The sequence below is a fragment of the Mycobacterium sp. genome, assembly GCF_050701515.1.
Taxonomy (GTDB): Bacteria; Actinomycetota; Actinomycetes; order Mycobacteriales; family Mycobacteriaceae; genus Mycobacterium.
Window position 1 is genome coordinate 1 of sequence record NZ_JBOGDB010000103.1, and the last position, 42,601, is coordinate 42,601.

General features: G+C 67.1%; 41 protein-coding genes and 2 tRNA genes. 16 read left to right on the plus strand and 27 right to left on the minus strand.

Translation table 11 applies throughout. From position 1 onward, the window contains the following. Together ACRDU5_RS08670 and ACRDU5_RS08675 are read right to left on the minus strand one after the other, a co-directional pair. Positions 1-291: hypothetical protein (locus tag ACRDU5_RS08670; protein WP_526614073.1), on the minus strand; the 291-nt coding region annotated here is incomplete at its 3' end. Between the two features lie 235 nt (positions 292-526). After that, positions 527-1,024, minus strand: a complete 498-nt coding sequence (locus ACRDU5_RS08675) for a hypothetical protein (protein ID WP_526614074.1) — start codon at positions 1,022-1,024, stop codon at positions 527-529. Between the two features lie 371 nt (positions 1,025-1,395). Here ACRDU5_RS08675 and ACRDU5_RS08680 point away from each other — a divergent pair, with 371 nt between their 5' ends. Next, positions 1,396-3,183, plus strand: coding sequence for a hypothetical protein (locus ACRDU5_RS08680; RefSeq protein WP_526614075.1), 1,788 nt, complete (start codon positions 1,396-1,398; stop codon positions 3,181-3,183). Between the two features lie 87 nt (positions 3,184-3,270). Here ACRDU5_RS08680 and ACRDU5_RS08685 read toward each other — a convergent pair. Together ACRDU5_RS08685 and ACRDU5_RS08690 are read right to left on the minus strand one after the other, a co-directional pair. Beyond that, positions 3,271-3,343: transfer RNA gene (locus tag ACRDU5_RS08685), tRNA-Thr, on the minus strand. An 86-nt stretch (positions 3,344-3,429) separates the two neighbouring features. Then, positions 3,430-4,638: a DNA polymerase III subunit delta' gene (locus ACRDU5_RS08690; RefSeq protein ID WP_526614076.1), complete on the minus strand. Its 1,209-nt coding sequence runs from the start codon at positions 4,636-4,638 to the stop codon at positions 3,430-3,432. A gap of 82 nt (positions 4,639-4,720) precedes the next feature. Here ACRDU5_RS08690 and ACRDU5_RS08695 point away from each other — a divergent pair, with 82 nt between their 5' ends. Next, positions 4,721-6,328 (plus strand): adenylate/guanylate cyclase domain-containing protein, encoded by a 1,608-nt coding sequence (locus tag ACRDU5_RS08695; RefSeq protein ID WP_526614077.1) that lies wholly within the window; start codon positions 4,721-4,723, stop codon positions 6,326-6,328. A gap of 185 nt (positions 6,329-6,513) precedes the next feature. On the opposite strand, the gene topA is transcribed toward ACRDU5_RS08695, so the two are convergent. The 3 genes from topA to cspA form a co-directional block, all read right to left on the minus strand. Further along, entirely contained in the window at positions 6,514-9,312 is a 2,799-nt protein-coding gene (topA, locus tag ACRDU5_RS08700) for a type I DNA topoisomerase (RefSeq protein WP_526614078.1), read from the minus strand. Positions 9,313-9,447: 135 nt separating this feature from the next. Further along, positions 9,448-10,026: a hypothetical protein gene (locus tag ACRDU5_RS08705; protein WP_526614079.1), complete on the minus strand. Its 579-nt coding sequence runs from the start codon at positions 10,024-10,026 to the stop codon at positions 9,448-9,450. A 123-nt stretch (positions 10,027-10,149) separates the two neighbouring features. Continuing rightward, positions 10,150-10,353, minus strand: a complete 204-nt coding sequence (cspA, locus tag ACRDU5_RS08710; RefSeq protein ID WP_066982775.1) for a cold shock protein CspA — start codon at positions 10,351-10,353, stop codon at positions 10,150-10,152. Positions 10,354-10,616: 263 nt separating this feature from the next. Between cspA and sftH the strand changes: the two genes are divergently transcribed. Both sftH and ACRDU5_RS08720 read left to right on the plus strand, forming a co-directional pair. Beyond that, positions 10,617-12,935, plus strand: coding sequence for a DNA 3'-5' helicase SftH (gene sftH, locus ACRDU5_RS08715; protein ID WP_526614080.1), 2,319 nt, complete (start codon positions 10,617-10,619; stop codon positions 12,933-12,935). 296 nt (positions 12,936-13,231) lie between these two features. After that, positions 13,232-14,338, plus strand: coding sequence for a PAS domain-containing protein (locus ACRDU5_RS08720; RefSeq protein WP_526614081.1), 1,107 nt, complete (start codon positions 13,232-13,234; stop codon positions 14,336-14,338). Here the strand turns inward: ACRDU5_RS08720 and ACRDU5_RS08725 are convergent. The 8 genes from ACRDU5_RS08725 to ACRDU5_RS08760 all read right to left on the minus strand — a co-directional run bounded on the left by ACRDU5_RS08725 (position 14,335) and on the right by ACRDU5_RS08760 (position 20,111). Continuing rightward, positions 14,335-14,694 carry an Rv3654c family TadE-like protein gene (locus tag ACRDU5_RS08725; RefSeq protein WP_526614082.1) on the minus strand — a complete coding sequence of 120 codons (360 nt, stop codon included), beginning with the start codon at positions 14,692-14,694 and terminating at the stop codon, positions 14,335-14,337. The genes ACRDU5_RS08720 and ACRDU5_RS08725 overlap by 4 nt on opposite strands. Continuing rightward, positions 14,651-14,956, minus strand: a complete 306-nt coding sequence (locus ACRDU5_RS08730; protein ID WP_526614083.1) for a TadE family type IV pilus minor pilin — start codon at positions 14,954-14,956, stop codon at positions 14,651-14,653. Before ACRDU5_RS08730 ends, ACRDU5_RS08725 begins: the two co-directional genes overlap by 44 nt. A gap of 23 nt (positions 14,957-14,979) precedes the next feature. Further along, entirely contained in the window at positions 14,980-15,183 is a 204-nt protein-coding gene (locus ACRDU5_RS08735; RefSeq protein ID WP_526614084.1) for a DUF4244 domain-containing protein, read from the minus strand. Positions 15,184-15,220: 37 nt separating this feature from the next. After that, positions 15,221-15,799: a type II secretion system F family protein gene (locus tag ACRDU5_RS08740; RefSeq protein ID WP_526614085.1), complete on the minus strand. Its 579-nt coding sequence runs from the start codon at positions 15,797-15,799 to the stop codon at positions 15,221-15,223. Positions 15,800-15,937: 138 nt separating this feature from the next. Continuing rightward, positions 15,938-16,741, minus strand: a complete 804-nt coding sequence (locus tag ACRDU5_RS08745; protein ID WP_526614086.1) for a type II secretion system F family protein — start codon at positions 16,739-16,741, stop codon at positions 15,938-15,940. Next, complete coding sequence (locus ACRDU5_RS08750; protein ID WP_526614087.1) at positions 16,711-17,877, minus strand: TadA family conjugal transfer-associated ATPase; 1,167 nt, start codon at positions 17,875-17,877, stop codon at positions 16,711-16,713. Before ACRDU5_RS08750 ends, ACRDU5_RS08745 begins: the two co-directional genes overlap by 31 nt. After that, complete coding sequence (gene ssd, locus ACRDU5_RS08755; protein ID WP_526614088.1) at positions 17,874-18,938, minus strand: septum site-determining protein Ssd; 1,065 nt, start codon at positions 18,936-18,938, stop codon at positions 17,874-17,876. Before ssd ends, ACRDU5_RS08750 begins: the two co-directional genes overlap by 4 nt. Positions 18,939-19,025: 87 nt before the next feature. Beyond that, positions 19,026-20,111 carry a fibronectin type III domain-containing protein gene (locus ACRDU5_RS08760; protein ID WP_526614089.1) on the minus strand — a complete coding sequence of 362 codons (1,086 nt, stop codon included), beginning with the start codon at positions 20,109-20,111 and terminating at the stop codon, positions 19,026-19,028. A gap of 474 nt (positions 20,112-20,585) precedes the next feature. On the opposite strand from ACRDU5_RS08760, the gene ACRDU5_RS08765 reads away from it, so the two are divergent. After that, on the plus strand, positions 20,586-21,395 hold the full coding sequence (locus tag ACRDU5_RS08765; RefSeq protein ID WP_526614109.1) for an HAD-IB family hydrolase: 810 nt from the start codon (positions 20,586-20,588) through the stop codon (positions 21,393-21,395). Positions 21,396-21,799: 404 nt separating this feature from the next. Here the strand turns inward: ACRDU5_RS08765 and ACRDU5_RS08770 are convergent, their stop codons facing one another. After that, positions 21,800-22,543: a Fic family protein gene (locus ACRDU5_RS08770; RefSeq protein ID WP_526614090.1), complete on the minus strand. Its 744-nt coding sequence runs from the start codon at positions 22,541-22,543 to the stop codon at positions 21,800-21,802. 38 nt (positions 22,544-22,581) lie between these two features. Here ACRDU5_RS08770 and acs point away from each other — a divergent pair, with 38 nt between their 5' ends. Beyond that, complete coding sequence (acs, locus tag ACRDU5_RS08775) at positions 22,582-24,531, plus strand: acetate--CoA ligase (RefSeq protein WP_526614091.1); 1,950 nt, start codon at positions 22,582-22,584, stop codon at positions 24,529-24,531. Here acs and ACRDU5_RS08780 read toward each other — a convergent pair. Then, a complete protein-coding gene (locus ACRDU5_RS08780; RefSeq protein ID WP_526614092.1) occupies positions 24,524-25,234 on the minus strand; it encodes a S1 family peptidase in 711 nt (236 codons plus the stop codon). The genes acs and ACRDU5_RS08780 overlap by 8 nt on opposite strands. A gap of 134 nt (positions 25,235-25,368) precedes the next feature. On the opposite strand from ACRDU5_RS08780, the gene ACRDU5_RS08785 reads away from it, so the two are divergent. Both ACRDU5_RS08785 and ACRDU5_RS08790 read left to right on the plus strand, forming a co-directional pair. Beyond that, positions 25,369-25,890, plus strand: a complete 522-nt coding sequence (locus ACRDU5_RS08785) for a phage holin family protein (protein WP_526614093.1) — start codon at positions 25,369-25,371, stop codon at positions 25,888-25,890. Between the two features lie 35 nt (positions 25,891-25,925). Next, on the plus strand, positions 25,926-26,885 hold the full coding sequence (locus ACRDU5_RS08790) for an alpha/beta fold hydrolase (protein ID WP_526614094.1): 960 nt from the start codon (positions 25,926-25,928) through the stop codon (positions 26,883-26,885). Here ACRDU5_RS08790 and marP read toward each other — a convergent pair. Genes marP through nth form a run of 4 tightly spaced genes read right to left on the minus strand, consistent with a single transcriptional unit; the run spans position 26,878 to position 30,180 of the window. Further along, positions 26,878-28,065, minus strand: a complete 1,188-nt coding sequence (gene marP, locus ACRDU5_RS08795) for an acid resistance serine protease MarP (protein ID WP_526614095.1) — start codon at positions 28,063-28,065, stop codon at positions 26,878-26,880. The genes ACRDU5_RS08790 and marP overlap by 8 nt on opposite strands. Continuing rightward, the gene (locus ACRDU5_RS08800) at positions 28,062-28,847 is read right to left on the minus strand and encodes an NUDIX hydrolase (protein ID WP_526614096.1); all 786 of its coding nucleotides are present in this window, start codon (positions 28,845-28,847) and stop codon (positions 28,062-28,064) included. The genes marP and ACRDU5_RS08800 overlap by 4 nt, the downstream gene beginning before the upstream one ends. Further along, positions 28,844-29,491 carry a TlpA family protein disulfide reductase gene (locus ACRDU5_RS08805; RefSeq protein ID WP_526614097.1) on the minus strand — a complete coding sequence of 216 codons (648 nt, stop codon included), beginning with the start codon at positions 29,489-29,491 and terminating at the stop codon, positions 28,844-28,846. Before ACRDU5_RS08805 ends, ACRDU5_RS08800 begins: the two co-directional genes overlap by 4 nt. 8 nt (positions 29,492-29,499) lie before the next feature. After that, positions 29,500-30,180, minus strand: a complete 681-nt coding sequence (gene nth / locus ACRDU5_RS08810; RefSeq protein WP_526614110.1) for an endonuclease III — start codon at positions 30,178-30,180, stop codon at positions 29,500-29,502. Between the two features lie 233 nt (positions 30,181-30,413). On the opposite strand from nth, the gene ACRDU5_RS08815 reads away from it, so the two are divergent. After that, the gene (locus tag ACRDU5_RS08815) at positions 30,414-30,707 is read left to right on the plus strand and encodes a hypothetical protein (protein WP_526614111.1); all 294 of its coding nucleotides are present in this window, start codon (positions 30,414-30,416) and stop codon (positions 30,705-30,707) included. A 101-nt stretch (positions 30,708-30,808) separates the two neighbouring features. Further along, on the plus strand, positions 30,809-31,483 hold the full coding sequence (crp, locus tag ACRDU5_RS08820; RefSeq protein ID WP_526614098.1) for a cAMP-activated global transcriptional regulator CRP: 675 nt from the start codon (positions 30,809-30,811) through the stop codon (positions 31,481-31,483). An 8-nt stretch (positions 31,484-31,491) separates the two neighbouring features. On the opposite strand, the gene ACRDU5_RS08825 is transcribed toward crp, so the two are convergent. From ACRDU5_RS08825 to sp36, 3 genes are read right to left on the minus strand one after another with little or no spacing between them, the layout of a single operon-like run. Beyond that, positions 31,492-32,277: an MBL fold metallo-hydrolase gene (locus ACRDU5_RS08825; protein ID WP_526614099.1), complete on the minus strand. Its 786-nt coding sequence runs from the start codon at positions 32,275-32,277 to the stop codon at positions 31,492-31,494. Next, positions 32,274-32,738 (minus strand): RidA family protein, encoded by a 465-nt coding sequence (locus ACRDU5_RS08830; RefSeq protein ID WP_526614100.1) that lies wholly within the window; start codon positions 32,736-32,738, stop codon positions 32,274-32,276. The genes ACRDU5_RS08825 and ACRDU5_RS08830 overlap by 4 nt, the downstream gene beginning before the upstream one ends. After that, positions 32,738-32,899: a Sp36 family protein gene (gene sp36, locus ACRDU5_RS08835; protein WP_014817956.1), complete on the minus strand. Its 162-nt coding sequence runs from the start codon at positions 32,897-32,899 to the stop codon at positions 32,738-32,740. Before sp36 ends, ACRDU5_RS08830 begins: the two co-directional genes overlap by 1 nt. 48 nt (positions 32,900-32,947) lie before the next feature. On the opposite strand from sp36, the gene bagA reads away from it, so the two are divergent. Both bagA and bagB read left to right on the plus strand, forming a co-directional pair. Continuing rightward, positions 32,948-33,979: an ATPase BagA gene (gene bagA / locus ACRDU5_RS08840; RefSeq protein ID WP_526614101.1), complete on the plus strand. Its 1,032-nt coding sequence runs from the start codon at positions 32,948-32,950 to the stop codon at positions 33,977-33,979. 31 nt (positions 33,980-34,010) lie between these two features. Continuing rightward, positions 34,011-35,141, plus strand: a complete 1,131-nt coding sequence (gene bagB, locus ACRDU5_RS08845; protein ID WP_526614102.1) for an ATPase BagB — start codon at positions 34,011-34,013, stop codon at positions 35,139-35,141. Positions 35,142-35,144: 3 nt separating this feature from the next. Here the strand turns inward: bagB and ACRDU5_RS08850 are convergent, their stop codons facing one another. Continuing rightward, on the minus strand, positions 35,145-35,501 hold the full coding sequence (locus ACRDU5_RS08850) for a WhiB family transcriptional regulator (protein WP_526614103.1): 357 nt from the start codon (positions 35,499-35,501) through the stop codon (positions 35,145-35,147). Between the two features lie 289 nt (positions 35,502-35,790). Here ACRDU5_RS08850 and ponA2 point away from each other — a divergent pair, with 289 nt between their 5' ends. The 4 genes from ponA2 to ACRDU5_RS08870 all read left to right on the plus strand — a co-directional run bounded on the left by ponA2 (position 35,791) and on the right by ACRDU5_RS08870 (position 40,725). After that, positions 35,791-38,241, plus strand: a complete 2,451-nt coding sequence (ponA2, locus tag ACRDU5_RS08855) for a transglycosylase/D,D-transpeptidase PonA2 (RefSeq protein ID WP_526614104.1) — start codon at positions 35,791-35,793, stop codon at positions 38,239-38,241. Between the two features lie 72 nt (positions 38,242-38,313). Then, the gene (locus ACRDU5_RS08860; protein ID WP_526614105.1) at positions 38,314-39,270 is read left to right on the plus strand and encodes a metallophosphoesterase; all 957 of its coding nucleotides are present in this window, start codon (positions 38,314-38,316) and stop codon (positions 39,268-39,270) included. Then, on the plus strand, positions 39,267-40,373 hold the full coding sequence (cds1, locus tag ACRDU5_RS08865; RefSeq protein ID WP_526614106.1) for an L-cysteine desulfhydrase Cds1: 1,107 nt from the start codon (positions 39,267-39,269) through the stop codon (positions 40,371-40,373). Before ACRDU5_RS08860 ends, cds1 begins: the two co-directional genes overlap by 4 nt. Before the next feature lie 278 nt (positions 40,374-40,651). Further along, a tRNA-Pro gene (locus tag ACRDU5_RS08870) sits at positions 40,652-40,725 on the plus strand. A 75-nt stretch (positions 40,726-40,800) separates the two neighbouring features. Here ACRDU5_RS08870 and ACRDU5_RS08875 read toward each other — a convergent pair. After that, complete coding sequence (locus ACRDU5_RS08875; RefSeq protein ID WP_526614107.1) at positions 40,801-42,021, minus strand: site-specific integrase; 1,221 nt, start codon at positions 42,019-42,021, stop codon at positions 40,801-40,803. 200 nt (positions 42,022-42,221) lie between these two features. Then, the coding region (locus ACRDU5_RS08880) for a replication initiator (protein ID WP_526614108.1) at positions 42,222-42,601 on the minus strand (380 nt) is incomplete at its 5' end.

Genomic DNA, 42,601 nt, shown 5'->3' on the forward strand with positions numbered 1-42,601 from the left:
GATGTCCGCAGCCGCACCGATGGCTACAGCTTCGGCTTCCCCACGGGCTCGGGTAACGATCTGCCAAATCATTCCAAGAACTGCTAAAGGCCCGAACCATCCACCTTTACTATCAACTGCGTTCTGAATCTCCGTGTGTGCACTATTGTCTATCGAGTCCAGGTCGGCTCGCACTTGTTGTACAATTCGCGCGCATTCGTCGAGTACATCGGCCGTAATGTTGTACATTTCAGCTTGCTGTTGTACAGCACGCATGTCTTGCATGTACGTGATGTGCATGGCCTCGATCATTTCGCCGCCGCCATTTATAAGCACTGAGTACGCGGACTCGCCGATTCTAGCGGAGCCATTACTCGATTGAACGGAGAATCCTCGCTGCCCCTGCGCCGTAGCCGACAAATGCGCCGGCACTGTGTGTGGCCAGAGTCCGCCGAGTATGACGCCAGAGAACGGGCGATTGGGCACTCCAACGCCTGGCTCTGTCGCTACCATCGGATACCCGACTTCCTCGTGGGTACTCGCATACTCAATTCCACCAAGGTGCGTTTACGTCGAGGCACCTGCCCATTATCCCTGCGAAATCCATAATAGTGAGATCATAAATAGGCGTTTCATAAGTACTCGAGTCGCGAACGGGAGATAGGGTCACGACATAAATAGTCATATCGTCGATATACCGTTGCAGCACTCGAGTCAAATATCGCGGCGGGTCTGCATTATCGTTTAGCACCTCTTGAATTCGGCGCGCCCAGTCATTGGTATCACTCTCGAATTTTGGAATCGCGGCCTTTCGTTCGGGCGAATTCTGCGGGCCAACTGCTTGAAAGGACTTCCTCGTATCCTGGCTTTCAATCATCAACGGGCCGATCGCCACGCAAAGCGCGTGGTCGGCGTCGTCGACTAGACCCTGCGCTGGCTCGGGATTAGAAACCGGTGTCGGACTTGGAGCTGTTGATCCTTCGCTCCCACCATTCATGAGCGCTACGACGAGCGCCGATGCAGCGAGGACGACACCCGCAATCACACCGATAGGCAAGAGAAGCCCGCGTCGTCGGCCGGTTGCACCCGGCTGGACCGGCCATGCCGGTGGCGGAGGTGAGCCAGGATTCATCGGTACTGGCGGTTGGCCGCCACCCGGAGTAGCTTGCCCCTCCCACGGCGAGTTTCCGTCCATCGCCCCAGCTTAATTGCTCACTCGGAGTCGAAGCCCCGCCAGTTGCGAAGTGTCAGCTCGTAGTCATTATCTGCGCATCGCTCGAAAATATGAGCATCTACCAGTGAACTCTATTCGCCGAGCTTAAGACCGCACCGCGGCTACCGGGTGCAGCACTTTCGTATCGCTCAGCGTGCCCACCCGTACAGTCTAGGGGACCCGCCGACCAGCAGAAAGGACGTATGGCAGTCCGGCTGACCCGCACAAACTGGGTTGCTTCGACCGCCGTCGTACTGATCGCGGTCCAGCTCGTGATCCGGGCAGTCCTGGCGTTCAGCGGGTACTTCTATTGGGACGACCTCATCCTCACCGGCCGCGCCGGCACCCAAAACCTCTTCTCGCCGTCCTACCTCTTCGACGACCACGACGGACACGTCATGCCCGGGGCGTTCCTTATCGCGGGCGCTATCACTCGTATCGCCCCGCTGAACTGGATCGGGCCGGCCATCAGCCTGGTCGTGCTGCAGCTGCTGGCATCGCTGGCCCTGCTGCGGGCGCTCCACGTCATCCTGGGCTGGCGGCCCGTACTTCTGATTCCATTGACCTTCGCGCTCTTCACCCCGCTAGCGATTCCCGGTTTCGCTTGGTGGGCGGCCGCATTGAACTCGCTGCCGATGCTCGCCGCAATGGCGTGGGTGTGCGCCGACGCCATCCTGCTGGTGCGCACCGGCAATCAGCGCTACGCGATCACCGCGTTGCTCGTCTACTTCGGCGGATTGCTCTTCTTCGAGAAGTCCGCCGTCATCCCGTTCGTCGCCTTCACGATCACCGCGCTGCTCGCCTACGTCACCCGCGAGCGATCCGTGCTCAAGACCGTCTGGCGCCGCGGGTTGCGACTCTGGGCTGGATCGCTCGCGCTGAACGCCGCATGGATTGCGCTCTACCTCGTCGTGGTCGACCAAGAACGTTGGAGCCGCGACCTACCGATGACGCGGGACCTGTTGAGCCGCTCCATCACTCACGGCATCGTGCCGGGGCTGGTCGGCGGTCCCTGGGACTGGCAGCGATGGGCTCCCGCCTCACCATGGGCCACTCCACCGATAACCGTGATGGTGCTCGGCTGGCTCGCGCTCGGGGCGGTGCTGGTCATTTCGTTCATCCGCAAGGAACGGATCGGCATCCTGTGGCTCGTTGCCGCGGGCTACGCGATCGCCTGCCAGATCCCGATCTACCTGATGCGCTCGTCTCGGTTCACCGCGCTCGAATTGGCCCAGACGCTGCGCTATCTGCCCGATTTCGTTGTCGTCCTCGCCCTCCTGGCTGCCGTCGGACTCTGCGCGCCCAACCGAGAGCGATCCCGTTGGCTCGACTCTTCGCCCGCACGCTCAGCCGTAACAGCAGCAGCCACAGTCGCTTTCGTCGCCAGCAGCCTGTACTCCACCGCCACCTTCATGACGATCTGGCGGGACAATCCTGCCCAGCCTTACCTGCAGAACGCACAAGCAGGCCTCGCAAAGGCGCGCGCCGTCTCAAATGCGGCAATGCTTGACCAAGAGGTCGATCCCCTTGTGCTGCAACGCGTTGCCGCGCCAGAGAACTTGGCCAGCCACATGTTCGCACTACTGCAAGACAGACCCGAATTCGCCAGCACCACAAGCCAACTACGCACGCTCGACAGCAGCGGTCACGTGGTGGACGCCAAGGTCACTTGGGTACGCACCATCGTGAGGGGCCCAGAGCCGCAGTGCGGCTACCTCGTACAGCCCGACTTCCCGGTGCGCATGCCCCTCGACGGACCGCTGCTGCCGTCGGATTGGACCGCCGAGATCAACTACCTCGCCAACAGCGAAGGATCCATGACGCTGTCACTCACCGACGGAGCCGAAACCAAGGTGCCCGTCCATCCCGGACTCAACCGCGTCTACGTGCGGCTACCCGGCGCAGGCGATGCCATCAATGTGCGGGCCAACACCGCCGCTCTCTCGGTATGCATCGCATTGGGTCCGGTCGGATACGTCGCACCAATCTGAGGTCGCTGACACGCCGCGACCGTGCGCGAAATGCCAATAAAAAGCGGCGTGTCGCGGAGCAGACACGCACGCTCGCGGAAAATAGGGAGCCACCTAGGAGAATCGAACTCCTGACCTATTCATTACGAGTGAATCGCTCTACCGACTGAGCTAAGGTGGCGCGCCCCGCGATGAGCGCTTGCGCGAAGAGCCAAACGCCCGGGCGGGGCGGCACGAGTCTACGGCAGGCCGCCTCGACCGCCCAAGTCAGTCGCGCAGGGCGCGACCCACGGTTGCGACCATCGCGTCGACCGCGAACTTCGGCTTCACGTTGACCGCCAGCGCCTCGCGGCACTCCAGCACCGCCTCGATACACCGCAACAACCGGTCCGGCGGCACGACGGCCGCCATCGAGGCGACCCGGTCGGACACGTCGGGATGGTTCGCCTGAATTTCGCCCGCCCCGGACGCCACCAGCAACGCGTCGCGGAAATAGGTCGCCAGGTCGATCAATGCCCGATCCAGCGCATCGCGCGACGCGCGGGTCTGACGCGACTTCTGCCTGCGCTCAAGGTCTTTGATGGCACCGGTCGCGCCGCGCAACGTACCCGCGGTGCCCTTGCCGGTGCCGCCGGCGCCCAGCGCCGTTCGCAGCTCCTCGGTCTCGGCCTCGTTGCGGTCGACAGTCAGCGCCAGCGCCTCCGCCTCGGCGGCCGCCACCAGCTCCTCGGCGGCCCCGTAGGCCCGCGACGGCGTCGCCGCATCGCGGGCCAAACCGAGCGCCCGCTGCCGTCGCCGCTGCGCCTCCTCATCCGTGGCCAGCCGGCGCGCACGTCCGACATGCCCGCCGCTGACCGACGCCGCCCAGCGGGCGTCCTCGGCGGGCAGCCCGTCGGCGTCGATCAGCACCTGGGCAATGGCCGCCACCGGCGGAGTCGCCAACGCCACAAGGCGGCACCGCGACCGCAGCGTGATCGCGATGTCCTCCGGGTCCACCGACGGCGCGCACAGCAGGAACACGGTCGACGGCGGCGGTTCCTCGACGACCTTGAGCAGGGCGTTGGCCGCCCCCTCGGTCAGCCGGTCGGCGTCCTCGATCAGCACGATCTGCCACCGCCCGGTCCCCGGCCGCCGCGAGGCGATCTGCACGATGCTTCGCATCTCGTCGACGCCGATCGACAGCCCCTCGGGGATGATTCTCCGCACGTCGGCGTGGGTACCGGCCATCGTCGTCGTACAGGCGCGGCACTCCCCGCACCCCGGCACGCCGTCCGACGTGCATTGCAGCGCCGCGGCGAAGCACAGCGCGGCGATCGACCGTCCCGAGCCCGGCGGGCCGGTGATCAGCCACGCGTGTGTCATGGTCCCCGTCGCAACCGCACTGTGAGCCGAGTCACCGCGCGCGGCCGCCGCCGCGGCCACCAACTCCGCCTCGACGGCGTCTTGGCCCACCAGACGCGAGAAAACCCCGGACATCGCTGATAACAGTAGTGCTGCGAACCGACACGTCCGTCCCACAGCGCCCTATCAGGTCGCCGCGGCCCGTTACGGTTGACCAGTGACCACCGAAGCGATCCCGGTCGGGCGAATCAGCGCATTCGTCCGGTGGGTGGCGCGCACGCCGTGGCCGGTGTTCACCCTGGGCATGGTGCAGTCCGACATCATCGGCGCGCTGTTGGTGCTGGGGTTCCTGCGCTTCGGCCTGCCGCCCGAGGACCGCATCCAGCTCCAGGATCTGCCCGCCTTCAACCTGGCCATCTTCCTGGGCTACCTGTTCCTGTCGTTCACCGTCGGCGCCTATCTCAGCCTGCGGCTGCTCATACCCGTGATGCGCTGGCAGCGCCGCGACACGCTGCTCGCCGCCGCCGACCCCGCGGCCACCGAGCTGGCCCGCAGCCGCGCGCTGAAGATGCCCTTCTATCGCTCCGTCATCACCGTCACCGTCTGGTGCCTGGGGTCGATCGTCTTCATCGTCGCCAGCTGGCCGGTCGCCAGTCAATCCGCTCCGGTTGTCGCGGTCGCCACCGGGCTGGCTGCCACCGCGACGGCGATCATCGGCTACCTGCAGTCCGAGCGGGTGCTGCGGCCCGTTGCCGTCGCCGCCCTGCGCGGCGGGGTGCCGGAGAACTATCGCGCAGCGGGGGTGGTGCTGAAGCAGGTGCTGACCTGGGTGCTGTCCACCGGTGTGCCGGTGCTGGCCATCGTGCTGGCGTTGGTGGCGAGCAAGTTCCAGATACTGACCGCCTCCTCGGACCGGCTGATCATGCCCATCCTGCTGCTGGCCATCGCCGCCCTGGTGATCGGCCTGGCCGGCACGGTCTTGGTGGCGATGTCCATCGCGGACCCGCTGCGCCAATTACGTTGGGCGCTGGGCGAAGTGCAGCGCGGCAACTACAACGCGCACATGCAGATCTATGACGCCAGCGAATTGGGCCTGCTGCAGGCCGGGTTCAACGACATGGTTCGTGACCTGGCCGAACGGCAACGGCTGCGCGACCTCTTCGGCCGCTACGTCGGTGAGGACGTCGCGCGGCGTGCCCTGGAACGCGGCACCGAGCTCGGCGGCCAGGAACGTGACGTCGCGGTCCTGTTCGTGGACCTGGTGGGCTCGACGCAGCTGGCCGCGACCCGGCCCGCGGCCGATGTCGTCAGCCTGCTCAACGAATTCTTCCGCGTCGTGGTGGACACCGTGAACCGCCATGGCGGATTCGTCAACAAGTTCCAGGGCGACGCGGCGCTGGCCATCTTCGGCGCGCCAATCGAGCATCCCGACGCCTCCGGTGCTGCGCTCGCGGCCTCCCGCGAACTGCGCGACGAGCTCGTCGACGTGCTGGGCAGCGACGCCGAGTTCGGCATCGGCGTGTCGGCCGGGCGTGCCATCGCCGGGCACATCGGCGCTCAGGCCCGCTTCGAGTACACCGTCATCGGCGACCCGGTCAACGAGGCCGCCCGGCTCACCGAGCTGGCCAAGCTGGAGGAGGGCCACGTGTTGGCGTCGGCGATCGCCGTCAGCGGCGCGCTGGATGCCGAGGCGCTGTGCTGGGACGTCGGCGAGGTCGTCGATCTGCGCGGTCGTGCCGCGCCGACACAGCTCGCCCGCCCGTTGAACCTCGTTGAGTCGACGGACGAGTCGGCCGGCGAGGTGTCCAGCGACGTCTCCGGATAGCGGGCAAATCCCACTAGCCCCAGCAGCCTCTCCTGCCGACGGTTGTGGAAATGCCCGCCTCACAGCGACAAATGGTTCCGCGGCGCCGCTGTCGCGGAGTTGTCGCTCAGAGGCGGGCAGAGCGGTGCCCGCCGATCATCGTGATTTGTGTGACGGATGTGATCGGTGCCGTCGATAGCGCACCGCTAGCCGCCCTTGGCCGCCCGCTTGGCGGGCGTCTTCTTCGCAGTGGACTTCTTGGCGGACTTCCTCGCAGTCCGCTTCACCGGACCCCGTGCGCGGCGGTCGGCCAGCAGCTCGGCGGCCCGCTCGTCGGTGACCGATAGCACGTCGTCGCCCTTGCGTAGGCTGGCGTTGGTCTCGCCGTCGGTGACATAGGGACCAAATCGGCCGTCCTTGATGACCATCGGTTTGCCGGTGTCCGGGTCGGCGCCCAACTCCCGCAGCGGCGGTGCCGAAGCACGCTGGCCCGCACGGCGTTTCGGCTCAGAGTAGATCTTCAGCGCCTCGTCGAGGGTGAGGGTGAACAGCTGATCCTCGGACGTCAGCGAGCGAGAGTCTGTGCCGCGCTTCAGATACGGGCCGTATCGACCGTTCTGTGCGGTGATCTCCTCCCCGGAGTTTGGATCGACACCCACCACCCTGGGCAGTGACAGCAGCTTCAACGCGTCCTCGAGCGTCACCGTCTCCAGGTTCATCGTCCGCAGCAGCGACCCGGTACGCGGCTTGGGACCGGTGGGCTTCTTGCCCTTCTTCGCCGGCGCGCCGTCCTCGGGGGGCTCGTCCGGTTCCGGCAGCACCTCGGTGACATAGGGCCCGTACCGACCGTCTTTGGCGACGATCTCGTGCCCGGTCTGCGGATCGACCCCCAGTACGCGGCCTTCCTGCGGTGTGGCGAACAGCTTTTCGGCCAACTCCAGGGTCAGCTCGTCCGGTGTCAGCGAGTCGTTGAGATTTGCCCGCTGCGGTTTGGGCTCGCCGTCGTCGCCGATGACGGTGCGCTCCAGGTACGGACCGCTCTTGCCGACCCGTACATAGATCGCGCGGTCTTCTTCGTCGTCAAACAGCTTGATGGAGTTGACCTCTCGGGCATCGATACCTTCGAGATTCACGCCCACGAGTTTCTTCAGGCCACCGGAGCGGGCGATCGACTCGGGCACACCGTGGTCGCCGCCGAAGTAGAAGTTGTTGAGCCAAACCGTGCGCTGCTCATGGCCGGCCGCGATCTCGTCGAGCTCGTCCTCCATCGCCGCGGTGAATCCGTAGTCGACCAGCCGGCCGAAGTGCTGCTCCAGCAGGCCGGTGACCGCAAACGCCACCCACGACGGGACCAGCGCACTGCCGCGCTTCACCACATAACCGCGGTCCTGGATGGTCTTGATGATCGACGAATACGTCGACGGCCGACCGATGCCGAGGTCCTCGAGCGCCTTGATCAGCGACGCCTCGGTGTAGCGGGCGGGCGGCGACGTGGTGTGCCCGTCGGCCGTCAGCTCCTTGGCATCGACGCGCTGGCCCTGCTCGAGCTGCGGCAGCCGGCTCTCGGCGTCGTCGGCCTCACCGCCGGCCAAGTCGTCGATGCTCTCGACGTAGGCCTTCAGGAAGCCGGCGAACGTGATGGTGCGGCCGCTGGCGTTGAACACCACCTGCTGCCCGTCGCTCGATTCCCCGGAGATGCGCAGGCTCAGCGTCGTGCCGCGCGCATCGGCCATCTGCGATGCCACGGTGCGCTGCCAGATCAGCTCGTAGAGCCGGAACTCGTCGGTGTCGAACTGGCCGTGCAGCTGGCCCGGTGTCTGAAACACGTCACCCGCGGGTCGGATGGCCTCGTGCGCCTCCTGGGCATTCTTGACCTTGCGGGTGTACTGACGCGGCGACGGATGCAGGTACTCCTCGCCGTAGAGCTGGCGCGCCTGGTTGCGCGCGGCGCTGATGGCCGACCCCGACAGCGTCGTGGAGTCGGTGCGCATATAAGTGATGTAGCCGTTCTCGTAGAGCCGCTGTGCGATGCTCATCGTCCGCTCCGACGAGAACCTCAGCTTGCGGCCGGCCTCCTGCTGCAGCGTCGAGGTCATGAACGGCGCATACGGCCGACGGGTGTAGGGCTTCTGCTCAACCGACGACACCGCGAGCTGCGCGCCGCGCAGCCCGGTCGCCAGCGCGCCCGCTCGTGCCTCGTCGAGCACCAGCACCTCGTCGGGCTTGCGAACCTCGCCAAGCGAATCGAAGTCCCGTCCGGTGGCCACCCGAAGCCCGTCGACGGTGTTCAGCTTGGCCGTGAAGGTGGGTGGTGAAGCCTCGGGGTTGGACACGCCGGCGTCGAGTTCGGCGGTGACATCCCAGTAGCCGGCGCTGCGGAACGCCATCCGTTCGCGTTCGCGCTGGACGATGATCCGGGTCGCCACCGACTGCACCCGTCCGGCGGACAGCTTCGGCGCGACCTTCTTCCACAGCACCGGGCTGACCTCATACCCGTATAGCCGGTCCAGGATGCGCCGGGTCTCCTGCGCGTCGACCAGGTCGTTGTCCAGGTCACGCGGGTCCTGGGCGGCGGCCCGGATCGCCGACTCGGTGATCTCGTGGAACACCATCCGCTTGACCGGGATGCGTGGCTTCAACGTCTCCAGCAGATGCCAGGCGATGGCCTCGCCCTCCCGGTCGCCGTCGGTGGCCAGGTAGAGCTCGTCGACGTCCTTGAGCAGGCCTTTCAGCTCGGTGACCGTGCTCTTCTTGTCCGGGCTGATGATGTAGAGCGGCTCGAAGTCGGCGTCGACGTTGACCCCGAGGCGCGCCCACGGCTCGGATTTGTACTTGGCAGGCACGTCAGCGGCGGCCCTGGGCAGGTCCCGGATGTGGCCACGGGACGACTCGACGATGTAGTTGGAGCCCAGGAAGCCGGCTAATTTGCGCGCTTTGGTGGGCGACTCGACAATGACGAGTCGCCGCACGCTTCCATCGCCGCTGCCGCGGTCCCCGTCAGCCAACTGTGCTTACGCTCCACTTCTGTGTTGCCGTCCGACACCCGATCTATGCGTTTTGCATCCATCCGACGCCATCGGCAACTGACAATTTCGCACCCCGGGCGGGCCTACGCAAACTGACTCTCCGGCCCGAGCACCCTAAATCCGGGGCCACAGGGAGAACGCCTCTACGTCTCCGGGAGGTTCCCCCACATTCTCTACCAGGCGCGATAGCCGTCTGCGGCCGCTGATCCGCAGCGCCGGGCGGGCCCCGCGAGTTCCGATAAGCGTCGGGGCTATCCCCACCCGCATCATCGCCGAGGCAAGCGGCGAATGGGTGTCCGGGGCGTGCGGATCCAGGCCCAATAGATAGCGGTCGGCCTCCGGGGTGCCGGCCGCCAGCGTCCAGGCCCGCAGCTCACGCGGCCCGGGCAGCCACTGCGGCGGGACCGTCTTGACCGCCCCGCGGGTCCACTCCGTGGCTATCGAGACCAGCCGCGGGTCCACCGAGGTACGGACCAATGGAGTGTTCTCGTCGGTGCGGCTGAGCTCGGGCTCCAGGCCGGCCTCGACGATCATCTCGGCGAGCGCCACGGCGCGCCACGGCCGATCCACCACGACGGACAACCGTGCGCCTTCCCCGACCAACACCACCTGGCCGGGCGCGGCGAGAAGTCCCGTCAAGTCGGCGACCGCGGGCGGCACCGACTCTGCCGAGAAGAACGACAGCTGGCTCACGCAAACGACAGTAGGCCAGCCGCACCCCGGGGCGGTGCCGACGGGCCCCAGTGTCCGGAATCGAAAACCCCCCGGCGGTACCCGTTACGGGGACTGCTCGGGGGGTTTCGTCAGGTTCGATGCCTAGATGGATCGAACGCCCGTGGCCTGCGGGCCCTTCGGGCTCTGGCCAACCTCGAACTCGACCTTCTGGTTCTCCTCCAGGGTGCGGAAACCGGATCCCTGAATTTCCGTGTAGTGGACAAACACATCGGCGGAGCCGTCCTCTGGAGCGATAAAGCCGAAGCCCTTCTCCGCGTTGAACCACTTCACAGTTCCCTGTGGCATCTTTCGTACTTTCCTTCTCTTCCGGGTGCGGCTCACCGACTTCCGGTGTACCGGGCCCGTTCCGACCGCCATACCTTCGTGGAGTCGCCGGAACTTGACCCGACCTACAACCCTCGCAGGAACCGCGATCGCAACGTCGATCCTGCGAGTGCATAAACACGAACACAGAAGCTGCGACCGCCCCATAGTCAATCATGTTCCAAGCTCCAGCAACAGTCTCGACGCGGCGAACTAGGGAACAATTCACCTAAAGGAGGACAAATATGTCGGATTTCGGCCGCGAGCTGCTCGCCTGCGCGGTCGAGGGCACCGATCCGGAGGAGAAGCCGCTGCGCCACGTCGCGGACCTGCCGCCACGGCATGGTCGGCCGCGCGCGTGGCCGCACTGGGTCGACCCGGATGTGGTGCGGGCGTTCAATGATCGCGGTATCGGCGAGCCGTGGTCGCATCAATCCGAAGCGGCGAACCTTGCGCACGACGGCCGCCATGTTGTTCTCAGCACGGGCACGGCGTCGGGTAAGTCGCTGGCCTATCAGCTGCCCATCTTGACCACTCTTGCCAACGACCACCGAGCGCGCGCGCTCTATCTGTCCCCCACCAAGGCCCTTGGCCACGATCAGTTGCGGACCGCGCAGGCGCTCACCGAAGCGGTCGCGAGCCTCGGTGACGTCGCACCCAGCGCTTACGACGGCGACAGCCCCAGTGAAGTGCGTCGATTCGCCCGCGAACGATCACGCTGGATCTTCTCCAATCCCGACATGATTCACCTTTCCCTGTTGCGCAACCACGCACGCTGGGCGGTGTATCTGCGCAATCTCCGATACATCGTTGTCGACGAATGCCACTACTATCGCGGCATTTTCGGCTCGAATGTGGCCATGGTGCTGCGTAGGCTGCTGCGGTTGTGCGCTCGTTACTCGGCATCACCGACGGTCATCTTCGCCAGCGCGACGACGTCGTCACCTGCGGCCACCGCGACCGAGCTGATCGGGCAGACGGTGCTTGAGGTCACCGAGGACGGCTCCCCGCAGGGAGCACGGACCGTTGCGCTGTGGGAGCCCGCACTGCGCGCCGACCTGGTCGGCGAAAACGGCGCTCCGGTAAGGCGTTCCGCGGGCGCGGAGGCAGCCCGGGTGATGGCCGACCTGATCGCCGAAGGAGCCCGCACGTTGACCTTTGTTAGGTCCCGCCGCGGAGCCGAACTCACCGCGCTGGGCTCACGGGCGCGTCTGGAAGACGTCGCTCCCGAGCTCACCGATCGGGTGGCGTCCTACCGGGCCGGCTATCTGGCCGAAGACCGCCGCAAGCTGGAACGCGCACTGGCCGAAGGCGAACTGCGCGGCCTCGCCACCACCAATGCGCTCGAGCTGGGTGTGGACATCGCCGGATTGGACGCAGTGGTGCTCGCGGGCTTTCCGGGCACGGTCACGTCGTTCTGGCAGCAGGCCGGACGATCCGGCCGACGCGGCCAGAGCGCGCTCATCGTGTTGATCGCCCGCGATGACCCGTTGGACACCTACCTGGTGCACCATCCGGATGCGCTGTTGGACAAGCCGATCGAGCGGGTGGTCATCGATCCGGGAAATCCCTATGTCCTTGGCCCGCAATTGCTCTGCGCCGCAACCGAGCTGCCACTCACCGCCGCCGAGGTGCGGGCGTGGAATGCGGAAGCGGTCGCGGAGGAACTTGTCGACGACGGCCTGCTGCGCCGGCGATCCAGCGGCTACTTCCCCACTCCGGGTGTCGACCCGCACCCAGCGGTCGACATTCGCGGGTCCTCGGGCGGGCAGATCGCGATCCTGGAGGCCGAAACCGGACGACTGCTGGGTAGCGCGGATGTTGGTCAGGCGCCGGCGTCCGTTCACCCCGGCGCCGTCTATCTACATCAGGGCGAGTCGTATGTGGTCGACTCGCTCGACTTCGAGGACGGCGTGGCCTTCGTGCACACCGACGATCCCGGCTACACGACGTTCGCGCGGGAGCTGTCCGACATCGCGGTGACCGGAAAGGGCGAGCGAAACACGTTCGGTCCGGTCACCATTGGCCTGGTGCCGGTCTCGGTGACCAGTACGGTGGTCGGTTATCTGCGCCGCCGACTCACCGGCGAGGTGATCGACTTCGTCGAGCTCGACATGCCCACCAGGACGCTGGACACCAAGGCGGTGATGTCCACGATCACGCCGGAAGCATTGCAGCACAACGGTGTCGAAGCGTTGCGGGTTCCCGGTGCGCTACACGCCGCCGAGCACGCGGCAATCGGGTTGCTGCCGTTGGTGGCCAGTTGCGATCGCGGGGATATCGGCGGGCTGTCCACGGCGGTGGGCCCAGTGGCGGGACTGCCGACGATCTTCGTCTACGACGGTTACCCGGGCGGCGCGGGATTCGCCGATCGCGGCTTCCGCCAACTCGCAACCTGGTGGGGTGCCACGGCGGCCGCGATCGAGGCTTGCGAATGCCCACTCGGCTGCCCATCGTGCGTTCAGTCGCCGAAATGCGGCAGTGGCAATGACCCCCTGGACAAACTGGGTGCCGTTCGAGTGTTGCGTCTGGTGCTCGGCGAGCTGGAACGTCACGTGTCGTGAGCAATCCACGACGACGGCCGACCCCTCGACGGCCGCCCCCATGGACCAGCGATCGGCGGCGCTGAATCACGGCACGCCGAACACCAGACGGTTGCGACGAAACGGTCGGACAACGCGATCCGTTCCCAATCCCGATAGGTCGGGCGCAGACGCAAAATACCTCGTCGCAGGGGTGGGTGCAACTTAGGCGACGGTTACTGGCACTTCCAGAAATCTGTTCAGCGGCAAGAATCTACGGATTTCGTTGCCGACTTCGGCGGTGAACCCGCCGGAAGCCGGCCGGTAAAATGCCACAAATGACCCACGACTGGTTGCTCGTGGAAACTCTCGGCACCGAGCCCGCCGTGGTCGCACAGGGTCGTCGAACCAAGAACCTCGTTCCGATCAGCGGATTCCTGCGTCGGAGCCCTCACCTGATGGCGATCCAGTCCGCCATCTCCGAGACGGTTCGCACCGGCCAGAGCTTGAGCACCATCACGCCGAAAAACGACCGCGTAATCCGTACCGAGGCCGTGCAGATGTCCGATGGGCGGCTGCACGGCGTACAGCTGTGGATCGGCCCGCCGGACGAGGACCCGCCGGAGCGACCCATCCCGGGACCGCTGAAATGGGACCTGACGAAGGGGGTCGCCACCGACACGCCGGAGTCGATCCACAACAGCGGCAGAGACCCCGCCACGGAAGCCATCCATGGTCGGACGTTCGCCGAAGACCTGCCGATGCGCGACCTCAACCCGAGCGAAACCAAGGTGCTGGTAATGGCGATCAAGGGCGAGCCCGGCATGACGCTGTGCAGCACCTGGAATGTCACCGATCACCGCGGCGAAACCATCTCCGTCGGCTTTGTCGCCCGGGCCAATCCGGAAGCGCAGGATGACGGCAGCGAGCGGCTTATCTGTCGGGCCATGAACTGGCGGGCTGAGCACGAGGGACCTTCACTGCCGCCAGATCACCTGGCGCAGAAGATCGTCGATGGCCTTGCGCAGCCCGGAGTGCACCGCGCGCTGGTCGATCCGGTCCACTGGACACTGCTGAAGTGGCTCGACCAACCCGCGCCGTTCTTCGACTGGCGCGCCAGAGAGTCCGGGGAGCCATCCGTCAATCCGGCGGACGCTCTTCATATGGCAAGAATGACAGTGGAATTCGCCAACGGAGCGACGACCGGTGTGCTGCGTTTGCGGTCGCTCGATGGCGGATGGACGCCGGTACACATGACCATCAATCGTATTGAGCTTGAAGAGAACACATTTGCCGCCCTGATGGCCCTGCGCCTGCCGACCGAGGCGGAGTTGGCATTGGTCGAGTTCGACGATGTCGCCGACGATGTCGCCGAAGCGGAACCGCCAGCTAAGAAGCCACGAAAAGCCAAGCAACGCAAGGCCAAGGCGGCTAAGCCAAGCTAACCTCCGCTGTCGGCTGGGCCTGCCCGCGCGGCGGCCCGTGCCGGCCCCGCGGCGATGGTCACCACGACGTCGAGCCCGTCTGCCACACAGTCCGCGACGGCGACGCCCATCGCGTCCGCAATCGCGGATGCTTCACCGCAGGCCGCGTCCGAACCAGCGGGCAGTCGGGCCGCGGCCGCCAACGCCGCCAGGTCGGCCGCCGCCTGCGCTCGATGACGGGCGATCACCGCCGACCCGATGTAGAACCCGCCGACGGTTACCGCCAGCAGCACCGCCATCACGGCTACGGCTACCAGTGTGGCCGAGCCGCGGTCACCGCACAGCCGGCTCGACCGCAGCCACCGCGTCCGCCCCAATCGTGATCCCCGGCAACAGATCCGAGCGCGCGGTGACGGTCGCGAACACCCGCCCACCCTCTCGCCGCATCTGAACGATCGCGCCCATCGGGGCGATGTCGTGGGCGGCTTGCACCGCGGACCCGTCGTCACCGCGGGCCGCAAGGCGGGCCGCCTCCCGGGCGGCATCGATACACCGCACCTGCATCGACATCGCGGTGAGGCCCGCCACGCACAGCGCCAGAACGATCGCAAGCGCGGCGATGGCGAACGCTGCCTCCACGGTGACGGCGCCGCCATCGACGGCTAGACGTTGGTGTTGAGGGCGCGACTGATGATGTTGGTCAGTGCGGTCACGATGGAGTCGCCGGTGACGACCGTGTAGAGAATCGCGCCGAATGCTGCGGCCGCAATCGTCCCGATGGCGTACTCCACGGTCGACATCCCCGTGTCGTCGACCACCAGGATCGTCAATCTTGCTCGCAGCCCGCGAATCATCGTTGACACCATTGTTTCTCCTCCCTATCGGTTTCTCGAACATGCGCGGTCACATCAGGCCCGACCGCAGCACATCGCCTGCCAGCCCGGCGATCACCGGAGCGACGCCGAGGCATACGAAGGCCGGCAAATAGCACAATCCGAGCGGACCGGCAATCAGCACCGACGCGCGCTGGGCCACCGCGTCGGCTGCCGATGCGGCATCGTCGCGCGATTGGTCGGCCAGCTCGGCAACGCCCTGGGCCAGGGCGGCACCAGAGGCGGCCGATCTTCGCGCCAACCGAAGAAGCGCTTCGACGTGCTTGTCCAGCGGCAGACTGGGATTCGACCAGGCCTTGGCGGGGTCGGCCCCCAGCGCCAGCAAGTCTGCGGCGCGGTCAAGCAGGACGGCCAGCGGACGCGGTGCCGACGGTGCCGTTGCGGCGGCCGCGCTCGATACCGCCATCCCCGAGGACAGGCACGCGGCGAGCACGTCGAGGGTGGACGCAACGGCCAGTGGATCCACGGAGCCCTGCCGTGGCGGTGGTCGCGGCGTCGACGGCCGTGTGACACCCGCACGCGCGCGCACCCGCGTGGCATCCGCCGCGATCAGCAACGCAGCAGCCAAACACAAAGCCGCTGTGCTCATGCCTCGGCTCCCGCTCGCTCCGGTCCTCGCTCCGCTGCGATCCTCACTCGCGCTCGCCTTCGGGTGCTCATGCCTCGGCTCCCGCTCGCTCCGGTCCTCGCTCCGCTGCGATCCTCACTCGCGCTCGCCTTCGGGTGCTCATGTCAGCGCCCTCCCGGTGATCCGATCCGACCACAGCAAGCCACAGCAGGCGAGCGCGACGCCGATAACCAGCAACCACCCGCCCACGCCGCCGGACAGCAGGAAGCCGAGCGGATTGGCGCCCACCAGCTGACCCAGACCAACACCGAGCAGCGGTAGCCCGGCTAACACCGCCGCGGTAGTGCGGGCGCCGGCCATCCCGGCGTCGACACGAGTCGAAAAGCGCTCACGCTCAACGATGTCCCGGTGCGCCGCGCGCATCAAAGTTGCGATCGCCAAGCCGTGTGCCTGAGCCAGTTGCCAATACACCGCCAGCCGCTCCCAATGCAAGGGCAGATGCGAGGACCGCGCGGCACTGCGAAGACCGGCGGCCACATCGGCGCCGAGGCGCGCCCGCGCGGCGACCGCTCGCAGATGCGCGGCGACGGGGCCGGCGACCTCACGCGCCGCGATGTCAAACGCCGCCACCGGGTGGGCTCCGACACGCAGCTCACCGACCAGCACATCCAGCGCACTCTGCAGCGCGGTGGCTTCTTCGGCGCGGTTGCGCTGGGCCGTGCGGCGTCGATGCCGCAGCACCAAGGTGGCGACGAGAATCGCAGCCGCCAGCATGACCGTGGCCGGAGCTAGCAGCGCGAGCACCATGCCGAGGACCATCCCGCACGCACGCGCAGGAACTCGGCGGCGTACGGCTGTCATGGTTTCCAACCGCCGTCGTGACGACGGCGATGCCAGCAGCACCGCCACTGCCAGCGCCAGCGCAGCCACCGTCACGGCAGTCCCCGCTCGCGTATCAGGCATCTCAGATGCTCCGCGCCGCAGCCGAATCCGGTGTCCGCGTGCCACGCGGTCGCGACCCCGACGCGGCCGTCGCCGTCCCGTCGCAGCACCGCGATTTCGCTGAGCCGGCGGCTGCCGCTGCGGTCCCGGCCCACGTGCAGCACGACCTGTACCGCCGCGGCAAGCTGGCTGTGCAGCGCGGCGCGATCGAGGCCGCCCAGCGATGCCAGCGCCTCCAGCCGGGCCGGCACCTCGGCGGGATTGTTCGCATGAACGGTGCCCGCGCCTCCGTCGTGGCCGGTGTTGAGCGCGGCCAGCAGGTCGACCACCTCCGCGCCGCGCACCTCGCCGACGACAATCCGGTCGGGTCTCATCCGCAGCGCCTGCTTCACCAGATCACGCACCGAAATCTCGCCGACCCCTTCGACATTGGCGCAACGGGCCACCAGCTTCACCAGGTGTGGATGCTGTGGCGCGAGCTCGGCGGCGTCCTCGACGCAGACGATGCGCTCGTCGGGCGAGACCGCACCCAGCGCCGCGGACAAGAGTGTGGTCTTGCCCGCCCCGGTACCGCCGGAAATCAGGAAGGCAAGGCGGGCATCGATGATCCCGTCGAGCAACTCGGCGGCCGGTGGCGCGATGGCACCGGCGCCGATCAGCGCGGCGATGCCCTGGGTCGCCGGCCGTAGTACGCGCAGTGACAGGCAGGTGCCGCCGGAGGCGATCGGCGCGAGGATGGCGTGCAGCCGGACGGTGAACTGGTCGGTGCCCACACCGCTCAACTGCCCATCGACCCACGGTTGCGCTTCGTCGAGCCGACGGCCTGCACTGAGGGCGAGCCGTTGCGCCAGCCGCCGCACCGCTGCCTCGTCGGCAAACCGGATCGAGCTGCGCCGCAACCCGTTTCCGTCGTCGATCCACACCGCGTCGGGCGCGGTGACCAGGACGTCGGTGGTGCCCTCCGCGCAGAGCAGGGGCTCCAGAATGCCCGCGCCGGTGAGTTCGGTCTGCAGCGTGCGCAGATTGCTCAGTACCTCGGTATCGCCGAGCACCCCACCCGACTCGGCACGGATCGCGGCGGCCACGATGCTGGGACGCAGCGGCGCAGATTCGGCGGCCAGCCGCTCGCGCACCCGATCGATCAGCGACACGGTCATGCGGCGGCCACCGAAGGATTCTGCTGCAGCACGGTCAACACCCGCCGCGCGGCGACGGCCAGCGGCGAACGCCGCCGCATTCTCAGGCCGCCGCGCTCCAAAGAGCCGGCCAGACCCGGTTGTGGTCGCATCGCGGCAAGTAGCGGCAGGCCGACGATTCGCGCCACCTCCAGCGATCGCAGCCCGCCCGGCGCCGGGCCACGCACCACCAGACCGACATTGGGATTGATGGCACAAACCGACGGCGCAACCGCGGCGGTGGCTGCGCAGCCCCGAACGTCGGCGGACGTGATGAGGACGACCAGATCGGCGGCGTCCGTGGCGATTTCGACCGCGGGTGTCTGACGTCGCGGCAAATCACATATCACGGTCGCGCCGCCGCGCCGGCCCGCGTCGATCACGGCCGCCAGCGGTCCGGCGTCGACAGCGCCACCGGCGCGGCTGCTCGACAATACGCTGACGCCATCCCGTCGCGGCAGGGCCTGACGCAGCGCGGCGACGTTGAGCCTGCCGCTCTCCAAGGCGAGATCGGGCCAGCGCAGTCCGGGTTCGGCCTCGCTGCCCAGCACCAAATCGATGCCGCCGCCCCATGGATCGGCATCGATGAGCAGGGCATCCGCCGCGGTTTGTGCCAGGGCGGCCGCGAACGTCGAGGCCCCCGCCCCGCCGCGGCCCGCCATCACTGCGGCGACCGCGCCCCTGCGCCCGTCGTCGCGGCTGGATTCCGCGGCCTCCGAGAGTGCCGCGACAAGGTCACCCTCGTCGCCGGGCAGGGTGACGACGTGCTGGGCGCCGACCGATATGGCGGCTTCCCAGTCGGCAGTCTGCGGCCCGGTTCGGCTGAGCAGGATGACCCGGCCGCGGCGCGGCAACGAGCGGCCGGCACAACACCGGGCCGCCGCGGCGTCGAGCAACACGGCAAGCGCGCCCGTCCACGCCTGGCGGCTCGACGGCTCCGCAGTGTGGACCACGGCCACCCCCGCTGCGGCGGCGACGCGATCCACGTCGTCGCGCGTCGTCGAGTCCGCGACCATGATCAGGACGCCGTTGGTTGCGGTCATCAACCCACTCTGCGGGCGGGCACCGACCGGACACCAGTGCGTCGTAGTCAGTTGTGGACGCGGCCCCAACTGTGGATGAAGCGACTGCTACGGCTGCACCCGGTTCGCCGTGGGGTTCGCATTCTCCTGCTTGAGAAGGTCCGCTTCCTTCTGATCGACGCACACGACCACGTTCTCCCCAGGAATTTCTCTATTGACGAACCCGTCCAAACACTTCGTCCGCATAGCCTCCCAGCACTCGGGCGACATCGGCTCACCTTGACGTTTCAACGGACACACTCCTCCGGCGGTGCCCAGGTCGATAGCCGGGTTTCCACTGCTCGGTTGCGTACGAGTCTTCGCCGTATTCAAGTCGTCGGCGACCTTCTGGCGCCTCTCGGGGGTGACACAGATGTGGTCGCCCGCGACCGCGTCCCGCCAGACGAAGCCGGGCTTGCAGGTGTCCGGCCCGTAGGCCCCCTCGATGGTGACCGTCGCTTCGGGACCGAACCCAGAGCACGGATCTCCGAATATGCCCGAGACACACCCCTCCACCGAGAAGTGGTACGTGGTGCCGGCGGTCAGTCCGTCTACCCGCTGCCAACCCCAGTCCCCGTCGTCGTCGTGCTTGATCGACCACAGTTTGCCACCCTCGGGCCTGATGTTGATGTGATAGAAGTCGTAATCGTAGAACCCTTTCCACCCGACCCCGAAGTCTTTGAGGCTCCGTGAGAGGGGCTCGTCGACCCGCGGTACCGGCAGGGGTCCCTGCGGCTCCATGCTTCCGACGTCGGCTTTGGTCGTACTGAGGTCTGCTTGAGAACAGCCGGTGGCGTCATCTTCTTCCGAGATGTACACCGCGCAGACCTTGAACGTGGCCGTGGTCTCCGGGTCCAGGCCGCACATGGGGGCTTCGCGGTTCTCGGCGACGTCCTTGAAATCGTGGCCCGGCTTTAAGCGGGTCACCGTATATCCATCGATGTCCTCACCGATTGCCATCGGCGGGTCCCACTTGACGGCGACACAAAACGGGGTGCTCCCGTAGGGAGGGTTGTCCCGCGTGTGGATTGTCGGCCCCGGCATGTGTTCTTCCGCCGCAGCGGTGCCGGCGCCCGGCAGCACCAAAGCGACGATCCCGACGGCCCCCGCCAGCCAGCCGACGATTTTTCTAACAGGTATCCGGTACATCGCCATCCCTCCCGTTAGCACACGGTCAATGCAGCGACGCTAACGATGCCTTGGCCTCCGACGCATCGGGTGTTTCCCTATATCTCAGCCGGGTGGCCCGTTGGCTGGCTACCGAAAACGTGGTTCCGCAACCATCGTGAACGGCCCGGTCTATCCGCACAACGAAGGGGGCCCACAAAAGGGACGACCCCCGCCAGGGGGGGAGGAGGCGGAGGTCGTCGTGTATCAGCCCCGGGGGGTCGGGCTGATGCACACCCGGCATAAGCCGAGTGATTCTCACTATACACACGGAGGCAGCAAGAGGCGCAAGTTGTGCTTGCCATAGAAAGCACTGGATAGCAGCGAAGAATTGCGGTCGTCGGCACCTGTCTTGAACTGCCATTTTGCCTACTGTGTCGGTCGGGTGTCGGCTGCCGCCCCTATGCTGGGCTTGTGACTGCACCCGATCCGGCGGCAGCGGGTGATTCGACGCCGCCAACGGTGTTCAAGGCTGGGCAGCCCGTTCGCACCGCGGCCTTCTTTGATCTTGATAAGACGGTGATCGCGAAGTCCAGCACGCTCGCGTTCAGCAAACCTTTCTTCGACCAAGGGCTAATCAACCGGCGCGCCGTGCTGAAGTCCACTTACGCCCAGTTTCTGTTCCTGATGTCGGGCGCCGACCACGACCAGATGGACCGGATGCGGAACTACCTCACCAACATGTGCGCCGGGTGGGACGTGGAACAGGTCAAGTCGATTGTCGGCGAGACACTTCACGACATCGTCGATCCGCTGGTGTTCGCCGAGGCCGCCAACCTGATCGCCGACCACAAGCTGTGTGGACGAGACGTCGTCGTGGTCTCCGCCTCGGGTGAGGAGATCGTCGCCCCGATCGCCAAGGCGCTCGGCGCCACCCACGCGATGGCCACCCGCATGGTGGTCGAAGACGGCAAGTACACCGGCGAAGTGGCGTACTACTGCTACGGAGCAGGCAAGGTCGAGGCGATTCGTGAACTCGCCGCCCGCGAGGGATACCCCCTGGAGCACTGCTACGCCTATTCGGACTCGATCACCGACCTGCCGATGCTCCAAGCGGTCGGCCATCCGACGGTGGTGAATCCGGATCGCGCGCTGCGCAAAGAGGCCACCGCGCGAGGCTGGCCGGCGCTGACGTTCTCCCGGCCGGTATCGCTACGCAACCGCATCCCGGCGCCGTCGGGCGCCGCCGTCGCCACCACCGCGGCCGTTGGCTTGAGCGCCCTGATCGCCGGGGCCCTGACGTACTCGCTGCTCCGCCGGTTCGCTCTCTGAATCCGACCGGTGTCGTAGCTGCACTAACGATCGAGTATCCCGCCGAATTGGCCCTTGCTGTGACGGTGGTCACGGAGTACAAAGGAATCACGGCAGCTTGGTAAGGCCAAGACCGAGCCGGAAGAGAAGGTTCGATCTCCCAAGCCAGGCTACCCAGCACGGACCCCGGCACCCACGCGGAGCACATGCCGCGGAATAGGCAAAAGTGTTGCGGGCCTGCGTAATTGCGAAAAGCGGACGACCACGACGACCCCTTGGGTGGGGTTGCAGCCGAAGCGCATCGCAAGGACGCCGAGGCCACCCACGCAACCCCACACAGCACGCTTGGTAACCGGAGTCCGTGCTAGCGGGCGGCGAGCCGAAGAAGTTCGGAACGTCGCCCGCTTTCGTGTTTGCTGGAGCCGTCACGACGAGGCGGCCTGCGCGATCGACAACGCCTCCCGCGCGCCGGCATGCAGTGCCCGGCAGCTCAACACCAACCACGCCGCCAGCCCGTCGGGTGTGCCGGATGCGAATCCGCGTGCCGCGGCTCGGTAATCGCCGGAATTGCGCATCCAAAACACCTCCGGTACGCCGAGTCCGTGGGGATCGAGGCCGCTGGCGATGGTCACCAATCGCGACACCCCGCGGGCCACCACCCCGTCGGCGGTGCCGAACGGAGCCAGCGTCAACATCTCCCCGTGGGCCACTGCGGCCAGCACCGGAGCGGGCACTCCGGATTTGCCGGCGACGATGTCGGCCAACAACTCGAGGCGCGGCCCGATGTCGGCGTCCGCCCGTGGGCGGCCGAGCCTGTCCTCGTCGACCAGGTCGGCCGCGGCCAGCATGTGCAGCCGCGCCAGCGCCTGCATCGGGGCCTTCTGCCAGACCCCGACCAGCGCGGTCGCGCCGCCCTCCAGCGCCTGAGACACCCGCAGCGCACCCGCCAGCACCGGGTCTGGCTCGCCCTCCTCGGGCAATTGCAGCGAGCCGCCGTCGAGCACCGAAGACGCGCGCGCGGCACGCAACGCCGCCTCGGCTGCGGTCGTCGGCCACCCCCGCAGGTTGGTGCGGTGCCGGTGCGCCCTGCCGAGCGCCTCGCGGGCTTCCTCGCTGGCCGACGCGACGCCGGGCAGTTCGGCGAGGGGCGCCAGCGGGTCAGACGTCACGCGAGTGAACGCTAGCCGAGGTGACTACGCTCACAAATATGTCCGAGACGCATACCGAAGCTCTGTCCGCCTATCCACCGCCCGCCGACTTCGCCGCGCAGGCCAACGGGACCGCCGAGCTGTATGACGAGGCCGCGAAGGACCGGCTGGCGTTCTGGGCGGAGCAGGCCAACCGGCTGTCCTGGGACACACCGTTCACCGAGGTACTGGACTGGTCGGAGGCCCCGTTCGCCAAGTGGTTCGTCGGGGGCAAGCTCAATGTCGCCTACAACTGCGTGGACAGACACGTCGAGGCCGGCAACGGGGACCGGGTCGCGATCCTTTGGGAGGGCGAGCCCAAGGACGACAGTCGGACGCTGACCTATGCCGAGTTGCAGGCCGAGGTGTGCAAGGCCGCCAACGCACTGACCGACCTCGGCTTGGTCGCCGGAGACCGGGTCGCCATCTACATGCCGATGCTGCCGGAGGCCATTGTCGCCATGCTGGCCTGCGCGCGTCTCGGTGTGCTGCATTCCGTCGTCTTCGCGGGATTCTCGGCGACCGCCCTGAAGGCTCGCATCGAGGACGCCGAGGCCAAGCTGGTGATCACCAGCGACGGGCAGTACCGCCGCGGCAACGCGGTGTCACTGAAGGAATCCGTCGACGACGCAGTCGAAGGACAGAAATCGGTTGAGCACGTGCTGGTGGTGCGGCGCACCGACATCGACACCCCGTGGACCGAGGGCCGCGATCTGTGGTGGCACGACACCGTCGAGGTGGCATCACCCGAGCACACCCCGGAGGCGTTCGACTCCGAGCATCCGCTGTTCCTGCTCTACACCTCGGGCACCACCGGCAAGCCAAAGGGCATCATGCACACCTCCGGCGGCTTCCTGACCCAGTCGTCGTACACGCACCACAACGTCTTCGACGTCAAGCCGGAAACCGACGTGTTCTGGTGCACCGCCGATATCGGCTGGGTCACCGGGCACACCTACATCGTCTACGGCCCCCTCTCCAACGGCGTCACCCAGGTCGTCTACGAGGGCACGCCGGCCTCACCGAACGAGCACCGGCACTTCGAGGTGATCGAAAAGTACGGTGTGACAATCTATTACACCGCCCCTACCCTGATCCGGATGTTCATGAAGTGGGGCCGCGAGATCCCCGATGCACACGACCTGTCCAGCCTGCGACTGCTCGGCTCGGTCGGCGAGCCGATCAACCCGGAGGCGTGGCGGTGGTATCGGGATGCCTTCGGCGGCAACCGAACCCCGGTCGTCGATACCTGGTGGCAGACCGAAACGGGGTCGATCATGATCTCACCGCTTCCGGGCGTCACGGTCGCCAAGCCGGGTTCGGCGATGACACCGCTGCCGGGCATCACCGCGAAGATCGTCGACGACGAGGGCAACGAGTTGGTGCCCGGCGCCGACGAGGGCGAGCATGTCACCGGCTACCTCGTGCTGGACCAACCGTGGCCGTCGATGCTGCGCGGCATCTGGGGAGACCCGGAGCGGTACAACGAGACCTATTGGTCGCGGTATGCCGAGCAGGGCTGGTACGTCGCCGGCGATGGTGCCCGCATCGACGCCGACGGCAACATCTGGCTGCTCGGCCGTATCGACGACGTGATGAATGTGTCGGGACACCGGATCTCGACGACCGAGGTGGAGTCGGCGCTGGTCGGCCACTCCGGTGTCGCGGAGGCGGCCGTCGTCGGCGCCACCGACGAGACCACCGGCCAGGGCATCTGCGCGTTCGTCATCCTCGAATCGCAGACCAAGGACAACGCCGACATGGTCGACGAACTGCGCGAGCAGGTCGCCAAGGAAATCGGAAAGATCGCGCGGCCGCGTGAGATTCACGTGGTGCCGGAACTGCCGAAGACCCGCAGCGGCAAGATCATGCGACGGCTACTGCGCGACGTCGCCGAGGGCCGCGAACTGGGCGACACATCGACCTTGGTGGATCCCGGTGTGTTCGAAGCGATTCGGGCCGCTAAGTAGCTGCGCCGACAGGAACGAAGCCGGATCCCGGCCGGTTCTTGGAGGTGATGTCACCAAGCACCGCATTGATCGACATGGTCACCGCCGGTGTGTGCAGCGGGATGAACTTGACCACGCACGTCGGTAGGTCCTCGGCGAATGCGCCGTGGATCATGCCCACCAGGCGGTTGTTTACGGTGACCGGCCCCCCGGAGTCGCCCGGCTGCCCGCATACCTGATTGACCATGGTGCCCGGTTCTTCGCCGGGTCCCCAGGTGACGCCGCACGAGTAACCGGTGGTGCGACCCAGCTTGCATGCGACTTCGCCGAAGGCGGGGTCGGGCCCGATGCCGTCGATGCGGAAGCCGTTGATGGTGTTGACCGGCCTGACCTTCTGGGGATCGAATTGGATCACCGCGTAATCGAGGGCGTCGTTGCCGGCGACCATGGTGCCAAGCACGCCGCTGGCCTCGGCGCCTTCGGCGGCCACCTGCGCCCCGGGTCCACCGCAGTGTGCGGAGGTGAACCCGATCAGATTGCCGCGATTGTCGGTGCCGATCGAAGTCAGCGTGCACAGCGTTTCGCCGTTGACGACCAGGCCCGAACCACCGCCCAGGGTGACGGGTTCATCGGCGTGCGCGATCGGTGCGGTTGGTGCCAGCACGGCGGCCAGGGCCACGATCGCCGCCAATAGATTCCGAAGCCAGCGGTGCCCGGTGCTCAAGAAGCCATCCCCCATCGACGTCCCGACCCGCCTACCCAACAGAGAACTCGAGTCTATCGTCGGCCGGGATCGTTTCGGCCGTCGCCACATGGCACCATGATTCGCAACCGACATCTACTGGGGAGGAAACGTCCGTGAGCAGTGGCGACCGGAAGAACGGCGTGCCGACCACCGTGACCTCGATACCGCTGGTGGACCCGCACGCCCCCAGGCCAGATCCGTCGATCGGTGACCTGGTCAAGGATGCGACGGCTCAGGTGTCGACCCTGGTGCGCGCCGAGGTCGAACTCGCCCGCGCCGAGATCACCCGCGACGTCAAGAAGGGCCTCACCGGCAGCGTCTACTTCATCCTCGCGCTGGTGGTGTTGTTCTATTCCACCTTCTTCTTGTTCTTCTTCGTCGCCGAGTTGCTCGACACCTGGCTGTGGCGCTGGATGGCCTTCCTGATCGTGTTCGGGATCATGGTTGTCGTCACCGCGATTCTCGCGCTGTTCGGCTATCTCAAAGTCCGGCGAATCCGTGGGCCGCGGAAGACCATCGAAACCGTCAAGGAGATTCCCGAGGCGCTCACGCCGGGCCACGACAAGGCCGCCAAGGCGCTGGCTTCTCCTGACGGCAAGGCGGGCAACCCGACCGCAGATCCGTCAGGCTGGTAATGCCTCGGAGCCGCGCTGGCGGCGACATCGGACGGATGCCCGATCCGTCGGTGACACGCATCGGCGGTCCGTGGCGCCATCTTGAGGTGCACGCCAACGGGATTCGGTTCCATGTCGTGGAGGCCGACGCCAAGCCCGACGAATCGGACAAGCCGATGACCGAGCGGCCGCTGGTCATCCTGCTGCACGGGTTCGGCTCGTTCTGGTGGTCGTGGCGGCACCAACTGCGCGGGCTCACCGGCGCCCGCGTCGTCGCGGTCGACCTGCGCGGCTACGGCGGCAGCGACAAGCCGCCGCGGGGCTATGACGGCTGGACGCTGGCGGGTGACACCGCGGGTCTGGTCCGCGCACTCGGGCACCCGTCAGCCACGCTGGTCGGTCACGCCGACGGCGGCCTGGTCTGCTGGGCGACGTCGGTGCTGCACCCGCGGATGGTGCGTGCGATCGCGGTGATCAGCTCGCCGCACCCGTGCGCACTGCGCTCTTCCGCGCTGACCCGGCGCGATCAAGGACTGGCGCTGCTGCCATGGATGCTGCGCTACCAGATACCGATCTGGCCGGAGCGCGCGCTGACCCGACACAACGCCGAGGAACTGGAAGGCCTGGTTCGCAGTCGTGCCAGTGAGAAATGGCTTGCCTCAGAAGATTTTTCCGAGACCATCAGACACATGCGCCAAGCGATCCAGATACCGTCGGCGGCGCATTCGGCACTGGAGTACCAGCGCTGGGCGGTACGTAGCCAGCTGCGCAGCGAGGGTCGCCGATTCATGAGGTCGATGAAACGGCCGCTGGCGGTGCCGGTATTACACATCCGCGGCGACGCCGACCCCTACGTGCTGGCCGACTCGGTGTATCGCACGCAACGATACGCGCCGCATGGCCGCTACGTATCAATCGCTGGCGCAGGTCATTTCGGTCATGAAGAAGCACCGCAGGAGGTCAATGGCCAATTGTCGCGTTTCCTGGACCAGGTGTACGGATCTCCGATCATGTGACACAAACCCCGGTCGGGACAGGCTGGGAGTTGCCGATCCTGGCCAGCTGTTGCGCGACTTCCTCGGCGGTCAGCACGAACCCGGTGTCCGCGTCGTCGACGGCTGCGCCGAACACCACACCCAACACCTGTCCATTGCGGTCGATCATCGGGCCACCGGAATTGCCTTGCCGCACAGTGCCTCTGATTGTGTATACCTCGCGTTCGACTGTCTTTGTCCGGTAGATGTCCGGTCCGCTGAGGTTGATCGTCTCGCGCACCCGCGCCGGGGTCGCCTGGAAGTCACCACCGCCGGGGTATCCCAGCACCAACGCGTCGGTGCCGGTCTTGGCTGGCTCTTCGGCGAACATGAGCGGGTTCGACGGCAAGTCCGGCACGTCGAGGATGGAGATGTCGGCGTCCGGGTCATAGGACACCACGCTGGCGTCGTAGGTCTGGCCGTCGTTTTCGACGGTGACGCTGTCCGAACCCGCGACCACGTGCGCATTGGACATCACCCGGTTCGGTGAGACCACGAAACCGCTGCCCTCCAACACCTTTTGGCAGCCGGGCGCCGTACCCCGAATCTTCATCACACTCGGCGCGACAGCGGCGACGACCGGGTCGGCGGTCAAGGCGGCGTTCGGTTCGTCGACGGCGACAATGGGCGTGCGGCCGAACGGTTGCAGCACGTCGGGTAGGCCGGAGGTGTCCAACAGCGCCGAGAGCCGGTTGGGAACCGACTTCAGCCAGCTCGGGGCCACCTCGTTCACCTGGCCCAGCACCTGCGAGCCGCGGACGGCGGCGGCCAGGCTTGGCTGGTCGGACCTCGTGAGCGGGGTAGCCAGCAGCCACGCCGCCACCAGCACGGCCACGATCTGTATACCGACGCCGATCACCGAGTCGAACGTGCGCAGCGTGCGGTTACGGATAGCGCCCCGTACCGCGCGGCCCAGCACCACGCCGGCGATCTCGCCGATCACGACCAACCCCAGGATCAAGAACAGGGCCACGAACAGCTTGGTGCGCGGTCCGGTGATGTTGCCGACCACATGCGGTGCCAGCAGCACCCCGGCGGTCGCGCCCAGCACCACGCCGATGAAGGACAGCAGCGAGCCCAGCGCCCCGGAGCGCCAGCCCGAGATGGCGGCGACGAGCGCGATAGCGAGAACGGCGAGGTCCAGCCACTGCGACGATGTCATTGTTGGGCCTCACCATAGCTGTCCTCGTGTCCGACCAGGGCCATCGCGTCGTCCAATTCGCGCACGTCGTCGGTGTTCCACGGCTGCGACCAGCCGGCCACGTCGAGCATCGCGGAGATCACCTGGCCGGTGAACCCCCACACCAACATTTCGTCGAGCAGAAACGCCGGGCCGGCGAAGCGACGCGTATTCTCCTTGCGATACACCATGATTCGGTTCTCCGGATTGATGAACGCGCGCACCGGTACCCGCGCCACTATCACGGCTTCCGATTCGTCCACCACGGCGACCGGGCCCGGATCGGGCGAGTAGGCAAGCACCGGCACAACGTGGAAGCCCGACGGCGGGATGAACATCTTCTCAAGCGTCGCCAGCATGTGTAACCGGCCAGGGTCGACGCCGGTCTCCTCGTTCGCCTCGCGCAGCGCGGTGTGTATCGGACCGGTGTCGCCGGGATCGGCGGCTCCGCCGGGAAACGCGGCTTGGCCCGCATGGTGGCGCAACGTCGATGCCCGCACCGTCACCAGCAGATCCGCGTCGTCCGGCACCCCGCCGGTAGTCGACGAATCCTGCGGACCGGAGAACAGCACCAGCACCGCGGCGTCGCGGCCTGCGCCGGTCATCGCCGCCGTGGCGTTGGCAGCGGTGACCAAGGCCAGCACCTCGGCGGGTACCCGGCGGCGGTAGGCGCGCTTCACGTGGTGGGCGTTGTCGACCAGCGGTTTGAGCCAGGACGGGGCGGCGTCGGGAGTCAGCAGACTCCGTTCGCGCTTGGAGCTCACCCCGGCACTCCTAACTGTGGACCGACCGCAGCGGCGATCTCATCGGCGCTGGCGAACGAACGCGGCAGGATCTCGGCAACGCTACCGTCCGGGCGCAGCAGCACCGTCGCGGGCATCACGTTGGGCACCTGCAATGCCGCGGCGATCAAGCGCCTGCCGTCCTGCAACGTCGGCAGCCGCACCCCCAGCTCGGCCAGCCGCAGCAGTGCGGCGGTTTCGTTCTCGTCCTGATGCACCGTCACCACCATCGCGTCCGGACCGACCCGCCGTTGATACTCGGCCATCGCGGGCAGTTCCTCGGCGCACGGCGCGCACCAATAGGCCCAAAGGTTCAGCACCACCGCCCGGCCGGCCAGCGCCCTGGCGACGTCGACGTCCGAGCCGTCGCCCGCGCACTCGACCGTGATGCCCTGCAGCCTCTCCGGACCCGCCGCCGGCCCGGTGGTTGGACACGGCTCCAGATCGGCCCGCTTCCGCGGCCCGGCCAGCGCCTCGGGGGTATCAGCGTCCCGGTGTTCGCGGGCCGGCCCCGGCCCGCCAATGCCGGTCGGCAATCTGTTGCGGTCCAGCTGCGTCCACAGCGCCACCCCGAGCGCGACCACGACGACCATCACCGCGACGGTAAAGCGGGTCGACGTTCTCATGACCGGGGCTACAGCCCGGCCAACGCCAGCAGGTGTTCGGCCTCCGGGCCCTTGACCAGCGGAGCCGCCTCCACCGGGTCGGTTGGGCCGGCGCCGAATGCCGGGCAGTCCTTGGCCAGCACGCACACGCCGCAGGCCGGCTTGCGGGCGTGACAGACACGACGGCCGTGGAAGATCACCCGGTGGCTCAGGTCGGTCCACTCGCTGCGCTCGACGAGGTCGCCGACCGCGTGCTCGACCTTGACGGGGTCCTGCTCCTCCGTCCACCGCCAGCGCCGGACCAGCCTGCCGAAGTGGGTGTCGACGGTGATCCCGGGAATGTCGAAGGCGTTGCCGAGGATGACGTTGGCGGTTTTGCGCCCGACACCGGGCAGGGTGACAAGCTCCTCCATGGTCGCCGGCACCTCGCCATCGAACCGCTCGACCAGCTCCTGGCCCAGCCGGATCAGCGCGTTGGCCTTGTTGCGGTAGAAGCCGGTGGGGCGGACCATTTCCTCAAGTTCGGTGCGGTCGGCCTGCGCGTAGTCCAACGCGCTGCGGTACTTCTTGAACAACGCCGGGGTGGTCAGGTTGACCCCCTTGTCGGTGCTTTGTGCCGACAGGATGGTCGCCACCGTCAATTCCAGCGGATTGGTGAAGTCAAGCTCGCAGTAAACATGCGGAAACGCTTGTGCCAGTTCGCGGTTCATTCGTCGCGCCCGCCGCACCAGCCCGAGGTGGGTCTCCGAATCCCACTTACGGGCGCCCGCGCGCTTGGCCGGCTTGGCCGAAGACTCACCCACCGTCACGGCTGCCAGCGTACTGACGGAACCGACAATGGGTACTGCGGACCGGTGACATTTCGTGATCCCACCGAGACCTTCGCCGTGTTTACTACAGCCTTGTGTCGTGGTTGCTCGTGGCCTTCATTCCAGGGTTGCTGATGTTGGCCACATTCGGGCTGGAGCGCCTGGAGTCGGGCCTGAACCGCGACACCGTCTCGGCTGCCGACGTCGCCCAGTTCCTCAAGCAGGCGCGGGCCGATGACGTCCGTACGCTGGCGCGAGACGGTATGCCGCAAGCATTGGACTGCCTGCATCGTCGGCTGCACGAACCCGATTCCGGGTTCGAGTCCATCAAAACCGTCGATGAGTGGACGCATTTGCCAACGCCGCTCTATGTGTACAACCGCGCCAATACTGAGTTTCAGCCGACTCGGCATGCCAATCGTGTGTAGCGTGGCTAGTCACGAAATGGCCTACCTCTAGACTTATCTCGCTAACCAATTAGAGGTCGGCTTGCGCATGTCATATCACCCAACAGCTTAAGAGGGGCAACGTGGACGAGATCCTGGCCAGGGCCGGAATCTTCCAGGGGGTCGAGCCGAGCGCCGTATCCGCGCTGACAAAGCAACTGCAGCCTGTCGACTTCCCGCGCGGACACACCGTGTTCGCCGAGGGAGAGCCCGGCGATCGGCTGTTCATCATCATCGCGGGCAAGGTCAAGATCGGACGCCGGTCTCCGGACGGCCGCGAAAATCTCCTCACCATCATGGGCCCGTCGGACATGTTCGGCGAATTGTCGATCTTCGATCCGGGTCCGCGGACCTCGAGCGCGACCACGATCACCGAGGTGCGCGCGGTGTCCATGGACCGCGACGCGCTGCGCGCCTGGATCGCGGATCGGCCCGAGATCGCCGAGCAGCTGCTGCGGGTGCTTGCTCGCCGGCTGCGTCGCACCAACAACAACCTGGCCGACCTGATCTTCACCGACGTGCCCGGACGGGTCGCCAAGCAGCTGCTGCAGCTGGCACAGCGGTTCGGTACCCAGGAGGGTGGCGCGCTGCGGGTGACGCATGACCTCACACAGGAAGAGATCGCTCAGCTGGTCGGCGCGTCGCGCGAGACGGTCAACAAGGCGCTCGCCGACTTCGCACATCGCGGCTGGATCCGCTTGGAGGGCAAGAGCGTTTTGATCTCAGACTCCGAGCGGTTGGCCCGCCGCGCCCGCTAGTTCTCGCGCTATCTGGCGCGGAGGTGGTCGAGCTGGGCTTGCACCGACCATTCGGCGGCGTCCCACAGCTTTTCGTCGACATCGGTGTAGACATGCTCGACGATCTGGCGGGCACTGGCGTCGTCGCCGAGCGTCCGCAACGCGTCACGCACCTGATCGAGCCGCTCCCGGCGATGTGCCAGGTACATCGCGGTGACCTCCTCGAGGTCGTCGAGGTCGGGGCCATGGCCCGGCAGCACCGTCCGGTGGCCCAGGCCGTGCAGCCGCTTCAACGATTCCATGTACTCGGCCAGGCTGCCGTCTTCCTTGTCGATGACCGTGGTGCCGCGGCCCAGCACGGTGTCCGCGGTCAGTACGGCGCCGTCGAGCAGGAACGACAGCGAATCGGCGGTATGCCCGGGGGTGGCCATCACCGTGATGCGCAGGCCGGCGGCGTCGATGACCTCGCCGTCGGTCAGGGGACCACCCAGTCCGCGGAGGAACCCGCTGCCCACCGAGCGCACCGTCGCCCCGGTGCGTTCGACGAGCTTGTCGATGCCGTCGGTGTGGTCGCCGTGCTTGTGGCTGATCAGCACCAGCGCGATCGTGCCCAGGGCGACCAGCCGGGCGATGTGCTCATCGTCATCGGGACCGGGGTCGACGATCACCATCTCGTCGCTGCGCGGCCCCCGCAGCACCCAGGTGTTGGTGCCGTCAAGCGTCAGCAACCCGGGGTTGTTGCACAGCAGCACCGAGGCGGTCTCGGTCACCGGGCGCAGCAGCCCGTAGGCCGGATGCTCGAGACCCGAGCTCACTTCACCTCGACGATCAGCTCAATTTCCACCGGCGCGTCCAGCGGCAACTCGGATACCCCGACCGCGGAGCGGGCGTGCGCCCCGGCATCGCCGAACACCTCACCGAACAGCTCGGACGCCCCGTTGACGACAGCTGGCTGGCCATGGAATCCCGGCGCGGAGGCGACGAACCCGACCACCTTGACGACGCGGACGATGGCATCGATGCCCACCAGCGAGTGCACCGCCGCCAGCGCGTTGAGCGCACAGATCCGGGCCAGCGTCCTGCCCACCTCGGGGGTGACCTCGGCGCCGACCTTGCCGATCGCCGACAGCTCGCCCGCCGCCATCGGCAGCTGCCCTGCGGTGTAGACGAGGTTGCCGGTGCGCACCGCGGGCACGTAGGCCGCCAGCGGCGCGGCGACCTCCGGCAGCTTGATGCCCTGGTCGGCGAGCCGGGCTGACCAGGTCGACTCGGCCATCACTTGGGTCGCTTCAGGTAAGCCACATGCTGCTCACCGGTCGGGCCCGGCAGCACCGACACCAGCTCCCAGCCGTCTTCGCCCCACTGGTCGAGAATCTGCTTGGTGGCATGCGTCAGCAGCGGGACGGTGGCGTACTCCCAACGGGTCGGTTCGCTCATGGGGTTGAGCTTATCGGGCGGCCGGGAGGGCTTCGTTAGCATGCAGTGGTGGCTACCGCACCGAACGGCCGTAAACACCTCGGCTGGCCGTCTCGCTTGACCAAAGCGCGATTGCACTTCGTCACCGGCAAAGGCGGCACCGGCAAGTCGACCATCGCCGCCGCGCTGGCGCTCGCGCTGGCGGCCGGGGGGCGCACAGTACTACTGGTCGAAGTCGAAGGGCGACAAGGCATTGCGCAACTTTTCGACGTGCCTCCGCTGCCCTACGAAGAAGTGAAGATCGCAACCGCCGACGGCGGCGGCCACGTCAACGCGCTGGCCATCGACACCGAGGCGGCCTTCCTGGAATACCTGGACATGTTCTACAACCTCGGTCTGGCCGGCCGCGCGATGCGGCGGATCGGTGCCGTCGAGTTCGCCACCACGATCGCACCGGGTCTGCGTGACGTGCTGCTCACCGGCAAGATCAAGGAAATCGTTGCGCGCGCCGACAAACCCAGCCGGGCCACCAAGCACACCGTGTACGACGCCGTGGTGGTGGACTCGCCGCCGACCGGTCGCATCGCCCGCTTCCTCGACGTCACCAAGGCCGTCTCGGATCTGGCCAAGGGCGGCCCGGTCCATTCGCAGGCCGACGGCGTCGTCAAGCTGCTGCACTCCGATATGACGGCGATCCACCTGGTGACCCTGCTGGAGGCGCTGCCGATGCAGGAGACCATCGAGGCGATTGACGAGTTGAAGGAGATAGGCCTGTCCATCGGCAGCGTCATCGTGAACCGCAACATCCCGGCGTATCTGGAGCCCGACGCCCTTGCCAAGGCCGCCGAGGGCGACATCGACGCCGACGCCGTCCGCGCCCAACTGACCAAGGCCGGAATCACATTGTCCGACAGCGACTTTGCCGGTCTGCTCACCGAGACCATCCAGCACGCCACCAGGATCACTGCGCGCGCAGAGAGTGCCGAGCAACTCGACGAGCTCGACGTGCCGCGACTCGAGCTGCCGGCCCTTCCCGACGGCGTTGACCTTGGCAGCCTGTACGAGCTTGCCGAAGCGCTTGCCCACCAGGGCGTCCGATGAACGAAGAGAATCGGACCAAGGAGCCCCGTCGATGAGTACCACGCCGCCTGTCCTGGACATGGGCTCGATCCTGGAGGACACCTCCAATCGCGTCGTAGTCTGTTGCGGCGCAGGCGGTGTCGGCAAGACCACGACTGCGGCTGCGATGGCGCTACGGGCAGCCGAGTATGGCCGCACGGTCGTGGTGTTGACCATCGACCCGGCGAAGCGGCTGGCCCAGGCGCTGGGTATCGAGGATCTGGGCAACTCGCCGCAGCGGGTGCCGCTCGCTCCGGAAGTGGCGGGCGAGCTGCACGCGATGATGCTGGACATGCGCCGCACCTTCGATGAAATGGTCGTGCAGTACTCGGGGCCCGAACGCGCACAAGAGATTTTGGACAACCAGTTCTATCAGACGGTTGCCACCTCGCTGGCCGGCACCCAGGAATACATGGCGATGGAGAAGCTGGGCCAGCTGCTCGCCGAGGACCGTTGGGATTTGGTGGTGGTGGACACCCCACCGTCGCGCAACGCGTTGGACTTCCTGGACGCCCCAAAGCGGTTGGGCGGCTTCATGGACAGTCGGTTGTGGAAGCTGCTGTTGGGTCCCGGTCGCGGCATCGGACGACTGGTCACGGGGGCGGTCGGGCTGGCCATGAAAGCGCTGTCGACGGTGCTCGGCTCGCAGATGCTGTCCGACGCGGCCGCCTTCGTGCAGTCACTTGATGCCACGTTCGGGGGCTTCCGGGAGAAGGCCGACCGTACCTACGAGCTGCTCAAGCGGCGCGGTACCCAGTTCGTCGTGGTCTCGGCGGCCGAGCCGGACGCGCTGCGGGAGGCATCGTTCTTCGTCGACCGGCTGTCTGAGGAACACATGCCGCTGGCCGGACTGATCCTCAATCGCACTCACCCGACGTTGTCGAGCCTGCACGCCGACAAGGCCTCCGAAGCGGCCGACGATCTGGAGGCCGAGGATCCCGACGCGCCGGCGGGCGCGGTGCTGCGGATTCACGCCGCGCGGGCGATGACGGCCAAGCGCGAGATTCGGCTGCTGTCGCGGTTCACCGGCGCCAACCCGCACGTGGCCATCGTCGGGGTGCCGTCACTGCCGTTCGACGTTTCGGATCTGGAGGCGCTGCGGGCCATCGCCGATCAGATCACCGGCGAGGCGGAAGCGGCGTAGCGCCTAAACCGCGCTGCGGTGTTTGCGCTGGGCGGCGAAGAAGTCGGCCCAGGACACCACTTCGGGGTGCTGCTTGAGCAGGGCTCGGCGCTGGCGTTCGGTCATACCGCCCCAGACGCCGAACTCGACGCGATTGTCGAGGGCGTCGGCGCCGCATTCCAGGATCACCGGGCAGTGCCGGCAGATCACCGCGGCTTTGCGCTGCGCGGCGCCCCGGACGAACAGCTCATCGGGGTCGGCCTGGCGACATCGGGCCTGGGACACCCACGCGATGCGGGCCTCGGCCTCCGCGCCGTGGACCAAACTGTGGGGTGGAGAGGCAGTGCTTGTCCTACGAACAGCGGGCCGTGTGCTCGACACCAGCGTTCCCCTTACAGTCCAGCCGCCCCCTCAGCGACGGCGTAGTCCTCCGGTGTAGAACGCTGATGCGATCTACGCCACATTGCGCAGGTGATTGTTACCTGAATCGCACTGTGTCTACAAGCTAGGTGGTCACAGGGTATTTACGCAACAGTTTGTTTGCCCTTTTTTGGCACGACCGTGCCGTCTGACGGTCCTGACGGACCGCACAGCGCTCCGTAACCCCGTTTATGCTGGCAATCGACCCGCGCCGGGGATGCTGACCGGCGACGTCGTTACTCTGTAGGACATGCCGGAGCGCCCGCCGACCGCTGTCACGGTCATCAAGCTGGCGTGGTGCTGCCTGCTGGCCAGTGTGGTCGCCGCGGCGCTGATGTTCCCGGTCGTCGGCGGGTTCGGCCTGGTCTCGAACCGGGCCTCCGACGTGGTTGCCAACGGTTCCGCCCAGCTCGTCGAGGGCGAAGTGCCCGCGGTGTCGACGATGGTGGACGCCAAGGGCAATGTCATCGCGTGGTTGTACTCGCAGCGCCGGTTCGAGGTGCCCGGCGATCAGATCGCCAACACCATGAAGCTGGCCATCGTCTCGATCGAGGACAAAAGGTTTGCGGAGCACAACGGCGTGGACTGGCAGGGCACCCTGACCGGTCTGTCCGGCTACCTGTCCGGCAACATCGACACCCGCGGCGGCTCCACCATCGAGCAGCAGTATGTGAAGAACTACCAGTTGCTGGTTATCGCGCAGACCGACGCGGAAAAGCGGGCGGCCGTGGAGACCACGCCGGCCCGCAAGCTGCGCGAGATCCGGATGGCGCTGACGCTGGACAAGACGTTCACCAAGCCGGAAATCCTGACCCGCTACCTGAACCTGGTGTCATTCGGGAACAACGCGTTCGGTGTGCAGGACGCCGCGCAGACCTACTTCGGCATCAACGCCTCCGAACTGAACTGGGAGCAGTCCGCGCTGCTGTCCGGCATGGTGCAGTCGACGAGCACGCTGAACCCCTACACCAACCCCCAGGGTGCGCTGGAACGGCGAAACCTCGTGCTGGACACCATGATCGAGAACCTGCCGCAGGAGGCCGAGGCGCTGCGCGCGGCCAAGGAGCAGCCGTTGGGCGTTCTGCCGGTGCCCCAGGAGCTGCCGCGCGGCTGTATCGCCGCCGGCGACCGGGCCTTCTTCTGCGATTACGTGCTGGACTACCTGGCCCGCGCGGGCGTCAGCAAGGAGCAGGTGGCGAGGGGCGGCTACCTGATTCGGACCACGCTGGACCCAGACGTGCAGGCCCCGGTCAAGTCCGCCATCGACGGCATCGCCGGCCCGGACCTCGAAGGCATCGCGAGCGTGATGAGCGTGATCAAGCCGGGCAAGGAGTCCCATCCCGTGCTGGCGATGGCCAGCAACCGGACCTACGGGCTGAACATCGAAGCCGGCGAAACCATGCAGCCCCAGCCGTTCGCGCTGGTCGGCGACGGCGCCGGGTCGGTGTTCAAGGTCTTCACCGTGGCCGCCGCGATGGACATGGGCATGGGCATCAACGCGCAGCTGGACGCGCCGAGCCGATTCCAGGCGAAGGGCCTGGGCAGCGGCGGCGCCAGGGGCTGCCCGCCGGCTACCTGGTGCGTGCAGAACGCCGGGAACTACCGCGGCTCGATGAATGTCACCGACGCGCTGGCCGTCTCGCCGAATACCGCGTTCGCCAAGCTCATCTCGCAGGTCGGGGTGCAGCGCACGGTGGACATGGCGGTCAAGTTGGGCCTGCGGTCCTACGCGCTGCCCGGTACCGCGCGCGACTACGACCCGGAGAGCAACGAGAGCCTCGCCGACTTCGTCAAACGGCAGAACCTCGGCTCGTTCACCCTGGGCCCCATCGAGGTCAACGCCCTCGAGCTGTCCAATGTGGCCGCGACGCTGTCTTCCGGCGGGGTCTGGTGCCCGCCTACGCCGATCGACAAGGTCTTCGACCGCGACGGCACCGAGGTGTCGGTCACCACCGAAACCTGCGAACAGGTGGTGCCCGAGGGGCTGGCCAACACCCTGGCCAACGCGCTGAGCAAGGATGATACCGGCGCGGGCACGGCGGCCGGCGCGGCCGGATCGGCGGGCTGGGATCTGCCGATGTCCGGCAAGACCGGCACCACCGAGGCGCACCGCTCGTCGGGGTTCCTCGGATTCACCAACACCTTGGCGGCAGCGAACTACATCTACGACGACTCCACCAACCCCGGCGAGCTCTGCTCGTACCCGCTGCGCCAGTGCGGGTCGGGGAACCTGTACGGCGGCAACGAGCCGGCTCGGACCTGGTTCCAAGCCATCAAACCGGTCGCTAACAACTTCGGCGAGGTCAAGCTCCCGCCGACCGATCCGCGCTTCGTCGACGGGGCGCCGGGCTCGCGGGTACCCAGTGTGTCGGGCCTGACCCAGGGGCTGGCACGGCAACGACTGAAGGACGCCGGCTTCCAGGTCGCCGACCAGGCCACCCCGGTCAACAGCACTGCGTCGTACGGTGCCGTGGTCGGGACGTCGCCGTCCGGCCAGACGGTGCCCGGGTCGATCATCACCATCCAGATCAGCAACGGCATCCCGCCGCCACCACCGCCGCCGCCCGCCGCGATCCCGGGTCTACCGCCGATCGCCGGCTCGACGGTGGTGGAAATCCCCGGTCTGCCACCCATCACCGTGCCGGTGCTGGGTCCGCCCCCACCACCGGCTCCGCCGCCCGGGGCACCGCCGCCGCCGTGATCGGTGCGGCCTAGATAACGCTGGCCGGGTCGGAGCCGATGCGGGCGGCTGCCTGGCAGTAGGCTGCCTGGCATGCCCGCCGCCCCGATTCTGAAGAACACTGCCGCCGTGGCCGCCGGCTCGCTCGTCGCCGGCATCGGTTACGCGTCGATCATCGAGCGGAACGCGTTCGTGACGCGCGAGGTGACGATGCCCGTGCTGACCCCGGGTTCGACGCCGTTGCGGGTGCTGCATATCAGCGACATCCACATGCGACCCAATCAGCGCCGCAAGCAGGCTTGGCTGCGCGAGCTGGCCGGCCTCCAGCCGGACCTGGTCGTCAACACCGGCGACAACCTGGCCCACCCGAAGGCGGTGCCCGCCGTCGTGCAGACGCTGGGCGACCTGCTGTCGGTGCCGGGCGTATTCGTGTTCGGCAGCAACGACTACTTCGGGCCGCGGCTGAAGAACCCGGCCAATTACCTGACGAATCCCGGCCACCGCGCGTACGGCCAGCCGCTGCCGTGGCAGGACCTGCGAGCCGCCTTCACCGAGCGTGGCTGGCTGGACCTGACGCACACCCGCCGCGAGTTCGAGGTGGCCGGGCTGCGGATGGCCACGGCCGGTGTGGACGATCCGCACCTGTCCCGCGACCGCTACGAGGCCATCGCCGGGCCGGCCAGCCCCATCGCGAACCTGAAGCTGGGCCTGGCGCACTCGCCCGAGCCGCGGGTGCTGGATCGCTTCGCCGCCGACGGCTATCAGCTGGTGATGGCCGGCCATACCCACGGCGGCCAGCTCTGCCTGCCGTACTACGGCGCCATCGTCACCAACTGCGACCTGGATCGGTCGCGGGTCAAGGGTGCGTCGCGGTGGGGCGCCAACATGGCGCTGCACGTCTCGGCCGGCATCGGCACGTCGCCGTTCGCTCCGCTGCGGTTCTGCTGCCGGCCCGAGGCCACCCTGCTGACCCTGGTGGCGACGCCGACCGGTGGTCGTGACGCCGGTCTGCGGGCGGGGCAATCCCACCCCACTGCTTCGGTGCGGTGAACGACCGCGCCTCGATCGCGGTCCGCAACCAGCCACGCCGGTGGGCGGACAACGCCGTTCGGTTGATCGAGGCCGATGCCCGGCGCAGCGCCGACACCCATTTACTGCGATACCCGCTGCCGTCGGCCTGGTCGGAGCGGGTCGACGTCGCGCTGTACCTCAAGGATGAGTCCACCCACATCACCGGCAGCCTGAAACACCGGCTGGCGCGGTCGCTGTTCCTCTATGGGCTGTGCAACGGCTGGATTGGTGAGAACACCACCGTCATCGAGGCGTCGTCGGGGTCGACGGCCGTCTCGGAGGCGTACTTTGCGGCCCTGCTGGGCGTGCCGTTCATCGCGGTGATGCCGTCGTCGACCAGCGCCGCGAAGATCCAACTCATCGAATCCCAAGGCGGGCGTTGCCATTTCGTGGCGGAGTCCGCACAGGTGTACGCCGAGGCGGAGCGGTTGGCCGAGGAGACCGGCGGGCACTATCTGGACCAATTCACCAACGCGGAGCGGGCCACCGACTGGCGCGGCAACAACAACATCGCCGAGTCCATCTACGCGCAGATGGACGAAGAGACGCATCCCATTCCGGAGTGGATCGTGGTCGGTGCGGGCACGGGCGGGACGAGCGCGACGATCGGCCGGTATATCCGCTATCGCCGATATGCCACCCGGTTGTGTGTAGTCGACCCGGAGAACTCCGCCTTCTTCCCGGCATTCGCGCAGGGCCGAGATGACGTGGTCACCGGGGTGTCGTCGCGGATCGAGGGCATCGGCCGGCCGCGGGTCGAGCCATCCTTCCTGCCGGACGTGGTCGATCGCATGGTGATGGTTCCCGACGCCGCCTCCATCGCCGCCGCCCGTCACGTCAGCACGGTGCTGGGCCGCCGGGTCGGCCCGTCGACCGGCACGAATCTTTGGGGTGCGTTTGGCCTGCTGGCCGAGATGGTCGCCGACGGACGCAGCGGATCGGTGGTGGCGCTGATCGCGGACAGCGGCGATCGCTACGCGGACACCTATTTCAGCGACGAGTGGCTGGTCAAGGCGGGGCTGGACCCGTCGGACGCCGCCGGGGTGCTGGTGGAATTCGAGCGTTCCGGTCGCTGGCCCTGATCCTCGGAATCCCGGATGAGTGGCCCGTCGGAGGTCAAGAACAGCCACAACGCGGCCAGGGCGAAGAAGCCCAGATAGATGGACGCTCCCAACCCGGTCATCTCGTGCCTCGCTTCAACGGTTACCCGGCAATCTGCCGTCATTGTGCATAACGCCACCGACAAACCGGATTCATCCCGCGGCGTGGCGTGACGTACGTCGCCAAGAGTCCCGTTGTCCGACCCGATATCGATTTGGCGGCGAACCTTGCGGGTGCGATACGCTGTCGTGGCTTTACGCGGGGTGTGGCGCAGCTTGGTAGCGCGCTTCGTTCGGGACGAAGAGGTCGTGGGTTCAAATCCCGCCACCCCGACGCAGGTCAGAGGCCCTTTCTCATCGCGGAGAGGGCCTCTTTGCATGCCCGTACAGCAGCGAAGTACAGCAGTGGTCATCCTTCGAGCCGATCACTGAGCCGCTTGAGCGCTTCGCGCGTCTCCTGCGAGGAGACCACGGTGTAGATCTCCAGGGTCACCGACGACTCGGCGTGCCGCAGCACCTCCATGGCCACCCTGGGATGGACGTCGAGGGCCGCGAGCATCGACGCACAGCTGCGGCGGGCGTCGTGGACGGTGATCCGCCGAACGCCGGCTCGAGCGACCCGCGCGTCCCACGAGCGGTTGAAGTAGCGCGGCTCGACCGGCGTCCCGTACCGCGTGGCGAACACCAACTGCGAACTTTGCCAAGCATCCGCCGCCGCTGCCCGATCTTCGTCCCGACGCTTCTCCCGGAACCGCCGAGCCGCCACACGGATGTCAGGCATCGGCAGCACGGCCGTCGAGGCGTCGGTCTTCGTCTCGCGATGCAGTAGCTGCCGCTTGACCCGTTGTAGCTGGACGTTTACCGCCAACTCTGCGCCGTCCAGGTTCACGTCTGGTTCCCACCGTAGGCCGAGTTCCTCACCCTTGCGAAGGCCGAGGACCAAGATCAGGACATACGCGGTGTAGAGCGGGTCACCATCAGCCCGAGCGGATTCGAGGAACTGCCGCGCCTCATCGACCGTCCAGGCCTGGCGTCGGTGCTTCCGAGCCGGTGGCAGCTTCACCAAACCCGCGACGTTCTTGGAGATCAGCTCTTCTCGTGCAGCGTTGCCGAGAGCGCTTCGAAGTGCCGTTCGCAGATCGCGCAAAGTCCGTCCGGATACGACCTGGCCGCAGCACTGGCCCACGGCACAGCAACGCTGCTTGTCATGAGGGCGTCGCGCATCTTTCCCCTGAGCGCAGCACTGACACTGACGACCAACGCCGTTGAGCCGGGTCTGAACCTCCCGCACCTGCAGGCGATCGAGCCGCTTCGCGCCAAGCCCCGGAACGATATACAGCCGTACAAGCGTCTCGTACGTGGACGCGGTGAGTGGCGCGACGTTCGGTTCAACGGCCTCGCGCAGCCAGTAGGCCAAGTAGCTCCCGACAGACGGCGTCGAGGTCGCCACCGGACCCTTCCGCGCTTCGCCTTGCAGCATCCACTTCTGATGGACGTCCTCGCGGGTCTTGCCGTAGACGTACTTGCGTTGACGGTTGCCGGCCGGTGTGGTCACCCAGACGTACGCGGCGTAGCCGTTGCGATACGGGAAGATCGGGCCCTCGCCATTCCTACGCGATCGCCTGGTCATCCTGCCGCCTCCATCTCGACTCGCCGGATGAATTCGTCCACCGCGGCAGGAGTGATCCGGCGATGGTGGCCGTGTTTGACCGAGCGGATCTCGCCAGTGAGCACGAGGTCTTGCTGAGACCGAAGCCGAGCATGTGCGCAACCTCGGCAACGGTCAGCCACTTTCTGACAATCTCCTCACTGGCCACTTCCTCACTCCTTTCACGCGGCCTGCTGACTTTGGAGCTCTTCGCGGGCGATGCGGCGGTGTTCGCGGGCTTGCGCGGCGGCGGTGTTGGCGAGGAGCGCGTCGCCGGTGGTGCGCCAGCCGGTGCAGGCGTAGGTGAGCGCGCCCACGATCAACGTGGTTTCGTCCTCGGCGTGGTCGGCGGTGCGGTGCTTGGCGCGTCGCCAGAGCTGCCGGGCCTCGCGGAGCGCGCGGAGGGTGGTGGGGTAGCGGCGGCTCTTGGTGGAGAATGGCCGCCGAAACCGAGCATGTGCGCCCACCGGCGGAGCCGGGCGTACGGCGATTCGCCGTCCCTGTCGCCGGCGTTGCCGGGGTGGCGTGGGAGCGGCCGGCCGAGCCGCCAGCACGCCTCGAC

What these genes read in the sequence shown, in the direction of transcription:
- ACRDU5_RS08680 (WP_526614075.1), top strand. Translation starts at nt 1,396, where the DNA reads ATGGCAGTCCGGCTGACCCGCACAAACTGGGTTGCTTCGACCGCCGTC.
- ACRDU5_RS08690 (WP_526614076.1), bottom strand. Translation starts at nt 4,638, where the DNA reads ATGTCCGGGGTTTTCTCGCGTCTGGTGGGCCAAGACGCCGTCGAGGCG.
- cspA (WP_066982775.1), bottom strand. Translation starts at nt 10,353, where the DNA reads ATGCCACAGGGAACTGTGAAGTGGTTCAACGCGGAGAAGGGCTTCGGC.
- sftH (WP_526614080.1), top strand. Translation starts at nt 10,617, where the DNA reads ATGTCGGATTTCGGCCGCGAGCTGCTCGCCTGCGCGGTCGAGGGCACC.
- ACRDU5_RS08720 (WP_526614081.1), top strand. Translation starts at nt 13,232, where the DNA reads ATGACCCACGACTGGTTGCTCGTGGAAACTCTCGGCACCGAGCCCGCC.
- ACRDU5_RS08735 (WP_526614084.1), bottom strand. Translation starts at nt 15,183, where the DNA reads ATGGTGTCAACGATGATTCGCGGGCTGCGAGCAAGATTGACGATCCTG.
- ACRDU5_RS08740 (WP_526614085.1), bottom strand. Translation starts at nt 15,799, where the DNA reads ATGAGCACAGCGGCTTTGTGTTTGGCTGCTGCGTTGCTGATCGCGGCG.
- ACRDU5_RS08745 (WP_526614086.1), bottom strand. Translation starts at nt 16,741, where the DNA reads ATGCCTGATACGCGAGCGGGGACTGCCGTGACGGTGGCTGCGCTGGCG.
- ACRDU5_RS08750 (WP_526614087.1), bottom strand. Translation starts at nt 17,877, where the DNA reads ATGACCGTGTCGCTGATCGATCGGGTGCGCGAGCGGCTGGCCGCCGAA.
- ssd (WP_526614088.1), bottom strand. Translation starts at nt 18,938, where the DNA reads ATGACCGCAACCAACGGCGTCCTGATCATGGTCGCGGACTCGACGACG.
- ACRDU5_RS08760 (WP_526614089.1), bottom strand. Translation starts at nt 20,111, where the DNA reads ATGGCGATGTACCGGATACCTGTTAGAAAAATCGTCGGCTGGCTGGCG.
- acs (WP_526614091.1), top strand. Translation starts at nt 22,582, where the DNA reads ATGTCCGAGACGCATACCGAAGCTCTGTCCGCCTATCCACCGCCCGCC.
- ACRDU5_RS08790 (WP_526614094.1), top strand. Translation starts at nt 25,926, where the DNA reads ATGCCCGATCCGTCGGTGACACGCATCGGCGGTCCGTGGCGCCATCTT.
- marP (WP_526614095.1), bottom strand. Translation starts at nt 28,065, where the DNA reads ATGACATCGTCGCAGTGGCTGGACCTCGCCGTTCTCGCTATCGCGCTC.
- ACRDU5_RS08805 (WP_526614097.1), bottom strand. Translation starts at nt 29,491, where the DNA reads ATGAGAACGTCGACCCGCTTTACCGTCGCGGTGATGGTCGTCGTGGTC.
- nth (WP_526614110.1), bottom strand. Translation starts at nt 30,180, where the DNA reads ATGAACCGCGAACTGGCACAAGCGTTTCCGCATGTTTACTGCGAGCTT.
- ACRDU5_RS08815 (WP_526614111.1), top strand. Translation starts at nt 30,414, where the DNA reads ATGTTGGCCACATTCGGGCTGGAGCGCCTGGAGTCGGGCCTGAACCGC.
- ACRDU5_RS08830 (WP_526614100.1), bottom strand. Translation starts at nt 32,738, where the DNA reads ATGGCCGAGTCGACCTGGTCAGCCCGGCTCGCCGACCAGGGCATCAAG.
- sp36 (WP_014817956.1), bottom strand. Translation starts at nt 32,899, where the DNA reads ATGAGCGAACCGACCCGTTGGGAGTACGCCACCGTCCCGCTGCTGACG.
- bagB (WP_526614102.1), top strand. Translation starts at nt 34,011, where the DNA reads ATGAGTACCACGCCGCCTGTCCTGGACATGGGCTCGATCCTGGAGGAC.
- ponA2 (WP_526614104.1), top strand. Translation starts at nt 35,791, where the DNA reads ATGCCGGAGCGCCCGCCGACCGCTGTCACGGTCATCAAGCTGGCGTGG.
- ACRDU5_RS08860 (WP_526614105.1), top strand. Translation starts at nt 38,314, where the DNA reads ATGCCCGCCGCCCCGATTCTGAAGAACACTGCCGCCGTGGCCGCCGGC.
- ACRDU5_RS08875 (WP_526614107.1), bottom strand. Translation starts at nt 42,021, where the DNA reads ATGACCAGGCGATCGCGTAGGAATGGCGAGGGCCCGATCTTCCCGTAT.